Here is a 55,604-nt window from a genome sequence, read left to right as displayed (position 1 = left end):
GGTTCCAGCCCGGCGGGATCGGGTGCGGCGGCAGCAGCAGTCATTCCCGCATCGTACCTACGCCTCCGTAGGTCGCGGATATGAGTGGTGATGCTCACGTGGGCGGCCCCCTGGACATATGGGCGGAACGGTCGGATGATCAAATGAGTGCGGTCGGCACCGGATGAGCGCCAAGGGAATTCGAAGGGGTGGAGCATCCGGGTCGCAGCCCCCACGGGGCCTACCAGACAGACACCCTCATCAAGGAGCGATCGTGGCGCGCGACATCGCGGCTCCCCTCACTGTTCCCACCAACCACCGGGAGCTCGTCTCCTGGGTCGACGAGATCGCAGCCCTCACCGAACCGGACCGGGTGGTCTGGTGCGACGGCTCCGAGGCCGAGTACGAGCGCCTGTGCGGGGAGCTCGTTGCCAAGGGCACGTTCACCAAGCTCGACGAGACCAAGCGCCCGAACTCCTACTACGCCGCCTCCGACCCCAGCGATGTCGCGCGGGTCGAGACCCGGACGTTCATCTGCTCCGCGAAGGAGGAGGACGCCGGTCCGACGAACCACTGGAAGGACCCCGCCGAGATGCGGGAGATCTTCGTGGGGGACAAGGGTGTCTTCCGCGGCTCGATGCGCGGCCGGACCATGTACGTCGTGCCGTTCTGCATGGGCCCGGTGGGCTCCCCGCTGTCCGCGATCGGCGTCGAGATCACCGACTCCGCGTACGTCGCCGTCTCCATGCGCACCATGACGCGCATGGGCCGGGCCGTCCTGGACGAGCTCGGCACCGACGGATTCTTCGTCAAGGCCGTCCACACCCTCGGCGCTCCCCTGGAGGAGGGCCAGGAGGACGTGCCGTGGCCCTGCAACGCCACCAAGTACATCTCGCACTTCCCCGAGGACCGCGAGATCTGGTCGTACGGCTCCGGCTACGGCGGCAACGCCCTGCTGGGCAAGAAGTGCTACGCGCTGCGCATCGCCTCCGTCATGGCGCGCGACGAGGGCTGGCTCGCCGAGCACATGCTGATCCTGAAGCTCACGCCGCCGCGCGGGGAGTCGGAGGCCCCCAAGTACATCGCCGCCGCGTTCCCCTCCGCCTGCGGCAAGACGAACCTCGCCATGCTGGAGCCCACGATCTCCGGCTGGACCGTGGAGACGATCGGCGACGACATCGCCTGGATGCGGTTCGGCGAGGACGGCCGGCTCTACGCGATCAACCCCGAGGCCGGCTTCTTCGGCGTCGCGCCGGGCACCGGCGAGCACACCAACGCCAACGCCATGAAGACCATGTGGGGCAACTCCGTCTTCACCAACGTCGCGCTCACCGACGACGGCGACGTCTGGTGGGAGGGCATGACCGAGGAGCCGCCCGCGCACCTCACGGACTGGAAGGGCAACGACTGGACCCCCGAGTCCGGTACGCCCGCCGCCCACCCCAACGCCCGCTTCACCGTCCCGGCCGGCCAGTGCCCGATCATCGCGCCCGAGTGGGAGGACCCGAAGGGCGTGCCGATCTCGGCCATCCTCTTCGGCGGCCGCCGCGCCTCGGCCGTCCCGCTGGTCACCGAGTCCTTCAACTGGCAGCACGGTGTATTCCTCGGAGCCAATGTCGCCTCGGAGAAGACCGCCGCCGCCGAGGGCAAGGTCGGTGAGCTGCGCCGCGACCCGTTCGCCATGCTGCCGTTCTGCGGCTACAACATGGGCGACTACATGAACCACTGGCTCAAGGTCGGCGCGGACAAGCCGGACCAGTCGAAGCTGCCGAAGATCTACTACGTGAACTGGTTCCGCAAGAACGAGGCGGGCCGGTTCGTCTGGCCCGGCTTCGGCGAGAACAGCCGCGTCCTGAAGTGGATCGTCGAGCGCCTGGAGGGCAGGGCGGAGGGCGTCGAGACCCCGATCGGCATCCTGCCGGCCAAGGGCTCGATCGACACCGCGGGCCTGGACCTCTCCGAGTCCGACCTCGACTTCCTGCTCGACGTCGACAAGGAGATCTGGCGCGAGGAGGCGTCCCTGATCCCCGAGCACCTCAACACCTTCGGCGACCACGCCCCGAAGGAACTGTGGGACGAGTACCGGGCGTTGGTCCAGCGCCTGGGCTGACCCCTGCTGAACAGCGCCGGCCCATGGGTCCAGGACCCATGGGCCGGCGCTGCGTGTGTGTCGCGGCGGCCCCCGTAGCCCGGGGGCGGGCATGGGTGGCGCCCGGTCCACGCGCCTCGACGGCCCGTGGACCGGGGCCGTCAGTGGGCGCCGACCAGGCGCGACGGGGTGTCGGCTGCCGAGAGGGCCGCGGTGTGGGCGTCCATACGCTCGGCGGAGAGGATCGCGACCGCCGTGTCGGCGCGGGACGCCGCCACCACCAGGGCCCGGCCCGCGAGGGCGTGGGCGCGGCGGTGCAGGGCGGGTGCGGGTGCGTCGCTCAGACCGGCGTGCCGGGCGGGCGGGGCGCCGCGCAACCGGGCGACCTGCTCGGCGATGCGGTCGCCGGCCTCACCGAGGCCCAGCTCGTCGGTGACCGCGAGCAGTGCGGCCAGGTGTCCGGCGAGCTGGATGTCCAGCTCTTCCTCGCGGGTGCGGTGCGGGAAGTCCTCGGCGTGGTCGGCCGGTGTGTGGACCGATTTGGTGCGGATCGGCTCGTACATGGATGGCCTCCTGCGGGGTGCTTGGGACCATCCTAGCTTGGATTCAGTCTAAAGTTGTCCGCGATCGAGATGTGGCGTCTTCAGACCTGGCCGTAGCCGTCCAGGAAGTGGGCGATCCGGCCGATCGCGTCCGTCAGATCCTCGGTGGTGGGCAGCGTGACGACCCGGAAGTGATCGGGCTCGGGCCAGTTGAACCCCGTCCCCTGCACCACCATGATCTTCTCGGCCCGCAGCAGGTCGAGCACCATCTGCCGGTCGTCCTTGATCTTGTACACCTTGGGGTCGAGCCGGGGGAAGAGGTACAGCGCCCCCTTCGGCTTCACGCAGGTCACGCCCGGGATCTGCGTCAGCAGGTCGTACGCCGCGTCCCGCTGCTCCAGGATCCGGCCGCCCGGCAGCACCAGGTCGTTGATCGACTGCCGGCCGCCGAGCGCGGTGGCGACGGCGTGCTGCGAGGGCATGTTGGCGCACAGCCGCATATTGGCCAGGATCGTCAGCCCCTCGATGTACGAGGAGGCGTGCGCCTTCGGGCCGCAGACGGCCATCCAGCCCGAGCGGTAGCCGGCCACCCGGTAGTTCTTGGAGAGCCCGTTGAAGGTGAGCACCATCAGATCGGGGGCGATCGTCGCGGTCGGGGTGTGGGTCGCTCCGTCGTACAGGATCCGGTCGTAGATCTCGTCGGAGCAGACGATCAGGTTGTGGCGGCGGGCGATCTCCGTCAGTCCGCGCAGCATCTCCTCGTCGTACACCGCGCCCGTGGGGTTGTTCGGGTTGATGATCACCAGTGCCTTGGTGCGGTCGGTGATCTTCCGCTCGATGTCGGCGAGGTCGGGCATCCAGTCGGACTGCTCGTCGCACCGGTAGTGCACGGCCGTGCCGCCGGCCAGCGCCACCGAGGCGGTCCACAGCGGATAGTCCGGTGCGGGTACGAGCACCTCGTCGCCGTCGTCCAGCAGGGCCTGCATCGACATCTGGATCAGCTCGGAGACGCCGTTGCCCAGGTAGATGTCCTCGACGTCGAGGTCGATGCCCTTGGTCTGGTAGTGCTGCATCACCGCACGCCGCGCGGACAGCAGCCCCTTCGCGTCGCCGTAACCATGCGCCCCGGACAGATTGCGCAGGATGTCCTCGAGGATCTCCGGCGGGCACTCGAAACCGAACGCGGCGGGGTTGCCGGTGTTCAGCTTGAGGATGCGATGACCGGCCGCTTCCAGCCGCATCGCCTCCTCGAGCACGGGGCCGCGGATTTCGTAACAGACGTTGGCGAGCTTCGTGGACTGGATGACCTGCATGTCTGCGAGCTTACGACTGTGTTTCACGGGCCGCCCGGGCTTTCGCCGCAGGTTGACCCGCCCGGGTTCACCCTCCCCTCCGCCCGGGCTTCCATTCGCCCCGTGCCCGCCTCCCCGCACCGTCGGAACGCCGGTCGCGGGAGGGGCGCGGCTTGGAATGGGGTGGAGTGGGGATGTGACGGACCGGGGCGGGTGAGATGCGCCACGGAGGGGGCCGGGCGGCTCACCCCGGCAGGCGGGCGCCCTCCGGGAGCCTGATCGTGAAGAGGCCGGCCAGGACGTTTTCCACCTCGGCGCCGTCCGCCAGCTCCCGTTCCTCCCGGGCGCCGCCGTCGTGCGGCGTCACCGTGAGTGTGCGGCCCGCGAGTGCCAGATGGGCGTCCCCGGTGGTGCGCTGGACATACAGCCGGTGCGCGAAGGGGGAGCGCGGGTTGGTCGCGATGTGCCAGTTGATGACCTCGAAGTCGGGCGCCTCGAACGGCTCCACCGTGAACGCGTACTGCGCCTGCCACTGCCCCTCGTCCGTCCGGGTCTGCAACTGCCACAGCTCCAGCGGCCCGTCGTGCGGCGGCTGGACGAGCCGGTGACGGCGCGGGGCGTCGTGCAGCTCCGCGCCCGCGACCAGCGCGATCGGCTCCAGCAGCGAGCCGGCCGCGCCGAAGCCGACATCGGCGAGATACGGGTCCGGCTCGCCCGCCGCCCGGACCAGCATCAGCATGTGGGTGCGGGGCCGGATGTCATCGGGGCCCGCACCCAGCTGGACCCGGGCGCAGAGCAGGGTGACCTCGAAACCGAGCGCCCGCAGCGCGGCGGCGAACAGGGAGTTGTGCTCGTAGCAGTAGCCGCCGCGCCCGCCCCGGACGAGCTTGGCCTCCAGATCGGACAGCGCGAGCGAGGGCACGGTGCCGAGGACGGGGTCCACGTTCTCGAACGGGATGCCGAGGGCGTGCGCGCGGTGCACGGAGCGCAGCACGGCCGCGGTGGGCCGGCGCTCCCCGCTCCAGCCGATCCGGGCGAGATAGGCGTCGAGGTCGAGTGCGTGGGCGGCTTCGCGAGTCATGCCACGACAGTAATCAGGGCCGGGCGGCGGGTGCCGCGAGGGCGGGAAGCTCTGAAGTAGCTCAATCCGGGTGAGAGCCGGGGTGCTGCGGGGGACGCTGCGGACATGATCGGAAACGGGAAGAAGGACATGGCCGTGATCGTCATCCGCGACGCGGAGGGCATCACCGCCGCGCTCCGGCAGGCGCTGGAGCACGCGAACGACGAGGAGCGCCCCGGTCTGGAGCGCGCCCTCGCCCTGGCCCTCGCCGAGGCCGGTGTGCCGGACGCGGAGCTGCGCGGACGCTGGGCGGCGCGCCGGATCAGGGCCGGCGGACACCGCGGCCCTCTCGACTCCGTGACGGCGGTCAAGGCGCTGCGCACGGCCGAGCCGGGGCTGAGCCTGCTGCAGGCGGTGCAGCTGTCGCGGGACGCGGCGGCGTCGGTGGATGCCGGGTAGCGGCGGGGTACCGGGCCGTCCCCTCGCGGATGCGCCGGCCCGGCACCCGTACGGCCCGCTACGCGGTGGCGGCCTTGTCCTGCGCGAGGGTGTGGGCCACCAGGGCGTTGGCATGGCCGTGTCCCATCGCGTGCTCGGACTTGAGCCAGCCGACGAGCTCCATGTGCCCGGTCAGCGGCGAGGCGCGGACGAGTTCCTTCCACTCGGCGATCGGGCGGCCGTACTTCCGCTCGATCGACGGGAAATAGCTTGCGGGGCCCTTCACTGCATCGGTCATGGGGAAAGCCTGCCAGGAGGGTCTGACAACGGCCCGTGCGACGGCCGCCCGGAACTCGCGTGACGGGCCGTGAACCCCCGCCGTAGGGTCCGGACATGGACCGGAAGATCTGGCACGACACCGGCGAACGCGCCCTGCGCCATGTCGCCTCCCTCTCGTCGGGCGGGCCCCTCGACCCGGCGCTGCGGCTGACGCTGAACCTCCATCCCGACCGCGAGAGCGGAGGCCTGGCGATCCTGGCCGCCCTGGCGCAGGACGGCGTCTACCGCTCGCAGTTCGTGACGGGCACCAGCAACGGCGGCCTCACGGCGCACCCCGGCGGGGACCGGTGGCGCTGGGAGAGCCGGATCTTCGACGGTGCCTACGACGAGGCCCCGGCCGAGGAGCGGCCGGTGTACGGGGCGCTGGACTTCCGCCGGTCCGGCGTCGGCGCGGCCCCCCGGTTCGGCTCGGCGCACCTCCGGCTGACCGGTGACACCCTGCCGCGCGCCACCTTCTGCTATCCGGACAGCGCCGCCGAGCCGGAGGACTTCGGTGTGGCGTCCGCGATGCGGCTGATCGAGCTGGCCGAGGCCGACGACCGGGACGCGCTGGACGACTACATCGAGGCCCAGATCCATGGCCCGGTCCTGCTGGACCGGCACGTCGAGGCCCTGGTCCTGGACCCGTGCTACCGGGGCACCGAGGTGGAGCGGGCGGCCCGCGCGCTGCCCTTCCGTACCGAATGGCACGGCGGATTCCGCCTGGACGTCGAGGAGTTGCGCCGGCACGGCGACTACCGGGGCGAGGAGTTCGTCGCGCTCGGAGCCGCGATCGCCGAGGACGGGGTCCTCGATCCCAGGATCATCGGGGACGCCGCCCGCACCGGCCGCCACGACCTCCAGTCGCTCAAGCGCGTCTGGCACTGCCTGGCCCGCTTCGGCGCGCCGCCCGCGCCCCGTCCGCGTACCCCGGCCGGAAACCGCCCCTTGTGCGCCCCCTCCACATAGGCCAACATGCGCATGTCAAACCGAAGGAACTTCGGTCGCAGAGCCCCCACGCGCTCTGTGCAGGTCACAAGAGGGGACCCCCACATGAAAAAGCCTCTCGCCGGTGCGCTCTTCGCGGTGCTGCTCCTCGGAGCCGTCTCCGCCCCCGCCCACGCGGCCACAAGCCGCGACACGGCGTCGCCCGGCACGGTCAAGGCATCGGCGTCATCCGGCCACACCCTGGGTGCGGCCGGTGCCGGGACCGCGGTCAAGGTACGGCCCAAGGCCATCGGCTTCGCCGGGACGGTGGCGCTCAGCAACTGTTCCGGATCCGTCGTCCGGACGCCCGACTCCCAGCCGGGCGACCCCGCCCTGGTGCTGTCCAACGGGCACTGCCTGGAGTCCGGCTTCCCGGGCCCGGGCGAGGTCGTGTTCAACAAGCCGTCCACGCGCAGCTTCACCCTGCTCAACGCCTCGGGCAGCAGCATCGGCACCGTCCGGGCGAGCAAGGTCGCGTACGGGACGATGACGGACACCGACATCTCGGTGTACCAGCTCACCTCCACGTACGCGCAGATCGAGAGCAACTACGGCATCAAGGCGCTGGAGCTCAACACCGCGCACCCCGTGCAGGGCACCGCGATCACCGTGGCGTCCGGCTACTGGAAGCGCACCTACAGCTGCAACGTCGACGGGTTCGTCCACCGCCTCAAGGAGGGGGAGTGGACCTGGAAGGACTCGGTCCGCTACACCTCGGCCTGCCAGACCATCGGCGGCACCTCCGGCTCGCCGGTCATCGACAACGCCACCGGCAAGGTCGTCGCCGTCAACAACACCGGCAACGAGGACGGCCAGCAGTGCACGGACAACAACCCGTGCGAGGTCGACGAGAACGGCCAGGTGACGGTCCACCAGGGCATCAACTACGCCCAGGAGACCTACGGGATCGTGCCGTGCATCGGCGCGGGCAACGTGTTCGACCTCGACCGTGAGGGATGCGCGCTGCCCAAGCCGTGACGCACGTGCGGGCGGGGCGGTCCTGCCGCCCCGCCCGCACGCCGTCCCGCCCACGGGCCCGGATGCTCAGATCTTGCGCCACCGGGCGTTCGCCCAGGAGAACACGCCGAACGCCATCAGCCCCACGGCGATCAGGGCCAGCAGCCACGGGCCGGCCGGGGTCGCGCTGAAGGACCGCAGGGTGTCGTCCATGCCCTTGGCCTCGCCGGAGCGGGCCTTCACCGCGGCCGACACCGCGAAGCCGCCCGCGACCGCGAAGACGAGCCCGCGGGAGACACCGCCGAAGACCCCGGTGATGTCCACGCCCCGCCGCTGGGCGGGCGACATCTCGCCCATCCGCAGATGCTTGTGGAACTTCCGCAGAGCGGCCCGGCCCGCTATCCACAGGCCCGCGCCGGCGATGACGGCCCCGGCCGCGCCCACGATCCAGCGGCCGCCCGTCATGTCGAGCACCCGGGCCGTGACGTCCTGCGAGCGGGCGTCGCCGGAGCCGCTGCCACTGCCCCGGTCACCGGCGGCGAACATCAGGACCGAGTACGACACGAAGCCGTAGAAGACGGCGCGTCCGGCCGAGGCGAGCCGCTTGGTCGCCTTGTCGCCGTCCGGCCCCGCCGCCCCGAACGCCGCCTCGGACAGCCGCCACAGGGCCATGCCCACCAGGGCGACACCGATCACCCACAGCAGGACGTGGCCGAAGGGCTTCTGCGCGATCTCCGCGAGCGCGCCGCCCCGGTCGGCCTGCTTGCCGCCCCCGCTGTCGCCGAAGGCGATGCGCAGCGCGAGGACGCCGACCAGGACGTAGATCACCCCACGGGCGACGAAGCCCGCGCGGCCCCCTGCCTCGACCGCCGAGCTGTTGCCCGCCTGCCGTGCCTTGCCGTGGCTTCTCCGTGCTGTCGCAGAGATATTCATGCTCAGCCGGGTGCCCCCGCCCGGGGCCGGGAAACTACGCCGCCCCGGCGGCGGACGCCGCGCCGGACCGTACCGACCGGCCCGCGAGCACCTGGGTGCGCTTCCCGTCCTCGATGACGAAGCGGCCGTCGATGAGCACATGCGGGATGCCCGCGGGCAGGGTGCGCGGCGCGTCGAACGTCGAGCCCGCCGCGACCGTCTCCGGGTCGAAGAGCACCAGGTCGGCGCGGTAGCCCTCGCGCACGAGCCCCCGGTCGGCGAGCCGCAGCCGGGCCGCCGGGCGCGCGGTGAGGTGGGCGACGCACTCCTCCAGCGAGAGGATGCCCAACTCCCGCGCGTAGCGGCCGAGATAGTGCGGGAAGGTGCCGTAGGCGCGCGGGTGCGGTTTGTCGCCCTGGAGGATGCCGTCGCTGCCGCCGGTGTGCACGCGGTGGCGCATGATCTGCCGGACGTTCTCCTCGTGGCCCACATGCTGGAGGATCGTCGTCCCGAGCCGGTCGTCCAGCAGCAGCCGGCGCGCGGTCCGCCAGGGCTCCTCGCCGCGCAGCCGCGCCGACTCGGCCACCGTGCGGCCGACATGGCCGGCCAGCGCGGGCTCGCCGACGCCGGAGATCTCGATGGTCTCCCACTCGATCGGCACCCCGTGGCAGCCGTCCGAGCCCACCACCTCCAGGTCGTGGCGGATCCGCGCCGCCGTGGCGTCGTCGGCCAGCCGCGCCAGGACCGACGCGGGCCCGCCCTCGCTCGCCCAGCTGGGCAGCATGGCGACCAGGGTGGTGCAGCCGGGGGTGTACGGGTAGGTGTCGAGGGAGATGTCGGCGCCCGCGTCGAGTGCGCCGTCGAGGAGGGAGAGCAGTTCGGGGGCGCGGCCCTCGTTGACCCCGAAGTTCATGGTGGCGTGGGCGAGATGGAGGGGGCAGCCGGCGCTGCGGGTGAGCCGCACCATCTCCTCGTACGCCTCCAGGGCGCCCGCGCCGTACGAGCGGTGGTGCGGGCAGTAGTAGCCGCCGTGCGCGGCCACCACCCGGCACAGGGCGGTGAGTTCGGCGTCGTCCGCGTACATCCCGGGGGTGTAGGTCAGGCCCGAGGACATGCCGACGGCGCCCTCCGCCATGGACCGTGCCACGAGCTGTTCCATCCGGGCCAGCTCGGCGGGGGTGGCGGGCCGGTCGTCCCAGCCGACCGCGTACATCCGCACGGTGCCCTGCGGGATCAGATAGGCGGCGTTGACCGCGATGCCCTGGCCGCCGAAGTTGCGGTCGAGGCGGTCGAGGTACTCGCCGACGGTGCGCCAGTCGAAGTCGATGTCGCTGCCGTCACCGTTCCAGCCGCTGATCGAACGGCGGACCTCGGCGAGTGTGCGGTCGTCGACGGGTGCGTACGACAGCCCGTCCTGGCCGAGGACTTCGAGGGTGACGCCCTGGGCCGCCTTCGCGCTGTGGTCGGGGTCGCGCAGCAGGGCGAGATCGCTGTGGGCGTGCATGTCGATGAAGCCGGGGCAGAGGGCGAGCCCGTCGGCGTCCAGGGTGCGGCCGCCGGTGGGACGGGGGCCCGGGGCGCCCTCGCGGTGGATCTCCGCGACACGGCCGCCGGTGACGGCCACGTCGGCGCGGTACGAGGGAGTGGCGGTGCCGTCGACGACTCGGGCGTCGCGGATGACCAGATCCATGGGGGTGCCTTTCGAGGGAGGGGCCCCGGGGGCTCAGAAGAAGGTGCGGATGTAGTCCGTGACGGTGCCGTCCGCCTCCACCAGCGGGATCAGCTGCCACTTGTCGAAGCTGGTGCACGGGTGGGAGAGCCCCATCCCCACCCAGTCCCCGACCTCCAGCGCGGCATCCGCGTCGGTGCGCACCCACGCGTGCTGGTCGGACAGACCGGTGACCGTGATCCCTGCGGCCGGCCGCACCGAGCCGTCCCGGCCGGACCGCACGACCTGGGCCTCCGGCAGATCGAGGTCGTGGGCGGCGTCCCGCTTGCCCGCGTTCAGGAACGCCTGCTCGGCGGACGGGCGCGACACGACCTGGGCCCAGAGCCGGAACGCCGGCTGGAGCGCGCCCTCCTCGGGGACCCGGTTGAAGGGGGTGAGGTGGCGGTAGTGGCCGTCGTCGTGCGAGACGTACGCCCCCGAGCGCAGCAGCTTGAGTACGGGGCGGGAGAGCGCGGGGACGTCCGCGAACACGTCCGCCACCGCGTCGAACCACGCGCTGCCGCCCGCGCTCACGACGATCCGCTCGCCCTCGCCCAGCGCGGCGAACCGGCCCTCGGCGTCGAAGGCGGCGGCCAGCGCGACGAGCCGGCGCAGCCACTCCCGCACCCGCTCGCCGGACGCGTCCGGCACCTCGCCCTCGTACCCCGCCACGCCCACCAGGCGCAGGGACGGGGCGGCGGCCACCGCGTCGGCGACCCCGGCGCAGTCCGCCTCGGTGCGGGCGCCGGTGCGGGCGCCCTCGCCCGCGCCCAGCTCCACGACGACGTCGACCGGGCGGGAGGCGCCCGCCGCGCGCAGGGCCTCGTCCATCAGCTCCGCCCCGCGCACGGAGTCGACGTAACAGACGAAGGCGAAGTCCGGGTCCGCGTCGAGCTCGCCCGCGAGCCAGCGCAGCGCGGCGGCGTCGACCAGTTCGTTGGCGAGGAAGATCCGCGGGACGCCGAACGCCCGGTAGACCCGCGCCTGGTGGGGCACGGCCGCCGTGATGCCCCAGGCGCCGTGCGCCAGCTGGCGGTCGAAGAGCTGCGGGGACATCGACGTCTTGCCGTGCGGGGCGAACGCGAGGCCGTGGCGCTCGGCGTACGTCTCCAGCAGGGCGAGGTTGTGCGCGACGGACTCGGCGGACAGCGCGAGCACCGGGGTGGTGAACCCGCCGGTGAAGAGGTTGCGCCGCTCGGCGGCCAGCGCGCCGACGGTCAGGCCCGCCGCGTCGGGCGGGAGCGCCTTGAAGCGGTGGTCGACCCGCTCGTCGGCGAGTCCGGCCAGTCCGGCGAGTCCGGCGACGGGGCGTTCGTCGGCCATGGGGGTGCCTCCTCGATCGAAGCGGGTCGTCCGCGTGGGCTTCTGCGATGTGATTGCAACATATGCAACACCCATTGCGTATATCGCTCAACGCTGTCTAACATCCGAGCCGACGCCCGGTCAATGGTGAGAACCGGCGCCGCCCGCCCGACCACGAGGAGCCCGAGTGTCCGGAACCCCGGCCAGGACCGACGCCGACGCGACCGCTGATGTGGTGTGTCTCGGTGAGTCCATGGTGACGTTCCTGCCCTCACGGCCCGGGCGCCTCGCCGACGTACCGTCCTTCGGCCGGGGGATCGGCGGCGCCGAGTCCAATGTGGCCTGCGCCCTCGCCGCGGCCGGGCACAGGACGGCCTGGGTGAGCCGGGTCGGGGCGGACGGCTTCGGCGACCACCTCGTCGACACGGTCGCGGGGTACGGCGTGGACACCTCCGCCGTGCAGCGGGACCCCGCCCGGCCCACCGGCATCTACTTCCGCACGGCGACGGACCGCGCCACCGACGTCCACGAGGTCGCGTACTACCGGGCCGGGTCGGCCGCGTCCGCGATGTCCCCGGTCAACCTGCCGTACGCGGAGCTGCCGGCCGGGCGCATCCTGCATCTGTCCGGGATCACGGCCGCGCTCTCCGCCGACTGCCTGGCCCTGCTGCACGAGCTGACCGCGCCGCGCGCGGGGCGGCCGCTGGTCTCCTTCGACGTCAACCATCGGCCGGGGCTGTGGCGCGACGCCGACGCGTCGCCCGCCGTCCTGCTGGACCTGGCCCGCCGCTGCGACCTCGTCTTCGTCGGCGAGGACGAGGCGGAGGAGGCGTGGGGTGTGGCCGGGGCCGAGGCGATCCGCGAGGCGTTGCCGGAGCCGGCGGTGGTGGTGGTGAAGCGGGGCGCGGAGGGCGCGACCGTCTTCGCGGGGCTCCGTCCCGCGCCCGGCGCCCCAGGCACCGCAGGGGCCGAGGACCGGCCCGTCACCCACGTCCCCGCCCTCCACGTCGACGTCGTCGCCCCCGTCGGGGCCGGGGACGCGTTCGCCGCCGGGTTTCTCTCCGCCACGCTGCGCGGGCTGCCCGTGCGCGACCGGGCCCGGCACGGGCATCTGATGGCGGCCGCCGTCCTCACCGTCCCCGGTGACCTCACCGAACCGCCCGCCCGCGACCGGGCCGACCGCCTCGTGGCACTCGACGACGCCGCCTGGGGGAGACTGCGTCTCGGCCCCGGGTGGACGGGGGACGACCAGGAGGTACGTACGCAATGAGTCAGACCGTCGACCGGGCGCTGAGCATCCTGCCGCTGCTCGCCCAGGGACCCGCCGACCTCGGACAGGTCGCCGAGCGGCTCGGCGTCCACAAGTCCACGGCCCTGCGCCTGCTCCGTACCCTCCACGAGCACGGCCTCGTCTACCGCCAGCAGGACCAGCGCTACCGCCTCGGCGCGCGCCTGTTCGCGCTCGCCCAGGAGGCCGTCGAGAACCTCGACGTACGCGAGATCGCCCACCCCCACCTCGTCGAACTCAACGAGAACTGCGGGCACACCGTGCACCTCGCCGTGTACGAGGAGAACGAGGTGCTCTACATCGACAAGGTGGAGAGCCGCTACCCGGTCCGGATGTACTCCCGCATCGGCAAGCCCGTCGCGATCACCGTCGCCGCCGTCGCCAAACTCCTGCTCGCCGACCTCGGCGAGGCCGAGCGGCGGGCCATCGCCGAGAAGCTCGACTACCCCATGTACACGTCCCGTTCGACCCCCGGCGCCGGCGCCTTCCTCAAGGAACTCGCCGCCGTACGCGAACAGGGCTGGGCCACCGACCTCGGTGGCCACGAGGAGTCCATCAACTGCGTCGGCGCGCCCATTCGCGGCGCCGACGGGCGCGTCGTCGCCGCCATGTCGGTCTCCGCACCGAACGTGGTCGTCACGGCCGAGGAGCTCCTCACCCTGCTCCCCCTGGTCCGTCGCACCGCCGACACCATCAGCCGGGAGTACTCCGGCACCAACCGACCCAAGAAAGTCTGATCAGCGATGACCGACAAGACCGCCCTCACCCCGAGCACCCACACCACCCCGCCCGCGAAGTTCTCGCACGGGGTGCGGAAGGGGAACATCCTCCAGGTCGCCGGCCAGGTCGGCTTCCTGCCCGCCGTCGAGGGACAGGCCCCCACCCCGGCCGGCCCGACCCTGCGCGAGCAGACCCTCCAGACCTTCGCCAACGTGAAGGCGATCCTGGAGGAGGGCGGCGCGAGCTGGGACGACGTGATGATGATGCGCGTCTACCTCACGGACGTGGACCACTTCGCCGAGATGAACGAGATCTACAACACCTACTTCGGCGAGCAGGACCTCAAGGAGGCCCCCGCCGCCCGCACGACGGTCTACGTCGGCCTGCCCAAGGGCCTGCTCATCGAGATCGACGCCCTCGCGGTCCTGGGCTGAGCCTGATCCCCTTGCCGCACCCGCTCCACCGCACCACCCCGCACGGCACGGCGCGCACCGCTCACGCGCCGTGCCGCGCTCCCCCCTACCCAGAACCCAGCACCATGGACGAACAACGGAGTTACCCATGCAGCTCGCCGCCAGCCCCCCACCGGCCGAGACGCCGCCCCACACCGGTGGACTCCTCCTCCTGATGGACGGGACGGCCGGTCTGCTGACCGTCGCCGTCCTCGGGATCGCGCTCCTCCTCTTCCTGATCATCAAGGCCCGGCTCCAGCCGTTCGTCGCGCTGCTCGCCGTCTCCATAGCCGTCGGCCTGGGTGCCGGACTCTCCGTCACCGAACTCTTCGGCACCGTCCAGAAGTCCGCCGCCGTCTCCGTCATCGAATCCGGCATGGGCGGCATCCTCGGCCATGTCGCGATCATCATCGGCCTCGGCACGATGCTCGGCGCGATCCTCGAAGTCTCCGGCGGGGCCGAGGTACTGAGCGCCCGTCTGCTGAACCTCTTCGGTGAGAAGCGCGCCCCCCTCGCGATGGGCCTGACCGGTCTGATCTTCGGTATCCCGGTCTTCTTCGACGTCGGCATCTTCGTCCTCGCGCCGATCGTGTACGCCGCCGCCAAGCGGTCCGGCAAATCGATCCTGCTGTACTCCATGCCGCTGCTGGCGGGTCTGTCCATGACCCACGCCTTCCTGCCGCCGCACCCCGGCCCGGTCGCCGCCGCCGGTCTCTTCCACGTCTCGCTCGGCTGGGTCATCCTGATGGGCGCCCTCGTCGGCATCCCGTCCGTCCTGGCCGCCTGGGGCTACGCCGCCTGGATCGGCAAGCGGATCTTCGTCGAGGTCCCGCAGGACATGGTCGAGGCCGCCGAGGAGGCGAAGGCCGCCGTCGTCGCCGAACAGCGCGCCGCCGGAGTCACCCCGCACGAGGCGCCGGTCGCCCTCTCCACCGTGCTGGCGATCATCGGCACCCCGCTGGTGCTGATCCTCGCCGCCACGTTCTCCTCCATCGCGCTGGACCCCTCGACGCTCCGCTCGGTCATCGAGTTCTTCGGCAACCCCTTCGTCGCCCTGACGATCGCCCTGCTGCTCGCCTACTACCTGCTCGGGCTGCGGCGCGGCTGGTCCCGCAAGTCCCTGGAGTCGGTGTCCACCTCGTCGCTCAAGCCGGTCGGCAACATCCTGCTCGTCGTCGGTGCCGGCGGCATCTTCGGCGCCGTACTCAAGAGCAGCGGCATCGCGGACGCGCTCGCCGACACCTTCAACGACGTGGGCCTGCCGGTCATCCTGCTCGCCTGGCTGATCTCGGCGGTGCTGCGCATCGCCCAGGGCTCGGCGACGGTCGCCATCGTCACCACCGCCGGCATCGTCGTCCCGCTCGTGGAGAACCAGGACTTCTCGCAGCCGCACCTGGCGCTGATCATCATGGCGATCTCGGCGGGCTCGATCATCGCCTCGCACGTCAACGACGGCGGCTTCTGGATGGTGTCGAAGTACTTCGGCATCTCCGAGCGCGACACCCTGAAGTCCTGGACCGTCCTGGAGACGGTCCTGTCGGTCGCCGGCTTCGCGGTCGCCGCGCTGCTCAGCCTGGTGATCTAGGGCCGGTCTTCGAACTCCCCTGGTGGGGGCGGGCCGGGGCACTCAGGCCGCCGATGCGCAGATGATGCTCCGGCCCTTGTTCACCGGCCAGTACCAGAACCGCTGGCCGTTCCCGGCGGGGCAGGTCCAGCTCTGCCCCGCCGTGGGCGCCCGGTAGAAGCCGGTGATCCGCAGGACCGACTGACCGGCCCGGGGCACCTTCGTCGCGTCGCAGCGCAGCACCACCGCCAGGTCCGCGCCGGTGGTTCCCTGGACCTGGGCCGGGAAGCACTGGCCCACCCGGTAGACCCGGTCCAGGCACAGCGTCCGCTCGACACCGTCGTCGCCCGTCCGGCTCCACCAGGTGTAGCCCGCCCCGGTGTCGCAGGAGCCGGAGGCCCCGGCGGCGGTGCTGACCTGGTTGACGTGCATGTACGCGTTCGAGGCACCGCAGTCGACCCGCACCGGCCGGTCGGCGCTCATGCCGCCGAAGCCGTCGCTGTACACGTCGAGGCAGTCACCGGCGCGCACCGCCGCGAACGCCCGGTCGCCGGCGTCCGGAGTGGGCGTGGGGGTCGGCGTGGGGGTGGGCGTCGGATCGTCGTCGCTGTCGTCCGTCGTGCTCCCGGAGCCGCCGGTGCCGGTGCCGGTGTCACTGCCGTCGTCGTCCGTATGGGTGTCGAGCCCGCTGCCGGAGGTGACGGAGCTGGACGCGGTGCTGCCGGACCCCGCCCTCCCGCCGCGTCCGCTCCCCGCCGTCTCCCAGGGCTGCCAGACCAGCAGGCCGATCACGGCGGCCACCACGAGCAGCCAGCCCAGCCCCGACGAACCCGACCGCACGGCCGCCGGACGCGGGGCGGCGGGGACGGGCCGCGGTGCGGGCGCCGGGGCGGGTGAGGGCGTACGGGCCCGGGCCGCCCGCTCGGCACGCTGCCGTGCCGCCCGCTCCCGCTCGGCACGCTCGGCCGCCAGACGGGTCTCCTCCCGGCGTGCGGCATCCGCCCGGGCCCGCTCCTGACGCTCCCGCTCGGCCTGCTCCGCACGTGCGGCGCGCTCGCGGCGCTCCCGCCCGGCCTGTTCGGCCCGCTCCCGGCGCTCCCGCTCGGCCTGCTCGGCCCGCTCCTGCTGGGCGCGCTCGGCCTCTTCGCGTTCGGCCTGCTCGGCCCGCTGCCGCTGCGCCAGCTCCGCGAGCACCGCGAGATCCTGCCGGGCGCGCTCACGGCGGGCGCGGTCACGGGCGGCCCGGGCCTCGCGCTCGGGCGGGTAGACCAGCGTCGGAGGCGGCGCCGGGACCATCCGGGTGCGCTGTGTGACGGTCGGGGCTGACGGGTCCGTCGCGCGGCCGCTCGCCAGCTCCAGCCCCTGGGTGGCGTACGCGCCGATCAGCGCCGTCCAGCGCGGCGGCAGCCAGCGTGTGCCGCTCGACGTCGTCGGCAGGCCCGCCTGCTCCTCGCGGAACCGGGCGAGCAGCGTGGCGGGCTCGGGCCGGTCGTCCGGATCAAGGGCGAGGCACGGCCGAACGGTCGCGACGAGCTCCTTCGGCAGCCCGGTCAGGTCGAGCTCGCCCCGCTGCACCCGGGCCAGCAGCCGCAGCGTGTCGCCGTCCGCGCCGTAGGGCGGCCGCCCGGTCGCGAGCAGGAACAGCGTGGCACCCAGCGAATACACGTCCGAAGCGGCCGTCGACTCCTGGCCCCGTGCCTGCTCGGGCGAGGTGAAGGCGATCGTGCCGAGGGTGAGCCCGGTCAGGGTGAGGTCGCTGGCGTGCGAGATGCCGAAGTCGATCACCCGTGGGCCGTCCAGCGGCAGCAGCACGTTCTGCGGTTTCACATCGCGGTGCACGATGCCCACCCCGTGCAGCGTGACCAGCGCCTGCGCGGTGCCGGCCGCGATCCACCGTACGGCCGATGCGGGCAGCACCCCGCAGCTGCGCACCAGTTCGGACAAGGGCGGCGCGGCGATGTAGTCGATGGCCATCCAGGGCCGCTCGGCGTCCGGGTCGGAGTCCCGTACCCGCGCCGTGAACGCGCTGTCCACCCGTTGCGCGAGCGACACCTCGCGGGCGAAGCGCCGCCGGTCGGTCTCGCTGAGCAGCCCCTCGGCCAGCAGCGTCTTCACGGCGACGAGCCCCCGGCCGCCCGGGTCCCCGGCCAGATAGATCCGCCCCATGCCGCCGGAGGCCAGCCGCCCGATCAGCCGGTACGGTCCGAGCGTCGCGGGATCGTCCCCGCCCAGCGCCTCGACCCGTGCCCCGCCCGCTGCCATGTCGCTCCCCCCGTCGCACCCGCACACGCGCCCCCTTACCGTGCCATGCGCCTGCCGGCACAGCCATGGAACGCGGGAACTCCGGGACAACTCCGTTGCACAGCGGTACGGGAGGGCTGCCCGCGGGTCCGGTCCGCAACACGCAGCAGCGCCGCCGGGGGAGCGGCGGCGCTGCTGGTCATGGTTGCCGGTGCGGGGTTACGGCAGGCCGTGGACGTGCGGGCCGACCGCGTTGGACCAGGCGTTGCCCGACTTGGCGTCCCAGTTGGTCGACCAGGTCATCGCGCCGCGCAGACCCGGGTAGGTCTTCGACGGCTTGAAGGAGCCGCAGCCGGTGCCCTTGGCCAGGCAGTCCAGCGCCGCGTTCACGACCGAGGGGGCGACATAGCCGCTGCCCGCGCCACTGGTGGAGGCGGGGACACCGAGGCCGACCTGCGACGGGTCGAGGCCGCCCTCCAGCTGGATGCAGGCCAGCGCGGTGAGGAAGTCCACCGAGCCCTGCGAGTAGACCTTGCCGTCGCAGCCCAGCATCGAACCGCTGTTGTAGTACTGCATGTTGACGACGGTCAGGATGTCCTTGATACCGAGCGCCGTCTTGAAGTACTCGCCCGATGTGGACTGCATGTCGATGGTCTGCGGGGCCATCGTGATGACGAGGCCGGAGCCCGCCTTCTGCGACAGCGAGCGCAGCGCCTTCGTCATGTACGTGGAGTTGAGGCCGTTCTCCAGGTCGATGTCGACGCCGTTGAAGCCGTACTCCTGGATGAGCGAGTAGACCGAGTTGGCGAAGTTGGTGGCGGAGGCGTCGCTGTTGACCGAGACGGACCCCTTCTCACCGCCGACCGAGATGATGACGTTCTTGCCGGCCGCCTGCTTCGCCTTGATGTCGGCCTTGAACTGGTCGACGGTGTAGCCGTTGAGGCCCGCCGAGTCCAGGTTGAAGGTGACGGCGCCGGGCGTGGCCGTGGCGTCGGCGAAGGAGACCGCGATGATGTCGTAGTTCGCGGGCACGTCGCTGAGCTTCTGCACGGTCGCGCCGTTGTTGAAGTTCTGCCAGTAGCCGGTGACCGCGTGCTTGGGCACGGAGGTGCCGGGGTTGGGGTTGCCGGTGCCGGAGGTGGCCGTACGGCCGCTGACCGCGGCGGACTTGACCGACTCGCCGGCCGCGTTGGTGGCGCTCACGGCGAACTGGTAGGCCGTGTCGGCGGAGAGCCCGGTGACCGTCGCCGAGGTACCGGTGGAGGTGGTGGCCTTTACGCCGTCCTTGTAGACGGTGTAGCCGGTCGCGCCGGACACCGCGTTCCAGGACAGGGCGACGGACGAGGACGTGGTCGCGCCGACCGCGAGTCCGGCCGGGGCCGCGGGGATGGCCGGACCGGGGTCGGTCCCGCCGCCGCCGTCGGGGCCGGTGACCGAGACGTCGTCGACGAAGTAGGCGGCCTGGCCGTACCAGCCGTGCGTGTACACCGTGACCGAGGTGGTGTTGGGCCCGGTCTTGAAGCTGGTGGTGAGCTGGGACCAGCTGCTGGAGCCCGGGGTCCAGGTGGAGACGTCGGTGGTGCCGGTGCCGGTGGCGCCCAGGTAGGCGTAGCCGCCCTGCACCCAGGAGCTGAGCGCGTACGTGGAGTTGGGCTTCACCGCGACGGTCTGCGTGCACTGGGCGTTGTCCTGGCCGGCCGGGGTGGCCTTGAGGGCCGAGGTGCCGCCGTGCACGGGGGAGGAGACGGTGGCGCCTGAACCGGCGGAACAGGTCCAGTTGGCGAGGCCGGACTCGAAGCCGGCGTTCTTGGCGACGTTGACGTCCGCGGCCTCGGCGCTGCTGACGAGGCCGGTGACGGTCAGCGCGCCGGCGGCCACGACGGCCATGGCGGAGCCCAGGACGGGGCGGGTGTGGCGTCTTCTGCGGCGGGATGCGGGGGAACGTTCCACTTGCTGCCTCCGGGGGGAGTCGGGGGAGTCGTGAAGGGGAGTCGTGAAGGGGGGACGACACGGGGATGTCGGGGGTGTGGAATCGGGGAACGGTGGCCACCGCTGGGCGCTAAAACTGGTCCAGACCAATCAAGTTGTCAAGACCTCTGGCGATGTCCGGTCCCGACGGGCCCCCTGACCAGGGGCATCGAGCCGCCGACGGGTGTGCCCCGGGGGCCCGTGCCGGCGGCTCTGGGCCCGGGGGCCCTAATCCGGGCCCAGAGCCGCCGTTGGGCCCGTCGGGTGCGGCGGCGCCCGGCGGAGGGGGTGATTCCGCCCTCCCGGCGTGCGCTCTCGCAAAGAGGATCATGAATTCCCGTGGTGGGTCCGGGCGGATGTGCGAATACTACGGAAACTAACGACCGTTCACTTGTGGCAGTTTGTCTGGCGAACGCCGTGTGGTGGGTACATGAACCCTGTTCTACTGGGCCCTTGAGGGTGTTCTCTGCCTTGTACGACGTGGATAAAGTGCTGAGGCGGGAGCGTCCGAGTGAAACCACTTGGCAGGAGCGATTGCGGCCGGCGGTACGCGGCGGCCGGAGCCGAACGGGGAACAGCGTGCCGACAGCCATAGCAGTGACCAGTGCTGACCTCGTGCTGCCGCCCACGGATCAGCAGACGCCCACGGCCGTACTGCTGCACGCCCCCGGTGACCAGCCGCTGGAGCAGGCGCTCGGCGACATGCAACTGCTCCTGGAGCAGCACGGCTATGTCATCGCCGTCTATCCGTCGAGCATCGCGGGCGCGCACGAGCGGCGGCTGCACACCATCCGCTCCATGCTCGAGAGCGACCGCATCGCCTTGCTCAAGGTGGATCTGCCCCCGCTGGGAGTGGCCGTACTGGTCCGCCAGCTGCGCCAGTTGTCCATCTGCGACTTCAGCGCCGGGGTGGTCGCCTCCGCGGCCAGGCTGCTCTCCCACTACATCCACTCCGGGGCCCTGCTCAACTCGGTGACCAAGCTCGACCGGGTGCCGGTCACCCTCAAGGCCCACGCCAAGTCATGGGTCCCCGGCTCCCAGTTCGGGGTGCTGGCCAACCCGGAGCCGCAGCTGGTCAAGATCGGTACGGGCGAGCTGACCGGACCCGAGTTCGGCACCCACCTGCTGGTGGCGAAGGGGCAGCTGCAGTCGGACTGGGTGACGGAGACCGTCGCCCCCGCCTGGCAGGTGCAGGCGGTACACGAGGTCGCGCTGCCCGCTTATTCGGCCGGTTGGTGGGGTACTTCGAAACTGATCGAATTTGCCGCCTTCCTGCCTGATATTTCGCTGATTTATCAATTGGTTTCTTCGGTTCGCAGAGAGGTCTGTACCTGGTGCGGAAACGAACTCATCGGCGACCGCTGCGGCCTGTGCAACGCCCCGCTGAAACCGCCGGAGAACCTAACTCACGGTTCCGCTGTCCTCAGTCCATGAGGACCCGTGCGCCGGAGGCCGTGGAGCACCACGGCCGCGGCGCTCCACGGCTGCACCCACAGCCCGGCGGACAGCGCGACGTGCCGGCCCGCCCCGTGCGGGCCCGCAGCTCACCGTGATCAGCGACAGCCCGTCCCCGCTCCGCCTCTCTGTCCGCTCGTCGGCCCACATCACCCAACGAGGTTGCTCCCCTCATGAATTCACGGCAACGCCGAGGCGTCATCCTTCTCCTCCTCTCCGTCCTCTGCGCCTTCGCGGCCTTCGCCGGCGTGCTCTCGGTGATCAGTGATGTGAACTCGAAGGTCGGCCCGGAAGTGGCCGCCTATCAGGTCAAATCGGATATCGCGCCCTACGGGGCCCTGGATCCGGGGCAGTTCGAGAAGGTCACGATGCCCAAGCGCTGGCTCTCCAAGAACGCGGTCACCGACCTCTCGGTCCTCAACGGCAAGATCGCGGTCACCGAACTCCACAAGGGCTCGCTGCTCCAGGACGACATGTTCGTCACGCGGCCCCGGCTGGAGAACGGGCAGCAGGAGATAGCCATCATGATCGACGCGGCGACCGGCGTCGCCGGCAAGATCAGGCCGGGCAACCTGGTCAACATCTACGCGACGTTCGCGGGGCAGACGGACAAGGACAAGCCCACCTCGCGCGTGATCGTGCCGAACGCCAAGGTCATCGACGTCGGTCAGCTGACCTCCCTGGAGCCGAAGAGGGACGGCAACGCCACAGGACCCACCGAGGCGGTGCCGATCACCTTCGCCCTGAACACCACCGACGCCCAGCGGGTCGCCTACGCTGAGTCCTTCGCCGAGCACGTCCGCCTCGCCCTGCTGCCCGACGACAGCCCGACCACGCTCCGTCCGGGCGAGGGCAGCTACAGCCTCGACGAAGACAAGAACAAGTGAGGACCGGATGAGCACTCGAATCCTCCCGGCGGTCGGTGACGCGGACGCCGCCCGATCCATCACCACCCTGCTCAGCCAGCTCCCCGACGCGGAGCCCGCCGGGCCCCTGGGCGACTCGACCTCACTGCTCGACACCCTGGCCCGGCTCGCCGCCGAGTCGCTGGACGAGCTGCCCGAGGTCGTGCTGGTGCACGAGAGGATCGGCCCGGTACCGGCCCTTGAGCTGATCCGGGAGGTGGCCCTGCGCTTCCCTGCGGTCGGGGTCGTGCTCGTCACCGCGGACACGGGCCCGGGGCTCTACTCGGCGGCCATGGACTCCGGAGCCCGCGGCCTGGTCGGCCTGCCCCTCTCGTACGAGGAACTGGCCCAGCGCGTCCAGGCCGCCGCCGGCTGGTCCGTCGGGGTCCGCCGCCACCTCGGGGCGGGTCCCGAGGTCTTCACCGGCCCCGGCGGCACCGTGGTCACGGTCAGCGGGGCGAAGGGCGGTGTCGGCACCACCGTCACCGCCGTGCAGCTGGCCCTCGCGGCCGCGGCATCCGGTCACACCGTCGCGCTCGCCGACCTCGACCTCCAGTCGGGGGACGTTGCCTCCTACCTCGACGTACAGTTCCGCCGGTCGATCGTGGACCTCTCCACCATCCAGGACATCTCGCCGCGCGTCCTCCAGGACGCCCTGTACAACCACGAGTCCGGCCTCGCCCTGCTGCTCGCCCCGGGCGAGGGGGAGCGCGGCGAGGACGTCAGCGAGCGGGTCGTGCGCCAGACCATCAGCGCCCTGCGGCACCGCTTCGAGATCGTCGTCATCGACTGCGGTACGCACATGAACGCGGCCAACGCCGCGGCCATCGAGATGGCCGACCGGACGCTGCTGATCACCACCCCGGACGTGATCACCGTCCGCGCGGCCAAGCGCATGGTCAGGCTCTGGGACCGGCTCCAGGTCCGCAAGGCCGAGGAGACCGTCACGGTCGTCAACCGCTTCATCCGCAACACGGAGATCCAGCCGCCGCTGATCGAGCGGATCACGTCCACCAAGGTGGCGCGGATCGCGATCCCGGCCAACTTCAAGGAGCTGCAGGCGGTGGTGGACGCCGGCCGCCTGCAGGACCTGGAGGCCAAGTCCACGGTGAAGCAGGCCCTCTGGGGCCTCGCCGGAGATCTCGGTCTGGTGAAGAGCGCGGAAGTCACCACCAAGCAGGGCAGGTTCAAGGGAGACCGCGGCTCCGTCGGCGGCCGTCGGGGACGGTCGAAATGACCGGCACCGGTGCGGCGGGCAGGGCGGCGGCGAACGACGCGAGTGAAGCCGAGAGAGCTGAGAGAGCCGAGGGGGAGCGTTGAGTCATGAACCTTCTACGAGCGCACCGAGCGGACCGGCCACCGTCAGGGACGGATAGCGCGGCCCGGCCGCGCCGCGCCGGAGGGCGCCGCGACCGGGGCCAGACGGCGATCGAGTTCGTCGGCACCCTGCCGCTGATCCTGATCACCCTGGCGCTGCTCTGGCAGGCCGGGATGGTCTGCTACACGTACATCCTCGCCGGGAACGCCGCGGACAAGGCGGTCAGGGCGGCGGCGGTCGCCGGCGTCAGCCAGCGCCTGGCCTGCGAGCAGGCCGTCCGCGAGGACGTGCCCGGCGCCTGGAAGACCCGCGTCGAACGCTGCGGCGACCGGTTCAGCGAGATGGTCACCGTCAAGGTCAGGATCGATGTGCCGCTCCTGTTCCCGGGGGCGTTCAACCTGCCGTGGCACGCGACGGGCGAGGCCAAGGCCAAGAACGAGGGGCGGACCTCATGGTGGTGACGCACCCGCGGCGGCGGACCGCCCGGCGCCAGGACGGCCAGACCGTCATCGAGTACGTGGGGGTGCTCACCCTCCTCCTCGTCGTCGCACTGGCCGTGGTCCAGCTGGGCATAGCGGTCTACGCCGCCCAGCAGGCGGGCACGGCGGCGCGTGCGGCGGCCCGGGTCGCCTCGGACGGGAACCAGGACCACCGCGCGGGCGAGGTCGCCCGCGAGTCCATGAGCGGCTGGCTGGCCGACGGGGCGACCGTCGACTCCAGGTCCGGCTACGACTCGGTGACCGTGAAGGTGAAGGTGAAGATCCCCAGCCTGCTGCCGATGTTCCGTTTCGGGCCGGTCGAGAAGAGCGCCACCATGCCGAGCGACTGACCCGGAACCGCCGTACCACTCGAAGGAGTTGAGCACATGAGCCTGCGGGCGCGCATCACCAGTCCCGAGCCGACGAGCGGGATGAGCGAGGAGAGTCGGCTGGTCGGGGTCTACCGCGCCAAGCTCCTGGAGGAGATCGACCTCGCGGAGATGTCCGCCCTCGCGGCGGCCGAGCGCAGGGCGCGGCTCGAACGCGTCCTGGGCCACATCATCAGCCGCGAGGGCCCGGTGCTCTCCCCCGTGGAGCGTTCGCAGCTCATCCGGCGCGTCGTCGACGAGGCCCTCGGACTCGGCATCCTCGAACCGCTCCTGGAGGACGCCTCCATCAGCGAGATCATGGTCAACGGCCCCGAACAGGTCTATGTGGAGCGCGGCGGCCGGCTGGAGCTGCTGCCCATGCGGTTCTCGTCCAACGAACAGCTGATGCAGACCATCGAGCGCATCGTCTCCACCGTCAACCGCCGGGTGGACGAGGCGAACCCGATGGTCGACGCCCGCCTCCCGTCGGGCGAGCGTGTCAACGTGATCATCCCGCCGCTCTCGCTCAGCGGCCCGATCCTCACCATCCGGCGGTTCCCCCGGGCCTTCACGCTCCAGGAGATGATCGGCCTCGGCTCGCTGGACGAACACATGCTGGTCCTGCTCGCCGGCCTGGTCCGCGCCAAGTTCAACGTGATCGTCTCCGGCGCCACCGGCACCGGGAAGACCACCCTCCTCAACGCGCTGTCCGGACTGATCCCGGGCGGCGAGCGCATCGTCACCATCGAGGACTCCGCCGAACTCCAGCTCCAGCAGGCCCATGTGATCACGCTGGAGAGCCGCCCCTCCAACGTGGAGGGCAAGGGCCAGATCAGCATCCGCGACCTCGTCCGCAACTCCCTGCGTATGCGCCCCGACCGCATCATCGTCGGTGAGGTCCGAGGCGGCGAGACCCTGGACATGCTCCAGGCGATGTCCACCGGTCACGACGGCTCGCTGGCCACCGTCCACGCCAACAGCGCCGAGGACGCGCTGATGCGACTGCAGACCCTGAGCTCCATGTCCGAGGTCGAGATCCCGTTCGTCGCGATCCACGACCAGATCAACAGCGCCGTCGATGTGATCGTGCAGCTCACCCGGCACGCCGACGGATCGCGCCGGATCACCGAGATCGCCGTCGTCGACTCGCACGGCCGCGAGGACTACCGCATCGTCTCCGTCTGCCGATTCGCCGCCGAGCCGATAGCCGCCGACGGGCGGGTGCACGGGAAGTTCGAGTACTACCCCGTACCCCGCCGGATCGCCGAACGGTTCCACATGATGAGCGAGGCCATCCCGGCGGCCTTCGGCGTCGCCCGCACGGAGGAGCAGCTGATCGTGCGCAAATCCACCGCCTGAGCCCGGGGGCGTCCCCGAGCCCCCGCACGGTCCCCAGCCCGCCGCTCACCCAGAAGGCCTCCCCGACATGCATAATCTCCCGCTCCTGACAGTCGGTGTGACCCTGCTCGCCGGTCTGTTCGCCGTCCTCGGCCTGCACACCTTCTCCTCGGGCAGGGCGCAGCGGCAGATCCTCGCCGACCGGATGTCCCAGACCGGGCAGCTCACCATCGGGGGCCGCAACCGGCGCTTCCGCGGCGTCGACCGGCGGCTGCGCCGGACCCGGCTGGGCAGGCGCCTCGAGCGCAAGATCGCGGTGACCGGACTCGACCTCACCCCCGGCGAGTACTTCGTGTACGTCGTGGCGGCCCTGCTCGCCCTCTACTTCGTGGTGGGCTCGATCTTCGCCCCGTTCTTCGGCTTCCTCGCCGCCCTCATCGGCCTGTGGGGCGGCAACGCCTTCCTGAACTGGCAGCGCGCCAAACGCACCGAGGCGTTCATCAACCAGCTGCCCGAGCTGACCCGTGTCCTCGCCAACGCCACGCAGGCCGGTCTGGCCCTGCGCACCGCGATCAGCATGGCGGTCGAGGAGCTCGACGACCCGGCCCAGGAGGAGCTGCGCCGGGTGGCCGACCGGCTGGCCGTCGGGCACTCCCTGGACGACGCGCTGAACGAACTCGTGGAGCGGCTGCCCTCGCGCGAACTGACCGTCCTGGTCTCCACCCTCATCCTCTCCAACCGGGCGGGCGGCACGATCGTCTCCTCGCTGCGCAACCTCACGGGCACGCTGGAGGAGCGCAAGGAGACCCGGCGCGAGGTCACCACCCTGCTGTCCCAGGTGAAGGTGACCGCCGTCGCCGTCCCGATCCTCGGCCTCGGCTTCCTGCTCATCATCAACGGCATGCGCGCCGGCGCCCTGGACGACATGACGGCCGCCACCCCCGGCCGGATCGCCGTGGTCATCGCCGCCGGCCTCTACGGCCTCGGCTTCTTCCTCATCAACCGCCTCACCCGCGTCCGTATCTGACGGCCCGAAGAATCCCGAGAAAGGAGAAACGACATGGAGCTTCTGCTCGCGGCCGTCGTCGGACTCGCCGTCTACGGCGCCTTCCAGGGCATCCGCATGTACCGCGCCGACGCCAAACTCCCCGGCGACCTCGCCGTCGCCCTGGAGGTCGGCGCCAGCCGTACCACCGCGACCGGATCGGCGATCGACCGCATCGGCATGCGGTACGCCCCGAGCGTCCTGTCGATGATGGGCCCCAAGCGCGTCGACAAGGTCCGCCGCAAGCTGGACATGGCGGGCAACCCCGGGGGCATGACCGTCGACCGGTACGCGGCACGCCGCGCCGTCTACGGCGGGCTCGGCGCGCTGGCGTCCCTGGCGATGCTGATGAACGGGCAGCTGATCCTGGCGATCATCCTGCTCGTCTACGGCTTCTTCTGGACGGACGTGATCATCAGGTCCGCCATCAACCGCCGCAAGGACGACATCGACCGGACGCTCCCCGACTTCCTCGACGTCCTCGCGGTCGTCGTCTCCGCCGGACTCGGCTTCCGCCAGGCCCTGGAGCGGGTCGCAGAGAAGTACGTGGGCCCGTGGGCCGACGAGCTGCGCATCACCCTGCGGCAGATGGACATGGGCGTCAGCCGGCGCGAGGCGTTCGACCAGCTGCGCAAGCGCAACGAGTCCGAGCAGGTGTCGATGTTCGTCTCCGCCCTCCAGCAGGGCGAGGAGCTCGGCGCCCCGATCGTCGACACCCTGATCCAGATCGCCAACGACATGCGCCGCACCGACGCGCAGAACGCCCGGCGCAAGGCGTCCAAGGCCGTACCCAAGGCCACGCTGATCGTCACCAGCTTCATGCTCCCCGGAACGATGATCCTGATCGCGGTGGGCTTCTACTACGCGGCCGACGTCAACGTCGGAGAGATCTTCGGCAGCTGACGCCGTCCGCGGCGCGTGAGAGACCGAACCGACGAGGAGGTGAGAGGACCGTGGTCCCCCGACCGACCGGACCCGCCCTGACCGGCGGCCCCGACGCGCGGACCCCGGCGAGCGCACCGGGCCATGTACCGGCGCTGCCCATCCAGGTGAACGCGTTGCAGGCGCTGTGCCGTCAGCTGTTCGGCTTCCGGCTCGCGATGACCGCGCTGGCCGCCCCCTTCGCGCTCACCGGCGTCCACGACGACCTGGGCAGCTGGCTGGTGGGAGCGGCGGTGCTCGTCACCGTCATGGTGTCGTACGTGCTGATGCGTGACTGGGAGCGCTTCGGCCCGATCCTGCTGCGCCACCCCGCGCTGCTGGCCGTGGACATGCTGTTCGGCGCGCTCCTGCTGTTCGCCGCCACCCCCGGCTCCACGCTCTCCTACGTCACGGTCTGCACCCCGCTCCTGGCCGGCCTCGTCTACGGCTGGCGCGGCGGGGCCATCTTCGCCGCCCTCCAGGCCCTGCTGCTGGCCGCCGCCTACGGCATCAGCGACAAGGTCGAGGCGGATGCCTCGGCGCTGCTCGTGGTCGGGCTCTGCATCATGGCCGGCGCGGTCGGCAGCACACTGCGGGGCCTGCTCCTGCGGTTCGGCGCCGCGTCCCAGGCGCTGACCGAGACCCGGGCGCGCCTCGCGGTGAGCGGCGCGGTGGAGGAGGAGCGGGCCCGCCTCGCCCGCGAGATGCACGACTCCGTGGCCAAGACCCTGCATGGCCTGGCCCTCGCGGCGGACGGCCTGGCCAGCACGGCCGACCGCATGGACCCGATGACCGTCAAGCACCAGGCCGAACTGGTCGCCCGCTCCGCCCGCCGGGCCGCCGCCGAGTCCCGCGAACTCCTCTCCGACCTGCGCCGCGAGTCCGGCCTCGACGGCGGCATCGACGTCATCGACGAACTCGCCGCCCGGACGGCCGACTTCGGCCGCCGCCAGGGCGTGCGGGCGGTCTTCCGGCGCATCAGTGAGGCCCCGGTCCCGCTCATCCCGCACGCCGTGGCCCGGCACGCCCTCACCATCGCCACCGAGGCCATGGAGAACGCCCGGCGCCACGCCCGCCCCAGCCTGGTGGAGGTCTCCGCCGGCCTGGTCCGGGACGTGGTGCGGATCAGCGTGTACGACGACGGCGAGGGCCTGCCCCCGGGCACCTCGCTGGCCGACCTGCGCAAGGCCGGGCACTTCGGCCTGGTCGGCATGGTCGAGCGGGCGGCCTCCGTAGGCGCCCGCATCAGGATCGGCCGGGGCAAGGCCGCCCGGGGCACCGAGGTCCGCCTCGACCTGTCCCTCGCCGCGATGGACCTGGCACCCCCGGCGTCGCACCCCGCCCCGGTGCGCCCGCCGCTGCTCACCCAGATACCCGGCCAGCCCACCCGTACCGACAGCCGGACCCCGCACCACCGCACACCGCACCACCGCTCATGAATCCCCCACCGTCCCCGTTCCCTGAGAGAGGAGGCCGGCGCCATGCCGGACGAGATTTCCCGCAGTTCCGGAGAGCAGTGGGCCCAGCAGCCCCACGTCTCGCAGCACACGTCCTCACAGCCCAGCCCACTCAGTTCGCCCCCCACCTCCGGTGTCCCCGTACCGGATTCCTCCGCCGGGTTCCCGGCCTTCCCCGGCCCCGAGGCCATGCCCGCACCCCGGCCGCTGCGGGTGGTCGTCGCCGATGACAACCCCGTCGTCCGGGCCGGCCTGACCGTCCTGCTGCACGGCCGCGACGACATCGACGTCGTCGCGGAGGCCGGCGACGGCCGCGAGGCGTACGAGATGGCGCTGCGGCACCGCCCGGACGTCGTCCTGCTGGACGTGCGCATGCCCGGCGTGGACGGCATCTCCGCCCTGCCGCACCTGGTGCGGCTCTCCCCGGTGCTGATGATGACGTACAGCCGGGAGAGCGAGATCGTCCACGAGGCGCTGCGGCTGGGCGCCGGCGGCTATCTCGTCCACGGCGAGTTCACCGCGGACGAGCTGGTCTCGGCGGTCCGCGACACCAAGGACGGCCGGGCCCACTTCACGTACTCGGCCACCAGCGCGCTGCTGGAGTCGGTGCGGGGAGGCGGCGGGGCCGGCCAGGAGGGCCGGGTGCTGCCGGAGGGCCTGGGCACCGCCTTCTCGGGCGCGGGCCACCGCCCCTCGACGCCCCCGGGGAATGTGTCTGCATCCGCACATGACGCCGCGCGGCAATCCGCCCATGTCGGAGCGGTGAATCCCCAGCTCCCCGGTGAGAGCGGTGAGTTGGTCGCGTCACGATTCTCGCAAAAGGCTTCGCTTGCGCAACCATCTGTGGGACATTCATCACCGAGGGTTCCCCCTTCGGCACCCCATGGAGTGACGGCCGAGCTGAGTGAACGGGAGGTGGAAGTGATGGATCTGATCGCGTCGGGCATGACCAATCAGCAGATCGCGGCCACCTGCTTCATCAGCCAGAAGACCGTCAAGAACCACATCAACCGCATCTTCGCCAAGTTGAACGCCGGCAGCCGGGGCGAGGCCATCGCCGTCTGGCACCGCAGGTCGTCCGGGGGGTCGACGAGGCATGGCTGAGCAGATGATGGGCCCGAAGGCCCAACTGGGGAACTGGGCCCGCAGTTGGGTCCGCAGACCCATGCGTGCGGGTGCGGCGCCGACGTACGTTTCTCATGTCGAAAGCGAGACCGGCCGGGAGGAAGCCGGAAGCGCGGACGGCATCAGGACTTACGCAACGGCATCGGCCGATTCCCGGTCGGCCGAACTCGGAGGGGAACACCATGACCGACCTGACGCTGAAGGCCGCCACCCGCACCCAGGTCTACGTGAACCACTGGGCCAACACCACCGTCGACCACATGAAGCGCCGCAGGGACCGCGGTCAGGGCGCGATCGAGTACGTCGGCATCACGATCCTCGTGGTGGCGATCGTGGTCGCCCTGCTGAACACGAAGCTGGGCGACACGATCGCCAGCAAGTTCAAGGAGAAGATCGACTCGGTCCTCAAGGGGTGACCAGTCGCGTGAAGCACGAGAACGGGCAGGCCGCACCGCTGTATGTCACAGCGGTGACCGGCCTGCTCTTTCTTGCGTTGGTCTTCTTCGCGTTCGGTGAGGCGGACGTGCAGCGCAACGGCGCGCAGAGCGCGGCGGACGCCTCGGCGCTGGCCGCCGCCAAGCAGTCCCGGAGCCTGATGTCGCTGCAGTTGAAGGCGAACGTCATGAACCGGGCGTTCTACATAGCCGCGTTCAACGCCCCCTTCCTCGGGGGCGTCAACGGCTGCGGGAACGCCTACGACTTCGCCGGCCGGAACGATGCCCGCATCACCATGTGCAGGCCGCTCTACGACGGCCGGTGGGCCTATCGGGTCAATCTGAAGTCGGACAAGGGAATGAGCGCGAACCTGGTTCCGCGCACGGAGGGGGAGAAGGCGAAGGCCGACGCCACGGCCGTCGTCGAATCCCGCTGCAAGTTCATCCCCAACCCGGTCATGACATCGCCGTCCATCGGGGAGGTCATCTGCAACAGTGGCCTGGTCTGGACGGTCAGCCCCAAGGACCTGGCGACCATGCCCGACATGGCCGATCTCTTTTCCGTACGTCTGGCAGAAGACTGACCGACCGCGAATGAACGCAAAGGAACTGGACCAATGAGTACTCGGTACGTGAGGAACATGCGCCGAACCGGTGCCGCGGCATTGATGGTGGCGACGCTGACGCTGTCCGTGGCCGCCTGCGGCGGCGACGACGGCAGTGAGGGCGCCGCGGACAAGGCTCCTCAGAGCTCCTCCGCACCGCCGAAGGCCGACGACAAGACGCCGAAGAACGAAGGGGAGACCCTTCCGGACACCAGCCAGACCCTGGCGACCGTCAAGGGCGCCAACGGACTGGACATGGTGATCCATGTCGCCAAGCGGGACGACGGCGGTTTCCTCACGCTGACGGGCGAGTTCAAGAACACGTCCGGTGACCGGGTGGTCACACCGGTCCAGTGGAGCGGTACGGAGGAGGCGGTGGCCGCGACCGGTCCGTCGCTCGCGGCCATGACCCTCGTGGACTCCCAGGCGAAGAAGCGCTACTACGTACTGCGGGACACGGACAACCGTCCGCTGACCACGACGCGGTACGACTCCGGCATCGACGCGGGCAAGAGCCTGCCGTTCTTCGCCCAGTTCCCGTCACCGGCCCAGTCGACCAGCAAGGTGGACGTGCAGTTCCCGGGCTTCACCACTGCGTCGATTGAGATCTCCTAATGACCGCCCGCATCACCACCACCGAGCGGTCCCGGGCTCGTGTGGCGATGACCGTGCTTGCCGGGGTGGTCGTCCTGGGGGGCGTCTCGGCCCCGCAGGCCTTCGCCGACGACAGCCCCTACCCCTCCGCCTCGGCGGAGGCCCCGGTCGACATCGACGCGAACGACACGGATCTGAAGCTCCCCGAAGGCGCCACCCTCGCCCCGCCCAAGGTCCTCGACATCAAGTCCGTCGTCGAGGATCTCGGTGGCGAGGAGCGCCGCGAGGACACCAACGCGGACATCAAGTTCGCCCTCCAGGCCGAAGTGCTCTTCGGCAAGGACAGCGCCAAGCTGGGCTCCGAGGCCAACGGCCGGATCAAGGCCATCGCCGAGGAGATCAAGAAGCAGGACGCCAAGAAGGTCAGGGTCTTCGGCTTCACCGACAACCTCGGCTCCTCGGCCCACGGCGACGTGCTCTCCAAGCAGCGTGCCGAGGCCGTCCACAACGTGCTCGACAAGCAGCTCAGCGGCACCGGCATCACGTTCGAGATCCGGGGCTACGGCGAGCAGTATCCGATCGCCAGCAACAGCAACGAAGAGGGCCGCAAGAAGAACCGCCGCGTGGAGGTCTCCTTCCAGCGCGCGGAGGGCTCCAAGAGCTGACTCCCCGTCGTTCACCGGTGCCCGGTCCCGCTCGCGGGGCCGGGCACCGGGCATTTGGGCCCGGGGGCCCAAGACGCCCGAAGCGTCCGGTAGTTACCGTCGGACCATGTCATCCATGGGGGAGATGCGCCGCCGGCTGTACCGGCTGCGCCGGGGGGTTCGGCGTGCCGTTCCGCGTACGCGTGTACGCCTGCCGGGAGCGCGCCGCCGTCGGCGCGACCGGGGTCAGGGTGCCATCGAGTACGTGGGCCTGACCCTGGTGGTCGTGGCGATCGTCGGTGCCCTGATCGCGACCGGGGTGGGACCGGACCTCGCGCAGAAGATGGGCGTCGAGGTCTGCAAGGTCACCGGCGGCGACAACTGCGGCGGCGGGGGCGGCGACTCCGAGGCGCAGGACGGCGGTACGAACGGCACCGGCAAGGGCGACGCCGCCTCCGACCGCAACGACGACGGCTCCCCGAAGTCGCCGGCGCAGATCGACTACGACAAGGCGCTCAAGGACCTCCAGGACGCGCAGAAGGACGAGAAGTCCAACGGCGACAAGGCGCTCGACGCCGCGAAGGAGCTCGCGAAGATCCTCGCCGACGAGCTCGGCATCACCGACGCACTGGACTGCATCACCAAGGGCGACATGGGCGCCTGCACCGAGACCCTGATCAACGTCCTGCTGAGCCTGATCGGCGGCGCGGTCGGGAAGCTCGCGGCCAAGTACGGGGCCCCCTGGAAGTGGAAGAAGGCCTACAAGCTCATCCAGGCCCTCAAGAAGCACGGCGGCGACCTCTACGACGGGCTCAAGGGGCTCGTGAAGAGCCGCAAGAAGGTCAAGGGCGCCGAGAAGGCGCTCGAGGACGCCGGAAAGAAGCTCGACGGCGAGAAGAAGCCGCCGTCGAAGAAGGACGACAAGCCGGACGAGAAGAAGCCGACCACGTGCCCGGCGAAGCACAGCTTCCTGGCCGGCACCCCGGTCCTCCTCGCCGACGGCCGCACCCTGGCCATCGAGGCGGTCCGCCCCGGCGACCTGGTGACGGCCACCGATCCGGTCACCGGCAGGACCGCCGCCCGCCGGGTCGAGCGCACCATCACCACCTACGACGACAAGCACTTCACCCGGCTGACCGTGGAGACCGGCGGCGCCCCCGCCCGGCTGACCGCCACGGACACCCACCCGTTCTGGCTGAGCGGGGAGCGCCGCTGGGAGGACGCGGGCGACATCGGCCGCGGCGACACGCTGCGCACCGAGACCGGCGGCACGCTGACGGTCACCGGAGTCACGCGGTACACCCAGCGGCAGACCACGTACGACCTGACCGTCCAGGGCGTGCACACCTACTACGTGGGCATCGGCTCCGTGCACGCGCTCGTGCACAACAACGACTGCGACATGTCGCCGGAGGAGGTCGGGGCGGCGCGCGAGCCCAGCGTGGGCGAAGGCGATCCGAAGAAGTTCAAGGACCACTTCCAGCGGCACAAGAAGCTGGTCGAGGACGCGCTGGGCACCAAGTACAAGAAGCTCAAGGAGGACGGCCCGCAGTTCCGGAAGGACATCGCGGACGCGATCAAGGACGGCACTTTCGAGCTGGTCGGCAAGGGCACGTTGAAGAAGGGCGAGCCCGAGGGGCTGATCTATCGTGGCAAGGGCGTGACGATCGTCCTCAAGGAGAACGGCGACTTCTGGACCGCCCTCAAGACCGGCGAGGGCATGGACACCGGCATCGTGATCACCAAGAAGGTGCCGAAGAAGAAGTGAGAAGCGGGAGCGGGGAGCGGACATGAGCGGTTGGACGACGGCCGGCGAGGTACTGCGCGACCACCCCGTCCGCGACGTCCTCGTCCCGGGGCTGCTGGACCGGGACGACGACGTCCCCGAGTTCCGGCCGCAGCCCCTCGCCGTCTGGCTCCGGCTGGACGAGGGCCTGCTGAGGTTCGAGTCCGTCGGCCAGTACGACCACCTGGCCACGGCGTCGGTGGCCGCCGTCGAGTGGGCCGGCATCGACGTGCTCGCCGAGTCCGATGAAGAGGTGATCGTCGCCTCCTGCGGCGAGCAGCTCTTCGGCGACGGCCGCGACGAGCTGCGCTGCACCCGGCTGCGCGCCTACCGGGCGCCGGGCGCCGGGCCGGCGGTCTGCACGTGTCTCGCCCTCGACTTCGAGGGCGGGCACACCCTGTTCCTCGACCCGACCTGGACGTTCGGCATCAGGGTCGGCAACGCCGCGGACGAGCGGCGGTGGCTGGAGCTGTACGGCGAGGAGGGCGCCGTCCTCGCCGCGGACGTGGCCGTGTCCGAACTCCCGGTCACCTGACGGGCGCCGCCCGCGGACCGGGTGTCAGGCGCCCCGGCGCGGCCGGCCGAGCCGGACCGGGACCCCGGGGGAGTACAGGACGCTGACCGGGGCCCCGCGCGGGGCGGGCAGCCCGGCCGCCTCGATCAAATTCTCCTCGCAGACGAGCAGTTCGGCGCGGTGCAGGGGCCAGCGGGGGTGGTGGTTGGGCAGGTACGCCGTGCCGCCGAAGATCGGGTTGTGCAGCCCCCAGCGGGCCGTCAGGAAGTGCTCCAGCTCCGTCGGCCGCGCGATGCGTCCGCCCGGCCGTACGGTGAGGAGACTGCGGGCCCCGCGCGGCCCGGGCAGCCGCCGCGAGCTGGTGTACGTCACGGTGTCCGTGCCGGTCTCGACGCTCATGCGCGACCACACGTACGGCAGCCGGAAGCCCAGCCGTCCCAGGGCCGCGGGGACCAGCCGCGACGCGTCCATCGACCGGAAGACGACCCCGCGCCGCCCCTGCGCGTCCACCGAGTACAGGCGCACATTGGTCTCGGGGAACGACCCGAGATACGGCACCCCGGGCAGCCCGAGCCACCCCACCCGGTGCATCCGGAAGGCCACCAGACCGACATAGGTGAGCCCGTCGTACGTGTCGGGCACGGTTCCCTCCGGCAGCAGCCCCGCCACCACGTCCGGCTCGACCGCCCAGTGCACGAAGCAGAGATCGAGCCACTCCTGCGTGAGCAGCGGACGGCGGACGGCGTCGGGGGCGTCGGGTGTGAGAGGCGCGGGCGTGGTCACGGGGCAAGCGTGCCACGCCGCCCGGCGGCCGGCCCGGTTCCGCGTGGACAGCGGGCCCGCACAGGGGGTCGTCATGAGTTCGTTCCCGGCACCCCGCATCTGACATCTGAGCCTCGGAGCAGCTGACGTGGCGCGCATCCGGACGTCCCTCCCGGCCCGCCTCCGCCGCCTGTTAACCTGACGCGTCTTCGGGTCCGTGGTGTGCCAACGGGGGGAATCCGTGCTCAAGTCCCGGCGAGCGATGGCCTGGTGCCTCGACTTCTGTCTGGTGGTCTGTCTGGCCTCGCTCCTCGCGGTGCTCACCTTCCACCGGATCTCCGCACTCGTCACCGATGTGCCCGAGCTGGCCGCCCGGGGCGGCTGGGAGATCCTCGGCTCCAAGGGGGATGTGCTCGACGCGACCCAGGGGATGGGCGGCTCGCTCTGGAGGAAGACCGTCGGCTATGTCGAGCAGGCGTTCGCGGTGCTCGTGCTCGCCACGTTCCTCTACCAGTGGGTCACGATCACCCTCACGGGCCGGACCCTGGGCAAGGCCGTGATGGGGCTGCGCATCACGCAGCGCACACCCCGCCGTGCGGCGCTGCGGGCCGCGGCCACCACCGTCGCCGACGTGGCGCTGTACGCGCTGGCGTGCTGTCTGCTCGTCGAGGGCATGGTCGTGCTCTCCGCGCTGTGCTGGGCGGCCTCGGTCGTGGTCTTCCTGCTGAACGCCGTACCGGTACTCTCGCCCTCCCGCCGCTCCATGGCGGACCGGCTGACCGGCACGGTCGTGGAGAGCATCCGGTTCACCCGCCAGGTCGCCGCGCCTCCGGCCCCGGGGGACCTGCCCGCCTGGTGACGCACCTTCGCGGGAGGAATCGGGTGTACCGGGCGCGGACCGGAGCAGAAGAGGAGAGACACCCCACGGCGTCGCTCCTCTCCCCGTTCCGCGCCGGGGGCGGCGCCCGACGGTGGCGTACGGCCACGCCCCTTCTACGTCCCCCCGGAGCCCATCCGTGTTCAGCAAGCTCATCGGCACCCCCGCCGCGGCCCCGCCGCGCCCGGACGTCCCTTCCGAGACCGGCCCGACGAGAACCGGGCGGGTGCGCCACTGGCCCGTCGCCCTGCGCCGGACGCCCGTCTCCCTGTGGAACGACGACCTCTCGGACTGGGCCGCGGCCCTCACCTACTACGCCATCCTCGCGCTGTTGCCCGCGCTCCTGGTGACGGTGTCCGTGATCGGTCTCGCCAATCCGAACGCCACGCACGCCCTGATCGCCGACTTCACCGCCTTCGCCCCCGCCGAGTCGGGTGCGGCGCTGCGCCGGCCGCTGGAGGCGGCCACGGAGCAGCGCACCGCGGTCTGGCTGCTGGTCGCCACCGGCACCCTCAGCGCGGTCTGGTCCGCGTCCAGCTATCTGGCCGTGTTCCGGCGCGCGCTGCACGCCATGCACGGGGTCCCGGACACCCGGCCCGCCCTGCGCAAGGCGCACATCATCGTGGCGTCCGCGATCGGGCTGCTGCTGCTCCTGATGACCAGCGCCTTCGCCCTCGTGCTCTCCGGGCCGCTCGCCCGCTGGCTGGGGCACCGGGTGGGCCTGGCGCATCTGGGGGACGCGGTGTGGGAAGTGCTGAAGTGGCCGGTCCTGCTCTGCCTGGTGGCCTGTCTGATCACGGTCCTGTTCCGGACCGGACCGGCGTCGGCGCGCGGGGCGTGGCAGGCGCTGCCGGGCGGGGCGCTGGCGGCGCTGCTGTGGCTGGTCGCCTCGGCGGGCTTCGCGCTGTACGCGACGTACATCGGCTCCTACAGCCGGCTGTACGGCTCACTCGCGGGTCTCGTGGTGTTCCTGATCTGGGTCTGGTTCACCAATCTGGCCCTGCTGGCCGGGGCCCAGTTCAACGTGGAGCTGAACCGGGCCCGGCGCGACGAGAGCCGGTCGGCCTAGTCGCCCGTGGTGCCGTCGACGATCTCCCGGATGATGTCGATGTGGCCGTTGTGCCGGGAGATCTCCTCGATGAGGTGGAGGACGATCCAGCGCAGGTCGGGGTGGCGGCCGTCCCGGCGCGGCTGCTCGGCCGGGGTGTCCAGGTCGTGGGCCGCGACCAGCTCCCGGTAGCGGACGCTCTGCTCCTCGTACTCCGCGAGCACATCGGCGAGCGGCATGTCGACGGCGATCCGCATCTCGCGGTCGGGGTCCTCGTCCGTCCACGGGCCCTTGTCATCGAGGCCGAGGAAGACGACCTCGAACCAGAAGTACTCGACCCAGCGGAGGTGGTTGACGATCCCCGCGAGCGTCATCAGGGGCGAGCCGGGCAGGGGCGCCCGGACGGCGTTCTCCTGCGTCAGGCCCTCGCACTTGGCCAGCGCGGTGGCGCGGGCGTAGTCGAGGAAGGTGGTCAGCTGGGTGCGCTCGTCCCAGGCGGGAGGCGAATCGGTGCGTGTCATCGCCGCACACCCTCCCCGGTCGGACGCGGTGTTGTCCACGGCTTATGCGTCACGCGCGCGGCGCCGGGTGCCGGGGCCCGAGGAACACCACCAGGTCCGAGGTCCCCGCCGGACCGGAGACCGGACGCCAGCCGAGCCGCCGGTAGAGCCGCACCGCGGGCTCGGCGCGCAGCGAGGTCAGCAGCCAGCAACGGCCGTTCGGCGCCTCTCCGGTGACGGCCTCCAGCAGCTGCGCCGCGAGCCCCGTCCCGCGCGCGTGCGGGCTGAGCGCGACCTCGTTCACCTCGACCGCCCCGACGAGCCAGTCGGCCGTCCGCTCCGGGCCCAGGGCCTCGGCCACGACCCCGTAGCTGCGGCCGGTGGGGAAGGGGGCAGGCGTGGTCCAGGCCGTCGCGAACCCCACGACCGCGTCCGCGCCCTCCCCGCCCCCGCCGAGGGCGAGCGCGGCCGTGAACCCGGGGCGCCCGGCGTCCTCGGCCAGCCGCTCCACGTACCCCTCGGCCAGCGCCGGGTCCTCGTGCCACGGCGGACCCGCGAAGGCCTCCGCGTACGTCCGGCGCACCCCGTCCCGGTGCGCCAACACCTCGTCGCCACCCGCCTGTCGGACCCGCATGTCCACCCCGCGCCCCCCGCTCTTCCCCAACCGATCGATGGTGCGGGGGAGTCTACGAGCCGGGCGCGCGGCCCGGGCGGACGGGCCTTCGCCGCTCTTGCGGACTCTTGGGGTCCGCCCGTGGGTCCGTGGGCCCACGCCCAGGACAAGGGGGTTCCCTTAGTCTCGGAAACGACCCGCCACGGGCCGCCTGTCGCACCGCCAAAAGCGGCTGAGCAGGCATGTTCCGGCGCGCGCGGGCCTGCGCTCTCCCTGACCAGCAGAGCGGTCACCACTCATCCGGCCGGTGCCCGGGTGGAGCGGGCTGCCCGATATGTATGAGGTGACGTGTCGATGGCCGACGGATTCTTCTACTCGTACCACCTGGGCTGGAGCCGCCCCGACGCCGAGTCGCTCCTCGGTGACCTGGAGGCGGCCGGTCTGCGGGCGGATCACCCGGTCACCCGGCGCATCACCCTCATCAGCCCCGGAGCCGAGCCGTGCGGCACCCAGTCCTGGGTGACCCGGGACCAGCTGGTGCTCCTGGCCGGGCTGCAACGCCTGGACCAGGTCGACTTCCTGCTCTGGCAGCGCAGCGGCGCCGAGGTCCCGGCCCGGGTCAGACGCAACGACGACGGGACGGTGTCCCTGCACTTCGCGCTCGGCGGGCTCAGCCGCTCCGAGGAGGAGGGGGCCGTCAGGGCGATACGCGAGGCGATAGGCAGGGCCTCGCTGCTCTGCGTCGGGTTCGTGGTCGACCGGGAGGGCGCGTCGGCGGCCACCGACTGGCGGGGCTTCATCGTCAAGGGGGCCGTCTACTTCGACTGCTGGCCCGACACCCTCGCCGTCCTCCCCGAAGTGGCCGACATCCAGCCGCAGTTGTCCGGCGTGAGCTCGTTCGAGCAGTCGCCCTGGGTCGTTTACGGCAGCGACGTGCCCACCCGGTAGCCGGGCGCTCGCCCCTACTTGACCGTGATCGACGCGACGAACGCGTCCAGGTCGTCCGCGCTCAGCGCACCCTTGACCGCGTTGATCCGGACGGCGAACGGCACGTCGTGCGAGTCGACGCCCGCCACCACGACCCCCGTCATCCGGGTGCCCCTGGCCGGGGTCCGCTCCTTGCCGGACGAGGTGAACTCGTAGTCGATCCTGCGGGCCTGCCGGGCGCTCTCCTCGCCCGCCAGCTCCACGTCCGAGGTGTCCTTGCGGGTCGCGCCCAGGCCGATGCCGGCGCCCGCCGCGGCGGCCGCCTCCTGTGCGTCGTCGACGCCCTCGGCGAAGTCGAGCTGGACGGAGACCATGCCCGTGCGCAGCCCCGCCTCCTCCTTGAGCGCGACCGCCGCGTTGGCCTTGGCGCGCTCGGCGGCCGGCTGCTCCGCGTACCCCTTGTCCTTCGGATAGCCGACGGACAGGCTCCCGGTGTCCAGGGTGGCCCAGCCGTCCGGGACGGCCGCGGCGTCCTTGTCGCCGCCGCAGCCGGTGAGCAGGGCCAGGCCGAGGGCGGCGGCCGCGGCCGCGCCGAGTACCCGGGAGCGCTTCATCGTCGTCATCGCCTATCGCCTCGTGGTGGTGCGTCGTGCGCGGTGTCAGTTGGCGCAGTAGCTGTACGGAAGGTACGTGCGCCTGCCGCCCTGCGGGGCACCCAGGAACTGCGCGTCGGTCAGGGTCTCCTTCTTGTGCTCGTCGGTGACGGTCATCCCGAGACTCATGCCGAGCGAGATCTCGAAGCCGAACTCCTGGGCGTCCGTCTCGCCGTGGTACCTCATGTCGGTGGACAGGCCGTCCTGGAACATCATCTGCTCGAAGGGGTCGTTCCCGGCGGGCTTCTCCTGGAGGGAGTGGTCCCCGAACATGTAGGAGAACGGGGCGGTGTTGTCGCCCGAGCCGTCCAGCCACTGCTCGGCGACGGCCCGCTTGTCCTCGGTCGCCTTGTCCGTGTCCTTGCCGAAGACGATCGAGTTGGTCCTGATCTCGATGCCGGACTCGGTGTCGGTCTCGCTGACCCCGCCCTTGGCGCCGCGCTTGTCCTTGCCCTTCTCGCCGTTGTCGGCGCCGTCCTCGACCTTGCCGGTCGCCGACCCGCTGTTCTCGACGGTCTGCGTCATGTCGATCCGGACGATCTTGCCGGTCTTCTGGTCGCGGGTGACCGTCAGCGAGCCGGTCCTGTTCTGCTTGCCGCCGATCGAACCGGTGACGGGCCCGGCCGTGCCGGACGCCTTGGCTTCCAGCTCCAGCTTGGCGCTGTAGGTGTACGACTCGTTGCCGCTGATGTCGTCCTTGGTGATGGTCACATCGGGCGCGAACTTGGCCTTGCCGCCGAGCTTCGCGCCGAGTTCGGACTCGTCGCCGGGGCTGACCGAGAGACCGCCCTCCGCGTACACGTTGAGGCCGATGGTCGAGTAGGAGATCTTCTTGTCGCCGATCTTCTTCTCGACGTCCTCCTTCTTCTCGGCCCACTTCATGCCCGAGTACCAGCCGCCGCCGTAGCCGCCGCTGTACTTGGTGGAGGTCTCCCACATCTTCATTTCCTCGATGTCGTCCCTCATCTTCGCGGCGTCCTCCTCGCTGTTGAAGACCCAGGTGTCACCGTTGGTGATCTTGATCCCGCCGCCGACATCGACCTCCGCCTTGCCGAACTTGCCCATCTTTCCGCCGGCCTTGCCGCTCGCCCCGACGGACGCCGCGTCCGTGAACGTCATGGTGACGACCTTGTCGTTGTCGTCCACCTTGCCGTCCTTGTTCACGTCGGTCTTGGCCCGGCTGACCTCCTCCTGGAAGCCGTACTCGTTGCCCCACTCGAACCAGCCGATCTTCACCTTGGCGCCCGCGGTGTCGGAGACGCTGGAGATCTGGCACTGGTCGGGCTCGTAGTCGGCGTCGGTCTTCGGCTGCGCCTCGGAGCCGCCGCTCGCACAGCCGCCGCCCGACCCGAGGACGGAACCGATCGCGCAGCGGAACCGGGTGCTGACGGCGGGGCCGACCCCGGTGGTGATCAGCGCCCCGACCACGGCCGTGGCCAGGATGATCACCCCGAGGTACTCGGTGGCGGTGGCGCCGCCGTCGCGCCAGGAGTACGGGGAGGAGGGCGCGGTCTCCGCGTCGCCGTCCTCCATCAGCCGGTCGACGGCGATGCCCACCGCCGAGCCGGTGGCCAGGGCGACGACGGGCATCACGAAGCCCTCGATCTCGGCGACCTGCCAGGACATCGCGTAGCCGTAGCACAGGGCGCCCAGCGGGACGCCGAGCGCGGCCGCGACGTACACCGGGCGGGACTCGCGCTGCTCGTCGGGCAGCACCCGGACGGCCGCGAGCACCGTCAGCACGGTGGTCAGGACGGCGGGCACATGCAGCAGCCCGAGCCGCCAGGCGAAGGTGTCGAGCCGGTCCTCGGTGGCCAGCATCTGGACGAGTCCCCGGGAGACCAGGTATCCGGCGATGAGATAGACGACGACGCCGACGGCCCAGCTGCGGGCCAGCGGGAAGAACACCCCGCCCCCGCTCCCGCCACCCGTCCGGCCGGGACCGTGCCCCGGGGGTATGTGCCCCGTGCTTCCGTTGCCCCAGCCGCTGCCACCGCTCACGGTTCTCCCTCTCCGACGTCCGTACGCATCCCGGAACCTCGCACCGCGTCCCCCGGGTGTGGCGAGAGCGTACGGCCGGAGCAAGGGCCCTGACCCGGGCCCCCGGCCCCAATCCCGGGCCCAAGCACGGGCAGGTGGCGCGCCCGGGGTCCGCCCGCGCGCCGGGCGCGTGAGCCGGTCCGCGCGGGCTTGGGCCCCTGGGCCCAAGCCCGCGCGCGGCAAGGGTTGTTAGCGTGCCAGTCCGGGCGGTACGAGTGTCGGTGGCAGGAGCTGTGGGACATGAAGGCACGGACGGCGGCCCTGGGGGCCGTCACGGTGGCGCTCGTCGTGTCGGCCGTCGGCTGCGGCCCGTCGGACGACGCGAAGGACGGGAAGGACGCGAAGCCCGCGCCGAGCGGCGGGACGAGCCACACCGCCTCCACCGCACCGGACCCGGCCGCCTCCGGCTCCGCCGCCCCCACCAGCAGCGGCAAGGTACTCACCCGCGCCCAGCTCGCCGGAGTGGCGCTGACCACGGGGGAGGTGCGCGGCTACGACGTCACGCCCATGCAGGGCGGCGACGAGACCGGCACCGAACGCTCCGAGAGCGCCGCCTGCCGCCCGCTCGTCGCGGTGATCAACGGAGCACCCGAACCCGCCCCGGCCGCCACCGTGTTCCGGACCGTCATGGACAAGTCCGAGGAGGGCGAGGACGACCAGACCGTGGTCACCGAGATCCTCACCTCGCACCGCCAGGACGGTGCCCAGCAGCTGATGCGCGGCGTGCGGGACGCGGTCCGGGCCTGCGCGGGCGGCTTCCGTACGTCGAGTCCGGACGGCCCCTCCACGTACACCGAGGTGAAGCAGCTCGCCCTGCCCGGCGCGGGCCAGGAGAGCGTCGCCTACCAGGTCACCGGCAGTATCGAGGGGGAGAAGGTGCCGCTGGTCTTCCAGCTGGTGCGCACCGGGTCGACCGTCGTGACCTTCTACGTGGCCAACTTCCTGGAACCCACGACCCCGAAGCTCCCGGCCGAACTCGTCGCCGCCCAGGCCGCCAAGCTGCCCTGACGGCCCGGCTGCCCCGGCCGCCCGGCTCTCAGCCGCCCTCGCCGGTCTGCGCTATCCGCACCTGCACGCCGGGCCGCAGCCCCCACGCCGCCATCGCCCCGGCCTCCGCCTCGATGACGTGCCGGCCGCGCAGCCGGGGCAGCCCCAGCCGCCCCGGCTTCATCGTGTGGACCGCCACGACGTTGAACTTCCGGTCCAGATAGGCCACATCGATCGTGAACCGCATCCGGAAGGAGTGCACACTCCCGCACGGCGTGATCATCAGCGCGCCGTCGATGCCGTCCTGGCCGAGCAGCCCCCGGGCCCGGTGCCGGTAGGAGGCCGCGATCCGCAGCGGCACACGGATCTCCCCCTCGCCGTCCCGGTCCGTGATCGTCAGAGTCCCTGTTCCATTGCGCCATCGGGCCATGGCCACGACGGTAGCGCCGCCCGGCGGCCCGCGTGACCCGTATCGCCGTCAGTGGGCCCACGGGCCCAAGACCCCTGTCGGCGCGGCCCCTTAGGATCGGTGGCGTGTACGCCATGCTGATAGCGGCCGCCGCCCTCTGGGGAGCCGCGGCCGGACTGCTGGTCCCGCGCGCCGCCTACCGCTTCTCCGTCGCGCCCGACGACGCCTGGCGGGACACCTGCCCCGCCGGCCACGCCCTCACCGGGCCCGCCCGCGGCTGGCTCGGCTCCACGCGCTGTACGGCCTGCGCGGAGGCGACCGCGGTACGCACCCCCGCCGGCGGCCGGCCGGACCCCGGGACGGAGCCCGCGGCCGAGGCGGGCGGCACGGCACCGCAGCCGCCCAGCGGCCCCCGCTACGCCCCCCACCGCCTCGCCCCCGTCGTCACGGCCCTGGTCTGCGCCGCACTCGCCGCCACCACCGGTACCCGCCCCGAACTGGCCGCCTGGCTGCTGCTGGCCCCCGTCGCCGTGCTCCTCGCGACCATCGACCACCGCGTCCACCGGCTCCCCGACGGGCTCACCCTGCCGGCCGCCGGGGCCGCCGCCGTCCTCCTGGGCATCGCCGCACTGCTGCCGGAGCACGCCGGCTCCTGGCTGTCCGCCCTGCTCGGCGGGGTGGTGCTCGGGGCGTTCTACTTCCTGCTCTTCCTCATCAACCCGAACGGGATGGGCTTCGGCGACGTCAAGCTCGCCCTCTCCCTGGGCGTGGCCCTCGGCTGGTACGGCTGGGCGGTGGTGTTCGCCGGCGGCTTCGCCGGGTTCCTGTTCGGCGCGGTGTACGGGATCGCGCTGGTGGCCATGCGGCGCGCCGGGCGCAAGACGGGCATCCCGTTCGGCCCGTTCATGATCGCGGGAGCGCTGCTGGGCCTCCTGTTCGGCGGCCTGGCCGCCTGACCCGGACGCCCCCGCCGCGCCGCGATATTGCGTCGCGGCCGGGGAGCGCGGCTGCGACCATGCCGGTATGCCCGCAGCGAGCGAAGACCCCCGGAAGACGGCACCCGGCACGACCCGGCCGGACCTGCCCCACTCGTCGGAGCAGGACCGGTTCGAGGCGCTGGTCACCGAGGCCGACACCGTCTCCGTTGAGGGCTGGGACTTCTCCTGGCTCGACGGCCGCGCCACCGAGGAGCGCCCCTCCTGGGGGTACGCCCGGGCCATGGCCGAGCGGCTGGGCCGGGCGAGCGCGGCCCTGGACATCCAGACGGGCGGCGGCGAGGTCCTCGCCTCCGCGCCGAAGCTGCCGCCGCTGACCGTCGCCACCGAGTCCTGGCCGCCGAACATCGCCCGCGCCACCGCCCTGCTGCACCCGCGCGGGGCCGCGGTGGTCGCGGACGCGGACGAACCGCCGCTGCCCTTCGGCGACGAGGCGTTCGACCTGGTGGTGAGCCGGCACCCGGTGACCACCTGGTGGCAGGAGATCGCCCGGGTGCTGACCCCCGGGGGCACGTACTTCTCCCAGCAGGTCGGCCCGGCCAGCGTCTTCGAACTCGTCGAGTACTTCCTCGGACCGCAGCCGCCGGAGGTACGCGCCGGACGCGACCCGGAGCAGGCGCGCGCCGCCGCCGAGGCCGCCGGACTCGAGGTCGTCGACCTGCGGACGGAGCGGCTGCGCACCGAGTTCTTCGACATCGGCGCCGTCGTCTACTTCCTGCGCAAGGTGATCTGGATGGTGCCCGGCTTCACCGTCGAGCGGTACCGCCCCCAACTGGCCGCGCTGCACCACCGGATCGAGACCGAGGGCCCGTTCCTCGCCCACACCACCCGCTTTCTCGTCGAGGCGCGCAAACCCGGGTGAGAGCGGGCCCCCTTCGCGGGCCGAAGGATGGCACTCTGGTCGCTGAGCGCATGGGGAAGGAGCGGGGCCATGAGGGTCGGACACGACGAGGAGGGCGCGCGCGGCCCGCGCCAGGGCAACGCCGAATGGCTCAGGGGCGCCCGGATCGTCGGCGTCCTCGGCATCTTCTACCGGCCCGAGGGCCGGATGGGGGAGCCGGAGGCCGTCGCCTTCCTGCTCGGCGACGGGCAGTCGGTGGTCCTGACCTGCGCGTCCGACGGCACCCTGCACGTCGGCGCCGGCACCTGGCCGCAACTGCCCGACTGGTGTGTCCCCGCCGCTCAGTGGGAGTTCGCCACCATGGCCGCCCTTCCGCAGCCGCCCCCCGGTGGCTGGACGGTGCTGCGCACCGAGGAGCGCCGGGACGACCGGGGCGAGGTGCACGAGGCCGTGATCCGCTGCGAGGGCGGCCGCTTCGTGGTCATCGGCGGCGACACCGTGGGCATCCGCTTCACCCGGGGCCACCGCGGCGCCCCCGCGCCGACCTGACGCCGGGTGAGAGGACCCGGGGCCGGGTCACGGTTGCGCGTCGCGTCGTCATGATGCGGAAACCATCGGCCCATCGGGCCAGGCCCTGTCCCATACTCGGCCCCATGACCTCCGCGAGACACACAGCCCGGGTCCTGGCGGGCGCGGCCCTCCTGGCCCTGCTGCCGGCCCTCGCCGCCTGCGGCACGGAACACTTCTCCGGCTCCGGCTCCGGCGTGGCCACCGGCGCCCCCTCGCCGGGCGGCCCGGCCCTGTACGGGGAGGAGGGTCCCGGCGACGCCAATCCGCACTACGCCGAGAACCACGCCTTCCAGTCCACCGCCCGGCTGACCCCCGCCGACCGGACCCGGGGCGCGGCCGAGGTGAAGAAGGTGCGGCAGGGGCTCTCCGCGCTCGCCGAGGAAGGCAGGAGCACCGAGGCCGCCGTCTTCAAGGCGCTCAAGGGGCTCGGTTACGCCGACGGGACCATCACCACCGGCTCCTTCGGGGAGCACCGGACCTCGTTCACCGTCGAGATCGGCCGCCTCTGCCTGGACGGATCGCTGGACGGCGTGGTCAACGGTCTCGTCAACGCCGAGGTGCACGGCGTCTACCTGGAGGGCACCGGCTGTGTGAAGCCGCAGGGCGGCCACTGACCACCGGAATGTGCGCATCCTGTGCACGTCCTGCGGGCGAGTCCGGCGTCAAGGCGGCGCCTCGGGACGTCCGTGCAGCTGGGGGCGGCGCGAGAGGCCGGATTCCGTGCTCGCAGCGCAGTGCCGCACTCTCGGAGAGTAATTATTTCGTGGCGTGGCACGCAGCATCACTTACGAAGGGTTATGGTGGAAACCCCCCTCGGGCCGGTCCGTAACCCCCCCCCACGGACCGGCCCGTTTTTTTGTGCCCGGACGTGTCCGGGCCCGTACCGCGCGAGCGGCCGGGGGGCCTTCAGGCCCGTCCCGCCCAGATGTTGGTGCCCGCGGTGTCCACGGCGAAGGTGTCGATCTCCTTCAACTCCTCGGCCGACAGCGCCGGACCGGCCAGTGCGGCCACGTTCTCCTCCAGCTGCCCCACGCTCGACGCGCCGATCAGAGCCGACGTCATACGGCTGTCGCGCAGCACCCAGTTGAGGGCCAGCTGGGCGAGCGACTGGCCGCGCCGGCGCGCGATGTCGTTGAGCCCGTTCAGCCGGCGGACCACCTCGTCCGAGAGCAGGCCCGGGTCGAGCGACTTGCCCTGCGTGGCGCGCGAGCCCTCCGGGATGCCCTTCAGATACTTGCCGGTCAGCAGGCCCTGGGCGAGCGGCACGAAGGAGATGCAGCCCATGCCGGCCGCCTCCAGGGTGTCCAGCAGCCCGTCGTCCTCGGTCCAGCGGTTGATCATCGAGTAGGACGGCTGGTGGATCAGGGCCGGCACCCCCGTCTCGCGGAGCAGCCGGGCAGCCTCGGCGGTCTGCGCGGAGTTGTACGAGGACACCCCCACGTACAGCGCCTTGCCCTGCCGGACGGCGGAGGCCAGGGCCCCCATCGTCTCCTCCAGCGGGGTGTCCGGGTCGAAGCGGTGCGAGTAGAAGATGTCGACGTAGTCGAGCCCCATCCGCTTCAGCGAGGCGTCCAGCGACGACAGGAGGTACTTGCGCGAGCCCCACTCGCCGTACGGGCCGGGATGCATGTCGTACCCGGCCTTGGTCGAGATGACCAGCTCGTCGCGGTACGGGGCGAAGTCCTGCCGCAAGAGCTTGCCGAAGTTGAGCTCGGCGGAGCCGGGCGGCGGTCCGTAGTTGTTGGCCAGGTCGAAGTGGGTCACCCCGAGGTCGAAGGCCCGGCGCAGGATCGCGCGCTGCGCGTCGAGCGCGCGGTCGTCGCCGAAGTTGTGCCACAGGCCGAGCGAGACGGCGGGGAGCTTGAGGCCGCTGCGGCCGGTGCGCCGGTACTCCATGGAGTCGTAGCGCGTGCCGGCGGCACTGTAGGGAGAGGCGGAGGAAGAGGAATCAGTCACGTTTCTCTCCTTATCACGGACTTGTGACGGGCCGGGTTGGGCCGGTGCGGCGCCTGCGCAGTAATGTGGCGGCTTCGGGACCGCCAGGGCACGGCGGGGCGATCGCCCCCTTCCGGTGCGTCGGTCCCCAGGGGGACGACCCCGGCCCCCGGGCAGCGGGGCGGGCGGGCCCGCACGGAACCGAGAGGTGGACTCAGTGAACTTGCGCGACCTGGTGTACGGGCTCTACGCGCGCCGGGTGGAGGCCCGCCTCGATCACGCCCAGGTGCCCAAGCACATCGGCGTCATCCTCGACGGCAACCGGCGCTGGGCCAAGGCGTCCGGCGGTACGGCCGCGGAGGGGCACCAGGCCGGTGCGGACAAGATCCAGGAGCTCCTGGGCTGGTGCAGCGAGACCGATGTGGAGGTCGTCACCCTCTGGCTGCTCTCCACGGACAACTTCGACCGGCCCGCGTCCGAGCTGACCCCCCTGCTCGGGATCATCGAGAACACGGTGCGCGGCCTCGCCGCGGACGGCCGCTGGCGGGTCCACCACGTCGGCACGCTCGACCTGCTGCCCGCGCACACCCAGACGGTCCTGAAGGAGGCCGAGCAGGCCACGGTCGGGATCGACGGGATACTGGTCAATGTCGCCGTCGGCTACGGGGGCCGCCAGGAGATCGCGGACGCGGTCCGCTCGCTGCTGCTCGACCACTCCGCCAAGGGCACCTCGTTCGAGGACCTGGCCGAGATCGTCTCCACCGACCTGATCTCCGAGCACCTCTACACCCGCGGGCAGCCCGACCCGGACCTCGTGATCCGCACCAGCGGCGAGCAGCGGCTGTCCGGATTCATGCTCTGGCAGAGCGCGCACTCGGAGTATTACTTCTGCGAGGTCTTCTGGCCGGCCTTCCGCCGGGTCGACTTCCTGCGGGCCCTGCGCGACTACGCGGCACGTCACCGGCGCTACGGCGGCTGAGGCAGGCGACCGCCCGCGGGACCTTCCCCCGGAAGTGGCGGGGTCGGCATGGCTTGGCCTGTTCGAGGGCATACCCCTGACAGGTCGACGTCCGGTCATCAACCAGGCGGACGTCGTGTCCAAGTGAGCGGCATGGAGTCCGCTCGCCCGGGAGGCCCTTTGCACACGAAGGACCGTACATACAGTGCGGCTGACGCGGAGGGCCGGCGCTCGGCCCGCGCAAGGTGGCCGGAGCCCGGTCCGTCCTCTCCCTTTGGGATGCTCCGCGACGCCGTCGCACCCCAACCTCTTCCGAGGGGGTACGTCCTTCCGTGGTGACCAGCACAAAGCGCCGCATGCCCGACAGGCGCACCTATGTTCTCGACACCAGCGTCCTGCTGGCCGATCCGAACGCCATGGCCCGGTTCGACGAGCACGAAGTCGTGCTCCCGATCGTCGTGGTCACGGAACTGGAGGCCAAACGGCACCACCCGGAGCTCGGGTACTTCGCCCGGCAGGCCCTGCGCCTGCTGGACGACTTCCGCGTCCGGTACGGCCGGCTGGATGCCCCGATCCCCCTGGGGGACCTGGGCGGGACGCTGCGCGTCGAACTCAACCACTCCGATCCCGGCGTCCTTCCCGCCGGCTACCGGTTGGGGGACAACGACTCACGGATTCTCGCGGTCGCACGCAACCTCCAGGCCGAGGGGTACGACGTCACGGTCGTCTCCAAGGACCTGCCCCTGCGGATCAAGGCCTCGTCGGTCGGCCTCCTCGCCGAGGAGTACCGCGCCGAGCTCGCCATCACCGACTCCGGCTGGACGGGGATGTCCGAGCTTCCCCTCTCGGCCGAACAGGTGGATCTGCTCTTCACCGAGGAGACGCTGTACGTCCCCGAGGCGGCGGAGCTGCCCGTGCACACGGGACTGGTCCTCCAGTCCGAGCGCGGCAAGGCGCTCGGCCGGGTGACGCCCGAGGGCAATGTCCGCCTCGTCCGAGGCGACCGGGAGGCCTTCGGCATCCACGGCCGCAGCGCCGAGCAGCGCATCGCCCTGGACCTCCTCCTGGACCAGGACGTCGGCATCGTCTCGCTCGGCGGCCGGGCCGGCACCGGAAAGTCGGCGCTGGCGCTCTGCGCGGGCCTCGAAGCCGTGCTGGAGCGCGGGCAGCACAAGAAGGTGATGGTCTTCCGTCCGCTGTACGCGGTGGGCGGGCAGGAGCTCGGCTATCTCCCCGGCAGCGAGGCCGAGAAGATGAGCCCCTGGGCCCAGGCCGTCTTCGACACGCTCTCGGCGGTCTCCGGGCGCGAGGTGATCGAAGAGGTCCTGGGGCGCGGCATGCTGGAGATCCTGCCGCTCACCCATATCAGGGGCCGGTCCCTGCACGACGCCTTCGTGATCGTCGACGAGGCGCAGTCCCTGGAGCGGAACGTCCTGCTGACCGTTCTGTCCCGTATCGGCACCAATTCCCGCGTCGTGCTCACCCATGACGTGGCCCAGCGGGACAACCTGCGGGTCGGCCGGTACGACGGAGTGGTCGCCGTGGTCGAGAAGCTGAAGGGGCATCCGCTCTTCGCGCATGTGACGCTCACGCGTTCGGAGCGTTCCCGTATCGCCGCACTGGTGACCGAAATGCTGGAGGAAGGCCAGATCTGATACGAGTTGGGAGAGTTGAGCCGCCCGGCGAGCCAAGGAGCTTAGCCGGGCGGCTTCGCGTTGCGGCGCCATTTCCGCAATTCATGTGCGCCAAACGGGGTGTGAGCTTTCACACGCAACAGAGAATTGCTTCCCGGCGTCCCGTTCCGGCAGAGTCTTGCTTCCGTCAGGCCCCGCATACGGCACACCGGCACCTCCAGAGGCGCCACGCACCACACAACTCAACAACCGCCGCCCGTATGCCGCCCGCGAGTACCACGCGGCGCTCCCCCCGGGGAGTCGCCCACCGGGCCCGTGCCTCCCGTGACCCAAGCAGTAGGGAGGCCAGTGTCAGGGGCACGATTGCGCCCGCGAGGTCACCTAAGCGGGCGATGCTGGAAGGACACCGTGTGAGCCGGATCTCGGTCCGGGGGTTCGCCGTGGCATCTGCCACTGCGGTTACCACCGTAGGCGCCGTCGTAGGCGTTGCATCGGGCAGCACTCCCGCTGCCGACGACAACAACTTCGAGGCGACCGCAGCCGACACCACGCTGCTCGCCGACATTCCCGCGGGCCAGCAGGCCCAGGTGCAGACCGCATCGCTGACGCAGCAGGCCGACGCCCAGGCGTCCGCGGCCGACGCGGCGGCGAAGAAGTCCGCGGAGGAGACGGCCCGCGTACAGGCCGCCAAGGACGCCAAGTCGAAGAAGCAGGCGGCCGAGGACAAGCTGGAGCGCGAGCGGCAGGCCAAGAAGGACGCCGCCGAGCGCGCGAGCCGTTCCGAGGTCCGCAGCACTGCCACGTTCGCCGCCCAGAGCTCGTACACGGTGGCCGAAGTGCAGGCGATCGCGCGGCAGATCGTGCCCGCCGACCAGTTCCAGTGCTTCAGCAACATCGTGAACGTCGAGTCGAGCTGGAACTACAAGGCGAGCAACCCGTCCTCGGGTGCCTACGGTCTCGTCCAGGCGCTCCCCGGCTCCAAGATGGCCTCGGCCGGCGCCGACTGGATGACCAACCCGGCCACGCAGATCAAGTGGGGCCTCAGCTACATGAACAGCCCGCGCTACAAGAGCCCGTGCGGTGCCTGGGCCTTCTGGCAGGCCAACCACTGGTACTAGAACCTTCGAGGTTCAGGTCTCAACCTCGGGAAGCCCCTCGCCGTCCTACGGTGAGGGGCTTCTCGCGTGTACGGTCATGCGGAACCGCTCCCGGGGGGAGCGGTGGGGAGAGCGGACGGGGGTAGAGGAACCGTTATGTCGAAACTGCCGGGGTGGCTCGGACAACTGGGTACGGAACTGACCAGGCTGGGCGAACGCCTGGAGGAACGCCGGGCCGAGTCGGCGGACGAGGAGGACAAGGTCCTCCACGAGTCGTCGGTGCGGGTCGGCGCCGTGTCCGGGGGCGCCGCGCCGGACGACGGCGCGGCCGACCATGTGCCGCCGCCGCCCACGTACGCCCCGGATATCGCCGCGCGCCCCGATCCGGTCGCCGCGATCCCCTGGGGGATGCGGGTCGCCGCCGAGGCCGGCTGGCGGCTGCTGGTGCTCGCGGGCACCCTGTGGGTGCTGATGCGGGTCATCAGCGCGGTGCAGCTGGTGGTGCTGGCCTTCGTCGCGGCCCTGCTCGTCACCGCGCTGCTCCAGCCGACCGTCGCCCGGCTGAGGCGCTACGGTCTGCCGCGCGGACTGGCGACCGCCGTGACCGCGATCCTGGGCTTCATCATCATGGGCCTGGTCGGCTGGTTCGTGGTCTGGCAGGTGATGGACAACCTCGACACGCTCTCCGACAAGGTGCGCACGGGTATCGAGGACCTGAAGAACTGGCTGCTGGACAGCCCGTTCCACGTCACCGACAAGCAGATCAACGAGATAGCGAAGAACCTCAGCGACACGGTCGGCACCAACACCGAGGCGATCACCTCGGCCGGGCTCCAGGGCGTCACCGTAATGGTGGAGCTCCTGACCGGCATGCTGCTGGCGATGTTCTCGACGCTCTTCCTGCTCTACGACGGCAAGCGCATCTGGCACTGGGTGCTCAAGCTCGTCCCCGCGCAGGCGCGTCCGGGCGTCGCCGGTGCCGGGCCGCGTGCCTGGCGCACGCTGACCGCCTATGTGCGCGGCACCGTCATAGTCGCGCTGATCGACGCGATCTTCATCGGCCTCGGGATCTACTTCCTCGATGTGCCGATGGCCGTGCCGCTGGCCGTCTTCATCTTCCTGTTCGCCTTCATCCCGCTCGTCGGGGCGGTGGTCTCCGGGGCGCTGGCGGTGGTCGTGGCGCTGGTCACCGATGGCGTGTTCACGGCGCTGATGGTGCTGGCCGTGGTGCTCGCGGTGCAGCAGATCGAGGGCCACATCCTCCAGCCGTTCATCCTGGGCCGGGCGGTGCGGGTGCACCCGCTGGCCGTGGTGCTCTCGGTCGCCGCCGGCGGCATGATCGCCGGCATCGGGGGTGCGGTGGTCGCGGTGCCGCTGGTCGCGGTGACCAATACGGTGGTCGGCTATCTGCGCACGTTCGGGCAGGAGGAGTCCCGCCGGCACTCACCGCCGCCGCACGGCTCGACCTCGCTGGACGCGGCACCCACCCCGGCACCGGGGTCGCCGCCCGAGGAGATCGACGACGGCAGCGACGAGGAGCCCGCGGCCGACGCGCCGTCGAAGGCCTGAGCGCGGGCCCGGACGCGGGCACGGGGCAAGAGGGCACAGGGACAAGGGGGCACAGAAGAAGGGCCCCGGGGACGGTCGGTCGTCCGCGGGGCCCTTCTCGTATCCGGGTGGTGCGGGTGCTACTCGGCGAGGACGGCCTCGGCGTCGAGGGTCACACCCACCGCCTGGATCACCGAGGCGATCCTGACGGCTTCCTGAATGGTCTCACGGTCCACGCCGGCCTTGCGCAGCACCTGCTCGTGGGAGTCCAGGCACTGGCCGCAGCCGTTGATCGCGGAGACGGCGAGCGACCACAGCTCGAAGTCGACCTTCTCCACGCCCGGCTTGCCGATGACGTTCATCCGCAGGCCCGCACGGAGGTTCCCGTACTCCGGGTCCGACAGCAGGTGCCGGGTCCGGTAGAAGACGTTGTTCATCGCCATGATCGCGGCGGCCGACTTCGCGGCGGCGTAGGCCTCCGCGGAGAGGTTGGCCTTCGCCTCCGGCTCCAGTTCGCGCAGCACCCTCGGCGAGCGCGAGGCGATCGCGCAGGCCAGTACGGTGCCCCACAGCTGCTGCTGCGGGAGCTCGCTGTTGCCGATGACCGAGCCGAGGTTCAGCTTCAGGTCCTTGGCGAAGTCCGGTACGGCGGCCTTCAGTTCGTCGAGTGCCATGTCCGTATCAGCTCACTCGCCCGAGAGGAGCGCGACCGGGTCCAGGGTGTTCTCGCCCTTGGTCCAGTTGCAGGGGCACAGCTCGTCGGTCTGCAGGGCGTCGAGGACCCGCAGGACCTCCTTGGGGTTACGGCCCACGGAACCTGCGGTCACCATCGTGAACTGGATCTCGTTGTTCTGGTCGACGATGAAGACGGCGCGCTGGGCGAAGCCGTCCTCGCCCTCGATACCGAGGTCGCGCATGAGCTCGTGCTTGGAGTCGGCCAGCATCGGGAAGGGCAGGTCGGTCAGGTCCGGGTGGTCCTTGCGCCAGGCGTGGTGCACGAACTCGGAGTCACCGGAGAAGCCGAGGATCTGGGCGTCGCGGTCGGCGAACTCCTCGTTGAGCTTGCCGAAGGCGGCGATCTCGGTGGGGCACACGAAGGTGAAGTCCTTCGGCCACGCGAAGACGATCTTCCACTGACCCTCGTAGGTCTTGTGGTTGATCTGCTCGAACTCCTTGCCGCTCTCCAGGGACACACAAGCGGTCAGGTCGAACTCGGGGAACTTGTCACCGACAGTGAGCATGATGCGGGGCACTCCTGTGTTGCTTTGTGTTGCTTGGGGCTGGACCGGATCACCGTCCCACATGCCCCATTGATCACGGAAATCGACTGAGCCGAAAGGATTGATCGAAGGTGGCGATCAGTGGGCGGGGCGAAGAGCGCCGACAGGTCGCGGCGGTGGCGGTCGGCCGGTGCGGGCGTGACGTGTGTCACGCGCGTGCGACTCCCCTTCGGAACTCGCCGTGACAACGTTTCCCTCTTTGTCCACTTCCTTCCGGATGGGCGGGGAATCCGCGTGCCCCCGGTGATAGTGGAGCTGGGTCCTCCGCTTCCCCGGCCACATATCTCGTAGACAGGAAGAGGGTGACCTGCTTGGATTTGATCACCGTAATCCGGGACTCTGTTTATGGCTTGCCGATCGAGCTTGAAATGGTGGTCCGGGCGATTCCTGGGGGGACTCGTATTCATGCGTAAGAATCGTGTGGCTAAGTTGGCATTCGCGTCGGCCGTGGCGGCTTTTGGAATTCTTTCCCCTATCGCACCGCAGGCTGTCGCGCTTGATCAGCCCGTATCGAGGGTCGCCGCCGGAGTTGACGGAGCAACGAAAGCGATTGCCGCGGGGAATCCCGGTGCAGTCGTGGCGGCGGCCACTGTCTGCGGTGCCGGATACAACCTCGCCTATGCGGAACGGCTTCCCGATGCCTCACGCAAGGGAACCCTGTTCACCTATATAAAGGGCACCGGTGGTGCCAGTGATGACACTCCCACGTGTGCGATTTTCGAGAACAATACGACATCCACCAAGTGGATGAAGATCAAGCTCTGCTCCAACTACACGGCGGAGGGCTGCGCGAGCGATGAAGGCAATTTCAGCCAGTATGCGGGGCCTGTTTATCGGGTCCACGGCGGTTGTGGCGACGTCACGGCGCTGATGAAGAGCACCTCGACCTCGAGCACCTACATCGTCAACGCCGTCCGGGGCGCGACGAGCTGTAACTGATGTCCTGAAGCTTCCGGGCCCCTTCTGTAGAGCAGAGGGGGCTTTCGGTTGTCTGTTTCCTATTGCCGAGAGGGATATTGATGCGTCATTCACTGTCCAGACCCCGGGCATCATGGGCGGCTCTCACAGCCGCTGTGATGCTGGCCGGGGTGCTGTCCACGACCGCTGCCGGGGCGGCTCCCGGCC

The 55,604-nt window shown here is 71.1% G+C and carries 57 protein-coding genes (2 of these 57 only partly in view); 38 read left to right on the top strand and 19 right to left on the bottom strand.

The features are described 5' to 3' along the window. Positions 1-44, bottom strand: the start of a protein-coding gene (locus RLT58_RS13060) for a PAQR family membrane homeostasis protein TrhA (RefSeq protein ID WP_311310573.1). The gene continues 655 nt to the left of window position 1, outside the view; the window shows 44 of its 699 coding nt (coding positions 1-44); the start codon lies at positions 42-44; its stop codon lies beyond the left edge, outside the window. 209 nt (positions 45-253) lie between these two features. Here RLT58_RS13060 and RLT58_RS13055 point away from each other — a divergent pair, with 209 nt between their 5' ends. Further along, entirely contained in the window at positions 254-2,089 is a 1,836-nt protein-coding gene (locus RLT58_RS13055; protein WP_311310572.1) for a phosphoenolpyruvate carboxykinase (GTP), read from the top strand. Between the two features lie 140 nt (positions 2,090-2,229). On the opposite strand, the gene RLT58_RS13050 is transcribed toward RLT58_RS13055, so the two are convergent. The 3 genes from RLT58_RS13050 to RLT58_RS13040 all read right to left on the bottom strand — a co-directional run bounded on the left by RLT58_RS13050 (position 2,230) and on the right by RLT58_RS13040 (position 4,983). Next, the gene (locus tag RLT58_RS13050) at positions 2,230-2,631 is read right to left on the bottom strand and encodes an SCO4983 family protein (protein ID WP_311310571.1); all 402 of its coding nucleotides are present in this window, start codon (positions 2,629-2,631) and stop codon (positions 2,230-2,232) included. Positions 2,632-2,711: 80 nt separating this feature from the next. Then, on the bottom strand, positions 2,712-3,923 hold the full coding sequence (locus RLT58_RS13045; protein WP_311310570.1) for a pyridoxal phosphate-dependent aminotransferase: 1,212 nt from the start codon (positions 3,921-3,923) through the stop codon (positions 2,712-2,714). A gap of 223 nt (positions 3,924-4,146) precedes the next feature. After that, positions 4,147-4,983, bottom strand: a complete 837-nt coding sequence (locus tag RLT58_RS13040) for an arylamine N-acetyltransferase family protein (protein ID WP_311310569.1) — start codon at positions 4,981-4,983, stop codon at positions 4,147-4,149. A gap of 105 nt (positions 4,984-5,088) precedes the next feature. On the opposite strand from RLT58_RS13040, the gene RLT58_RS13035 reads away from it, so the two are divergent. Beyond that, positions 5,089-5,421, top strand: coding sequence for a hypothetical protein (locus tag RLT58_RS13035; protein WP_311310568.1), 333 nt, complete (start codon positions 5,089-5,091; stop codon positions 5,419-5,421). A 58-nt stretch (positions 5,422-5,479) separates the two neighbouring features. On the opposite strand, the gene RLT58_RS13030 is transcribed toward RLT58_RS13035, so the two are convergent. After that, positions 5,480-5,698 carry a DUF4287 domain-containing protein gene (locus tag RLT58_RS13030; RefSeq protein ID WP_311310567.1) on the bottom strand — a complete coding sequence of 73 codons (219 nt, stop codon included), beginning with the start codon at positions 5,696-5,698 and terminating at the stop codon, positions 5,480-5,482. A gap of 95 nt (positions 5,699-5,793) precedes the next feature. On the opposite strand from RLT58_RS13030, the gene RLT58_RS13025 reads away from it, so the two are divergent. Both RLT58_RS13025 and RLT58_RS13020 read left to right on the top strand, forming a co-directional pair. Then, positions 5,794-6,687 (top strand): DUF3626 domain-containing protein, encoded by an 894-nt coding sequence (locus RLT58_RS13025; RefSeq protein ID WP_311310566.1) that lies wholly within the window; start codon positions 5,794-5,796, stop codon positions 6,685-6,687. Between the two features lie 84 nt (positions 6,688-6,771). Further along, a complete protein-coding gene (locus RLT58_RS13020; RefSeq protein WP_311310565.1) occupies positions 6,772-7,683 on the top strand; it encodes a S1 family peptidase in 912 nt (303 codons plus the stop codon). Positions 7,684-7,749: 66 nt separating this feature from the next. On the opposite strand, the gene RLT58_RS13015 is transcribed toward RLT58_RS13020, so the two are convergent. From RLT58_RS13015 to RLT58_RS13005, 3 genes are read right to left on the bottom strand one after another with little or no spacing between them, the layout of a single operon-like run. After that, positions 7,750-8,595, bottom strand: a complete 846-nt coding sequence (locus tag RLT58_RS13015; RefSeq protein ID WP_311310564.1) for a DUF1206 domain-containing protein — start codon at positions 8,593-8,595, stop codon at positions 7,750-7,752. 34 nt (positions 8,596-8,629) lie between these two features. After that, positions 8,630-10,264, bottom strand: a complete 1,635-nt coding sequence (locus tag RLT58_RS13010; RefSeq protein ID WP_311310563.1) for an N-acyl-D-amino-acid deacylase family protein — start codon at positions 10,262-10,264, stop codon at positions 8,630-8,632. A 33-nt stretch (positions 10,265-10,297) separates the two neighbouring features. After that, positions 10,298-11,605 carry an alanine racemase gene (locus tag RLT58_RS13005; RefSeq protein WP_311310562.1) on the bottom strand — a complete coding sequence of 436 codons (1,308 nt, stop codon included), beginning with the start codon at positions 11,603-11,605 and terminating at the stop codon, positions 10,298-10,300. A gap of 166 nt (positions 11,606-11,771) precedes the next feature. Between RLT58_RS13005 and RLT58_RS13000 the strand changes: the two genes are divergently transcribed. The 4 genes from RLT58_RS13000 (at position 11,772) to RLT58_RS12985 (ending at position 15,629) form a co-directional block, all read left to right on the top strand. After that, the gene (locus tag RLT58_RS13000; protein ID WP_311310561.1) at positions 11,772-12,854 is read left to right on the top strand and encodes a sugar kinase; all 1,083 of its coding nucleotides are present in this window, start codon (positions 11,772-11,774) and stop codon (positions 12,852-12,854) included. Then, positions 12,851-13,609 carry an IclR family transcriptional regulator gene (locus RLT58_RS12995; protein ID WP_311310560.1) on the top strand — a complete coding sequence of 253 codons (759 nt, stop codon included), beginning with the start codon at positions 12,851-12,853 and terminating at the stop codon, positions 13,607-13,609. The genes RLT58_RS13000 and RLT58_RS12995 overlap by 4 nt, the downstream gene beginning before the upstream one ends. 6 nt (positions 13,610-13,615) lie before the next feature. Further along, positions 13,616-14,026, top strand: a complete 411-nt coding sequence (locus RLT58_RS12990; protein WP_311310559.1) for a RidA family protein — start codon at positions 13,616-13,618, stop codon at positions 14,024-14,026. Between the two features lie 127 nt (positions 14,027-14,153). After that, entirely contained in the window at positions 14,154-15,629 is a 1,476-nt protein-coding gene (locus tag RLT58_RS12985; protein ID WP_311310558.1) for a GntP family permease, read from the top strand. 42 nt (positions 15,630-15,671) lie between these two features. Here the strand turns inward: RLT58_RS12985 and RLT58_RS12980 are convergent, their stop codons facing one another. Together RLT58_RS12980 and RLT58_RS12975 are read right to left on the bottom strand one after the other, a co-directional pair. Beyond that, entirely contained in the window at positions 15,672-17,870 is a 2,199-nt protein-coding gene (locus RLT58_RS12980; protein WP_311310557.1) for a serine/threonine-protein kinase, read from the bottom strand. Positions 17,871-18,068: 198 nt separating this feature from the next. Further along, positions 18,069-19,799 carry a chitinase gene (locus RLT58_RS12975; protein WP_311310556.1) on the bottom strand — a complete coding sequence of 577 codons (1,731 nt, stop codon included), beginning with the start codon at positions 19,797-19,799 and terminating at the stop codon, positions 18,069-18,071. A 615-nt stretch (positions 19,800-20,414) separates the two neighbouring features. Here RLT58_RS12975 and RLT58_RS12970 point away from each other — a divergent pair. The 16 genes from RLT58_RS12970 to RLT58_RS12895 all read left to right on the top strand — a co-directional run bounded on the left by RLT58_RS12970 (position 20,415) and on the right by RLT58_RS12895 (position 34,826). Then, positions 20,415-21,251: a hypothetical protein gene (locus RLT58_RS12970; protein ID WP_311310555.1), complete on the top strand. Its 837-nt coding sequence runs from the start codon at positions 20,415-20,417 to the stop codon at positions 21,249-21,251. 194 nt (positions 21,252-21,445) lie between these two features. Beyond that, entirely contained in the window at positions 21,446-22,159 is a 714-nt protein-coding gene (gene cpaB, locus RLT58_RS12965) for a Flp pilus assembly protein CpaB (RefSeq protein WP_311310554.1), read from the top strand. A 7-nt stretch (positions 22,160-22,166) separates the two neighbouring features. After that, positions 22,167-23,414, top strand: coding sequence for a CpaE/TadZ family protein (locus RLT58_RS12960; RefSeq protein ID WP_311310553.1), 1,248 nt, complete (start codon positions 22,167-22,169; stop codon positions 23,412-23,414). Between the two features lie 86 nt (positions 23,415-23,500). Further along, complete coding sequence (locus tag RLT58_RS12955; protein WP_311310552.1) at positions 23,501-23,956, top strand: TadE family protein; 456 nt, start codon at positions 23,501-23,503, stop codon at positions 23,954-23,956. After that, on the top strand, positions 23,947-24,324 hold the full coding sequence (locus RLT58_RS12950) for a TadE/TadG family type IV pilus assembly protein (RefSeq protein ID WP_311310551.1): 378 nt from the start codon (positions 23,947-23,949) through the stop codon (positions 24,322-24,324). Before RLT58_RS12955 ends, RLT58_RS12950 begins: the two co-directional genes overlap by 10 nt. Before the next feature lie 36 nt (positions 24,325-24,360). Further along, the gene (locus tag RLT58_RS12945; protein ID WP_311310550.1) at positions 24,361-25,701 is read left to right on the top strand and encodes a TadA family conjugal transfer-associated ATPase; all 1,341 of its coding nucleotides are present in this window, start codon (positions 24,361-24,363) and stop codon (positions 25,699-25,701) included. A gap of 67 nt (positions 25,702-25,768) precedes the next feature. Then, positions 25,769-26,707: a type II secretion system F family protein gene (locus RLT58_RS12940; RefSeq protein WP_311310549.1), complete on the top strand. Its 939-nt coding sequence runs from the start codon at positions 25,769-25,771 to the stop codon at positions 26,705-26,707. Between the two features lie 33 nt (positions 26,708-26,740). Then, a complete protein-coding gene (locus RLT58_RS12935; RefSeq protein WP_311310548.1) occupies positions 26,741-27,628 on the top strand; it encodes a DUF5936 domain-containing protein in 888 nt (295 codons plus the stop codon). Between the two features lie 50 nt (positions 27,629-27,678). After that, positions 27,679-29,085 carry a sensor histidine kinase gene (locus RLT58_RS12930; RefSeq protein WP_311310547.1) on the top strand — a complete coding sequence of 469 codons (1,407 nt, stop codon included), beginning with the start codon at positions 27,679-27,681 and terminating at the stop codon, positions 29,083-29,085. A 42-nt stretch (positions 29,086-29,127) separates the two neighbouring features. Continuing rightward, positions 29,128-30,207 carry a response regulator gene (locus RLT58_RS12925; RefSeq protein ID WP_311310546.1) on the top strand — a complete coding sequence of 360 codons (1,080 nt, stop codon included), beginning with the start codon at positions 29,128-29,130 and terminating at the stop codon, positions 30,205-30,207. A gap of 203 nt (positions 30,208-30,410) precedes the next feature. Continuing rightward, a complete protein-coding gene (locus RLT58_RS12920) occupies positions 30,411-30,644 on the top strand; it encodes a hypothetical protein (RefSeq protein WP_311310545.1) in 234 nt (77 codons plus the stop codon). 8 nt (positions 30,645-30,652) lie between these two features. After that, a complete protein-coding gene (locus RLT58_RS12915; RefSeq protein WP_311310544.1) occupies positions 30,653-31,246 on the top strand; it encodes a pilus assembly protein TadG-related protein in 594 nt (197 codons plus the stop codon). 57 nt (positions 31,247-31,303) lie between these two features. Then, positions 31,304-31,882: a hypothetical protein gene (locus RLT58_RS12910; RefSeq protein ID WP_311310543.1), complete on the top strand. Its 579-nt coding sequence runs from the start codon at positions 31,304-31,306 to the stop codon at positions 31,880-31,882. After that, positions 31,882-32,526 carry an OmpA family protein gene (locus tag RLT58_RS12905; RefSeq protein WP_311310542.1) on the top strand — a complete coding sequence of 215 codons (645 nt, stop codon included), beginning with the start codon at positions 31,882-31,884 and terminating at the stop codon, positions 32,524-32,526. The genes RLT58_RS12910 and RLT58_RS12905 overlap by 1 nt, the downstream gene beginning before the upstream one ends. A gap of 106 nt (positions 32,527-32,632) precedes the next feature. Further along, positions 32,633-34,273, top strand: a complete 1,641-nt coding sequence (locus RLT58_RS12900; RefSeq protein WP_311310541.1) for a polymorphic toxin-type HINT domain-containing protein — start codon at positions 32,633-32,635, stop codon at positions 34,271-34,273. 22 nt (positions 34,274-34,295) lie between these two features. Beyond that, on the top strand, positions 34,296-34,826 hold the full coding sequence (locus RLT58_RS12895) for a hypothetical protein (protein ID WP_311310540.1): 531 nt from the start codon (positions 34,296-34,298) through the stop codon (positions 34,824-34,826). A 24-nt stretch (positions 34,827-34,850) separates the two neighbouring features. Here the strand turns inward: RLT58_RS12895 and RLT58_RS12890 are convergent, their stop codons facing one another. Further along, on the bottom strand, positions 34,851-35,588 hold the full coding sequence (locus RLT58_RS12890; RefSeq protein WP_311310539.1) for a YqjF family protein: 738 nt from the start codon (positions 35,586-35,588) through the stop codon (positions 34,851-34,853). Positions 35,589-35,808: 220 nt separating this feature from the next. On the opposite strand from RLT58_RS12890, the gene RLT58_RS12885 reads away from it, so the two are divergent. Beyond that, a complete protein-coding gene (locus tag RLT58_RS12885; RefSeq protein WP_311310538.1) occupies positions 35,809-36,426 on the top strand; it encodes an RDD family protein in 618 nt (205 codons plus the stop codon). A gap of 157 nt (positions 36,427-36,583) precedes the next feature. After that, positions 36,584-37,513 carry a YihY/virulence factor BrkB family protein gene (locus RLT58_RS12880; protein WP_311310537.1) on the top strand — a complete coding sequence of 310 codons (930 nt, stop codon included), beginning with the start codon at positions 36,584-36,586 and terminating at the stop codon, positions 37,511-37,513. On the opposite strand, the gene RLT58_RS12875 is transcribed toward RLT58_RS12880, so the two are convergent. Both RLT58_RS12875 and RLT58_RS12870 read right to left on the bottom strand, forming a co-directional pair. Beyond that, positions 37,510-38,013, bottom strand: coding sequence for a DinB family protein (locus tag RLT58_RS12875; RefSeq protein WP_311310536.1), 504 nt, complete (start codon positions 38,011-38,013; stop codon positions 37,510-37,512). The genes RLT58_RS12880 and RLT58_RS12875 overlap by 4 nt on opposite strands. Positions 38,014-38,062: 49 nt before the next feature. Next, entirely contained in the window at positions 38,063-38,626 is a 564-nt protein-coding gene (locus RLT58_RS12870) for a GNAT family N-acetyltransferase (protein WP_311310535.1), read from the bottom strand. A 333-nt stretch (positions 38,627-38,959) separates the two neighbouring features. Between RLT58_RS12870 and RLT58_RS12865 the strand changes: the two genes are divergently transcribed. After that, on the top strand, positions 38,960-39,553 hold the full coding sequence (locus RLT58_RS12865) for a hypothetical protein (RefSeq protein WP_311310534.1): 594 nt from the start codon (positions 38,960-38,962) through the stop codon (positions 39,551-39,553). A gap of 14 nt (positions 39,554-39,567) precedes the next feature. Here RLT58_RS12865 and RLT58_RS12860 read toward each other — a convergent pair whose 3' ends face one another. Further along, the gene (locus RLT58_RS12860; protein ID WP_311314502.1) at positions 39,568-40,146 is read right to left on the bottom strand and encodes a hypothetical protein; all 579 of its coding nucleotides are present in this window, start codon (positions 40,144-40,146) and stop codon (positions 39,568-39,570) included. Positions 40,147-40,191: 45 nt separating this feature from the next. Next, on the bottom strand, positions 40,192-42,186 hold the full coding sequence (locus RLT58_RS12855; protein ID WP_311310533.1) for a hypothetical protein: 1,995 nt from the start codon (positions 42,184-42,186) through the stop codon (positions 40,192-40,194). 279 nt (positions 42,187-42,465) lie between these two features. Between RLT58_RS12855 and RLT58_RS12850 the strand changes: the two genes are divergently transcribed. Then, the gene (locus tag RLT58_RS12850; protein ID WP_311310532.1) at positions 42,466-43,233 is read left to right on the top strand and encodes a hypothetical protein; all 768 of its coding nucleotides are present in this window, start codon (positions 42,466-42,468) and stop codon (positions 43,231-43,233) included. A gap of 28 nt (positions 43,234-43,261) precedes the next feature. Here the strand turns inward: RLT58_RS12850 and RLT58_RS12845 are convergent, their stop codons facing one another. Next, the gene (locus RLT58_RS12845; protein WP_311310531.1) at positions 43,262-43,642 is read right to left on the bottom strand and encodes a DUF192 domain-containing protein; all 381 of its coding nucleotides are present in this window, start codon (positions 43,640-43,642) and stop codon (positions 43,262-43,264) included. 104 nt (positions 43,643-43,746) lie between these two features. Between RLT58_RS12845 and RLT58_RS12840 the strand changes: the two genes are divergently transcribed. From RLT58_RS12840 to RLT58_RS12825, 4 genes are all read left to right on the top strand, one after another. Further along, positions 43,747-44,577, top strand: a complete 831-nt coding sequence (locus RLT58_RS12840; RefSeq protein WP_311310530.1) for a prepilin peptidase — start codon at positions 43,747-43,749, stop codon at positions 44,575-44,577. Positions 44,578-44,644: 67 nt separating this feature from the next. Continuing rightward, positions 44,645-45,478: a class I SAM-dependent methyltransferase gene (locus tag RLT58_RS12835; protein ID WP_311310529.1), complete on the top strand. Its 834-nt coding sequence runs from the start codon at positions 44,645-44,647 to the stop codon at positions 45,476-45,478. Between the two features lie 69 nt (positions 45,479-45,547). After that, a complete protein-coding gene (locus RLT58_RS12830) occupies positions 45,548-46,006 on the top strand; it encodes a hypothetical protein (RefSeq protein ID WP_311310528.1) in 459 nt (152 codons plus the stop codon). A 104-nt stretch (positions 46,007-46,110) separates the two neighbouring features. Beyond that, a complete protein-coding gene (locus RLT58_RS12825; RefSeq protein ID WP_311310527.1) occupies positions 46,111-46,641 on the top strand; it encodes a hypothetical protein in 531 nt (176 codons plus the stop codon). A gap of 292 nt (positions 46,642-46,933) precedes the next feature. On the opposite strand, the gene mgrA is transcribed toward RLT58_RS12825, so the two are convergent. Then, a complete protein-coding gene (gene mgrA / locus RLT58_RS12820; protein ID WP_311310526.1) occupies positions 46,934-47,983 on the bottom strand; it encodes an L-glyceraldehyde 3-phosphate reductase in 1,050 nt (349 codons plus the stop codon). Between the two features lie 196 nt (positions 47,984-48,179). Between mgrA and RLT58_RS12815 the strand changes: the two genes are divergently transcribed. The 4 genes from RLT58_RS12815 (at position 48,180) to RLT58_RS12800 (ending at position 53,220) form a co-directional block, all read left to right on the top strand. Then, a complete protein-coding gene (locus tag RLT58_RS12815; RefSeq protein WP_311310525.1) occupies positions 48,180-48,941 on the top strand; it encodes an isoprenyl transferase in 762 nt (253 codons plus the stop codon). 311 nt (positions 48,942-49,252) lie between these two features. Further along, positions 49,253-50,575, top strand: coding sequence for an RNA 5'-3' helicase PhoH2 (locus RLT58_RS12810; protein ID WP_311310524.1), 1,323 nt, complete (start codon positions 49,253-49,255; stop codon positions 50,573-50,575). A 389-nt stretch (positions 50,576-50,964) separates the two neighbouring features. Then, a complete protein-coding gene (locus RLT58_RS12805; RefSeq protein WP_311310523.1) occupies positions 50,965-51,672 on the top strand; it encodes an aggregation-promoting factor C-terminal-like domain-containing protein in 708 nt (235 codons plus the stop codon). A 135-nt stretch (positions 51,673-51,807) separates the two neighbouring features. Then, positions 51,808-53,220: an AI-2E family transporter gene (locus RLT58_RS12800; RefSeq protein WP_311310522.1), complete on the top strand. Its 1,413-nt coding sequence runs from the start codon at positions 51,808-51,810 to the stop codon at positions 53,218-53,220. 119 nt (positions 53,221-53,339) lie between these two features. On the opposite strand, the gene RLT58_RS12795 is transcribed toward RLT58_RS12800, so the two are convergent. Together RLT58_RS12795 and RLT58_RS12790 are read right to left on the bottom strand one after the other, a co-directional pair. Further along, the gene (locus tag RLT58_RS12795; RefSeq protein WP_311310521.1) at positions 53,340-53,873 is read right to left on the bottom strand and encodes an alkyl hydroperoxide reductase; all 534 of its coding nucleotides are present in this window, start codon (positions 53,871-53,873) and stop codon (positions 53,340-53,342) included. Between the two features lie 12 nt (positions 53,874-53,885). Next, complete coding sequence (locus RLT58_RS12790; protein WP_073744729.1) at positions 53,886-54,440, bottom strand: peroxiredoxin; 555 nt, start codon at positions 54,438-54,440, stop codon at positions 53,886-53,888. A 444-nt stretch (positions 54,441-54,884) separates the two neighbouring features. Between RLT58_RS12790 and RLT58_RS12785 the strand changes: the two genes are divergently transcribed. Together RLT58_RS12785 and RLT58_RS12780 are read left to right on the top strand one after the other, a co-directional pair. After that, on the top strand, positions 54,885-55,418 hold the full coding sequence (locus tag RLT58_RS12785) for a hypothetical protein (protein ID WP_311310520.1): 534 nt from the start codon (positions 54,885-54,887) through the stop codon (positions 55,416-55,418). A gap of 149 nt (positions 55,419-55,567) precedes the next feature. Beyond that, on the top strand, positions 55,568-55,604 hold the beginning of the coding sequence (locus RLT58_RS12780) for a golvesin C-terminal-like domain-containing protein (protein WP_311310519.1). Its footprint extends 4,298 nt past the window's final position; only the first 37 of its 4,335 coding nucleotides appear in the window; its start codon is at positions 55,568-55,570; the stop codon falls past the right edge of the window.

The sequence above is a fragment of the Streptomyces sp. ITFR-16 genome, assembly GCF_031844705.1.
In the GTDB taxonomy this organism is placed as follows: domain Bacteria; phylum Actinomycetota; class Actinomycetes; order Streptomycetales; family Streptomycetaceae; genus Streptomyces.
Note: the sequence above shows the minus strand (reverse complement) of the source record. Positions and strands in the feature narration are given on the sequence as shown.

Bases quoted from the DNA above. Each gene is read 5' to 3' on its own strand.
- RLT58_RS13035 (WP_311310568.1), top strand. From the start codon at position 5,089: ATGATCGGAAACGGGAAGAAGGACATGGCCGTGATCGTCATCCGCGAC.
- RLT58_RS12900 (WP_311310541.1), top strand. From the start codon at position 32,633: ATGTCATCCATGGGGGAGATGCGCCGCCGGCTGTACCGGCTGCGCCGG.
- RLT58_RS13025 (WP_311310566.1), top strand. From the start codon at position 5,794: ATGGACCGGAAGATCTGGCACGACACCGGCGAACGCGCCCTGCGCCAT.
- RLT58_RS12920 (WP_311310545.1), top strand. From the start codon at position 30,411: ATGACCGACCTGACGCTGAAGGCCGCCACCCGCACCCAGGTCTACGTG.
- RLT58_RS12935 (WP_311310548.1), top strand. From the start codon at position 26,741: ATGGAGCTTCTGCTCGCGGCCGTCGTCGGACTCGCCGTCTACGGCGCC.
- RLT58_RS13040 (WP_311310569.1), bottom strand. From the start codon at position 4,983: ATGACTCGCGAAGCCGCCCACGCACTCGACCTCGACGCCTATCTCGCC.
- RLT58_RS12860 (WP_311314502.1), bottom strand. From the start codon at position 40,146: ATGAAGCGCTCCCGGGTACTCGGCGCGGCCGCGGCCGCCGCCCTCGGC.
- RLT58_RS12955 (WP_311310552.1), top strand. From the start codon at position 23,501: ATGAACCTTCTACGAGCGCACCGAGCGGACCGGCCACCGTCAGGGACG.
- RLT58_RS12800 (WP_311310522.1), top strand. From the start codon at position 51,808: ATGTCGAAACTGCCGGGGTGGCTCGGACAACTGGGTACGGAACTGACC.
- RLT58_RS12785 (WP_311310520.1), top strand. From the start codon at position 54,885: ATGCGTAAGAATCGTGTGGCTAAGTTGGCATTCGCGTCGGCCGTGGCG.
- cpaB (WP_311310554.1), top strand. From the start codon at position 21,446: ATGAATTCACGGCAACGCCGAGGCGTCATCCTTCTCCTCCTCTCCGTC.
- RLT58_RS13005 (WP_311310562.1), bottom strand. From the start codon at position 11,605: ATGGCCGACGAACGCCCCGTCGCCGGACTCGCCGGACTGGCCGGACTC.
- RLT58_RS12905 (WP_311310542.1), top strand. From the start codon at position 31,882: ATGACCGCCCGCATCACCACCACCGAGCGGTCCCGGGCTCGTGTGGCG.
- RLT58_RS12940 (WP_311310549.1), top strand. From the start codon at position 25,769: ATGCATAATCTCCCGCTCCTGACAGTCGGTGTGACCCTGCTCGCCGGT.
- RLT58_RS12995 (WP_311310560.1), top strand. From the start codon at position 12,851: ATGAGTCAGACCGTCGACCGGGCGCTGAGCATCCTGCCGCTGCTCGCC.
- RLT58_RS12925 (WP_311310546.1), top strand. From the start codon at position 29,128: ATGCCGGACGAGATTTCCCGCAGTTCCGGAGAGCAGTGGGCCCAGCAG.
- RLT58_RS12795 (WP_311310521.1), bottom strand. From the start codon at position 53,873: ATGGCACTCGACGAACTGAAGGCCGCCGTACCGGACTTCGCCAAGGAC.
- RLT58_RS12895 (WP_311310540.1), top strand. From the start codon at position 34,296: ATGAGCGGTTGGACGACGGCCGGCGAGGTACTGCGCGACCACCCCGTC.
- RLT58_RS12950 (WP_311310551.1), top strand. From the start codon at position 23,947: ATGGTGGTGACGCACCCGCGGCGGCGGACCGCCCGGCGCCAGGACGGC.
- RLT58_RS12850 (WP_311310532.1), top strand. From the start codon at position 42,466: ATGAAGGCACGGACGGCGGCCCTGGGGGCCGTCACGGTGGCGCTCGTC.
- RLT58_RS12960 (WP_311310553.1), top strand. From the start codon at position 22,167: ATGAGCACTCGAATCCTCCCGGCGGTCGGTGACGCGGACGCCGCCCGA.
- RLT58_RS13030 (WP_311310567.1), bottom strand. From the start codon at position 5,698: ATGACCGATGCAGTGAAGGGCCCCGCAAGCTATTTCCCGTCGATCGAG.
- RLT58_RS12870 (WP_311310535.1), bottom strand. From the start codon at position 38,626: ATGCGGGTCCGACAGGCGGGTGGCGACGAGGTGTTGGCGCACCGGGAC.
- RLT58_RS12835 (WP_311310529.1), top strand. From the start codon at position 44,645: ATGCCCGCAGCGAGCGAAGACCCCCGGAAGACGGCACCCGGCACGACC.
- RLT58_RS12830 (WP_311310528.1), top strand. From the start codon at position 45,548: ATGAGGGTCGGACACGACGAGGAGGGCGCGCGCGGCCCGCGCCAGGGC.
- RLT58_RS13050 (WP_311310571.1), bottom strand. From the start codon at position 2,631: ATGTACGAGCCGATCCGCACCAAATCGGTCCACACACCGGCCGACCAC.
- RLT58_RS12990 (WP_311310559.1), top strand. From the start codon at position 13,616: ATGACCGACAAGACCGCCCTCACCCCGAGCACCCACACCACCCCGCCC.
- RLT58_RS12945 (WP_311310550.1), top strand. From the start codon at position 24,361: ATGAGCCTGCGGGCGCGCATCACCAGTCCCGAGCCGACGAGCGGGATG.
- RLT58_RS12980 (WP_311310557.1), bottom strand. From the start codon at position 17,870: ATGGCAGCGGGCGGGGCACGGGTCGAGGCGCTGGGCGGGGACGATCCC.
- RLT58_RS13010 (WP_311310563.1), bottom strand. From the start codon at position 10,264: ATGGATCTGGTCATCCGCGACGCCCGAGTCGTCGACGGCACCGCCACT.
- RLT58_RS12985 (WP_311310558.1), top strand. From the start codon at position 14,154: ATGCAGCTCGCCGCCAGCCCCCCACCGGCCGAGACGCCGCCCCACACC.
- RLT58_RS12910 (WP_311310543.1), top strand. From the start codon at position 31,304: ATGCGCCGAACCGGTGCCGCGGCATTGATGGTGGCGACGCTGACGCTG.
- RLT58_RS12825 (WP_311310527.1), top strand. From the start codon at position 46,111: ATGACCTCCGCGAGACACACAGCCCGGGTCCTGGCGGGCGCGGCCCTC.
- RLT58_RS13045 (WP_311310570.1), bottom strand. From the start codon at position 3,923: ATGCAGGTCATCCAGTCCACGAAGCTCGCCAACGTCTGTTACGAAATC.
- RLT58_RS12845 (WP_311310531.1), bottom strand. From the start codon at position 43,642: ATGGCCCGATGGCGCAATGGAACAGGGACTCTGACGATCACGGACCGG.
- RLT58_RS12875 (WP_311310536.1), bottom strand. From the start codon at position 38,013: ATGACACGCACCGATTCGCCTCCCGCCTGGGACGAGCGCACCCAGCTG.
- RLT58_RS13015 (WP_311310564.1), bottom strand. From the start codon at position 8,595: ATGAATATCTCTGCGACAGCACGGAGAAGCCACGGCAAGGCACGGCAG.
- RLT58_RS12790 (WP_073744729.1), bottom strand. From the start codon at position 54,440: ATGCTCACTGTCGGTGACAAGTTCCCCGAGTTCGACCTGACCGCTTGT.
- RLT58_RS12865 (WP_311310534.1), top strand. From the start codon at position 38,960: ATGGCCGACGGATTCTTCTACTCGTACCACCTGGGCTGGAGCCGCCCC.
- RLT58_RS13020 (WP_311310565.1), top strand. From the start codon at position 6,772: ATGAAAAAGCCTCTCGCCGGTGCGCTCTTCGCGGTGCTGCTCCTCGGA.